Origin of the sequence: Bacillus sp. AFS012607 (assembly GCF_002558005.1) — a bacterium.
GTDB classification, from domain to species: domain Bacteria; phylum Bacillota; class Bacilli; order Bacillales; family Bacillaceae_G; genus Bacillus_A; species Bacillus_A thuringiensis_S.
On the sequence record NZ_NTVM01000002.1, the window covers coordinates 1 to 57,671 of the forward strand.

Sequence of the window (57,671 nt, forward strand, 5' to 3'; positions counted from 1 at the left end):
TTAGGCTTTACTATTTCTTGTGCTTTCGTTGTTTCTTTCGCTTTTGCTACTTTCTGCGTCTTTACTTCTTTCTTTTCTTTAACTGATTTTTGTACTTTCGCTACTTGCTTCGTTTTCTCTTCGGTTTTCTTTTCAGTTGGTGCTGTACTTGATAGGAAAGAAACGTTTGCATAAGCTGTTTTTCCTTTATACTCAAATTGCAGCCATCCGTCTTTTACTTGATGCGTTGATTCAATTACATCATCTTTTTTCAGTCTGCCAAGAATTTCTGATTCTGTGTTTGCTTCGGTACGTACATTTAACAAATTCGCCGTTACATGATACACATCTTTTGTAAACTCCGAACTTACAAACACTTCTTTACCGTTCAATTCAATTTTTGACCAACCATCTTCGGTATTGATGACTTTTAACTCTTGCCCATTCTTTACTTTTTCGACCACTTTTGATTCTGTAGTCGGTTTTTCACGTACGTTAAGTACATCTGCTGTTACGATTGTTTCTGCGGTAGCAGTTGTGGTAAATGCCCCCAATCCAAAAATAGTTGCTGTTGCTGCGCCAATTACTTTTTTCATATTAGCCTCCATTATATTTTTTGAATTTTATCAAATGCCTCTGTAAAATTGTATAATTTTACATAATATCAAAACATTTGCAACAGTATATTAATATTGTTTAATATACTGTTATTAAAACTCCTTACTCCAATACTATCAAATTCTTATTTCTAATTCTATATATTATAAATATCCTTATCTTTTATAAAAGCTTCATGCCCTTCTTCACACTAAATAGTTGTTGCAATTCCCGCCAAAAATAAACTTACGATTGCTAAAATTTTAGTAGCGACTATAGCACCTCTTAAATGAAACTTATAATCTTTATATCCCTTCATTCCTTCTGTACTAGGAATCACAACAAACCTTGGAGTAATCCAGCAAAAAATTAGCCAATCAATTATAAATAAATCTACTAAATTAAAAATCATTAAAATACCAAAAGTGTGTAAATAAGCATCAATATACAATAATTTTTCATGCTTATGTAATATATATGTAGAAACGAAAGGACAACTGAAAAGAATAGCATTATATACAATATTAAAGTAAATGGTTTGCTTTTTTTCATGAATCGATTTTGGAAAAACTACTTTTTGAATATCTTTCGGATAATCAGTTAATGAAAGTCGAGGATTATAATATAAGGACCCTAAAATCATAACGGATAGTACAATAGACATGATGACACCAACGTACATCATTTGCTCAAATTGATTCATATGCTTCATTCACCCTTTTCTGTAATTACTATGTTGATCATTTACTTAATTACATATTGTATGTACGTACATAATCAAAAATTAACAACTAGCTTTAACAACTAGCTTTAACACCAAAGCAAAATTGTTGCAATGCAAATGCAAACTTAATACAGTGGAAGCCTAATTGCTACAGATAGGATGGATGAAACCTATGAAAATTGAACATATTGCAATTTGGGTAAATGACTTAGAATGAATGCGTGATTTTTATATGAAATACTTTAACAGTAAAGTAAACTCTATAGCCATTCTTTCAATTTTACTTCATCCAACATTACAACCCCTTCTCATGATCTTTCACAATATATTCGCTCGTTTTTCACAAAAGGTTCATTTCACATGAAAATTTATTTATTACAATAAAAAGATAAAATATATTTTTAAGAAAAGGAGGATTTCAAGAATGAATAAAGAGGATAAAATTCACGCTGAAAAGGTGTTGAAAAATCTATTCATCGGATCACAAGTTGATGGATTACAATTTGGTATTTCTCCAGGCGCTATAAAGATTCATTTCACAAACTTTCACGACTCAGTTGATTATGACGGACAATTATATATCAATATCGAATCAAAATGGTGTTTATTTAATAAACCTCAAAAAAGATACCCATTAAATGAAGATGAATTTGAAGTTTATTCTGGGGAAGAAGAATATGAAAGAATATTTAAGATAAGAAGACAAAAAGTTACCGATATACAACTTGGCTTAGAAAGCCCTCATTTAATTATTACATTAGATAGTGGACAAATTATTTTTGCAAATGGTTTTCATGATTATTATGAATGTTGGCAATCTGGTGTTCTATGTGAGCAATGGCTTGTAGTCGCTGCACCTGGGAATGAAATCGCCACTTGGGCTCCCGATGAGTTTATCGATAAATAAACTGTCTTCACGAAGAAGAACCGAAGATATTTTATGAACTACATAACTATTTCTATTACACTTAAACGAATGACCATTTTACTTTAATAGAACTCACTTTATTAAAATTGAAAGGATGATAATGATGGCATGTGTCCATGATTTTGGAATAATTGACGATTTTACTTCTCAAAAAAATTACGAAGATTATACACCAGAGAAATATCATTGTATTTCTGTTGATGATGATATTATCAGTAGCTTAAATCGAAATTTATCAATTATGAAAACCTACTTTCATACAGTCAAAAATCAGGAATACGGTTTAGCTTATTACGGTATTACAATTATCCCGCCTGAATCATTAGCAATATTCTATGAAACAGTTACATCTTCAAAGTTCTTCAAAAATTCTGATGAGCTGATTGAGTTAGCTTCAAAAATTGAACAAGCTACAGCAGAACAGAAGTACATGATCCATTATGGGGTTTAAATGTAATACAAAAAATGCTTAGGATTTCTCCGAAGCTTTTTTTGTATTGTACTAATAATATTTATTCCTTAGTCATTTAGTTAATGCTTGAACCTATGCCCTCACTTTTTACAAGTGAGAGCGCCAATATTAATCTAAATAAGCGTCTCATTTCCAATCTTCCAGCTAAACCATCTCCCGTGTCCTTCTGTTTCTCCAACCGTTTCACGATATTCGTTTCCGTTAATATAATAATCAATATGAAGGTCACGATCCCACATATTGTTATACAGGTGGAATACATCACGTTTTGCGCCGATTTCTTGTATTTGTTTTTCTAATTTATGTTTAACTTGTTCTGGTATTTGATTTGCGACGTGTGTATGGAAAATACAAATAACAGCTTCTTCACTTATTTGTTCAATAATAGATGATAATAGCTCTACACCGTCTCCTTCTATGAATTGGACAGATTCATTTTTCACTAAAGATGCAGCTTGATCAAACATCTCAAGCCTTTCTTTATGTTCTGGCCAAATTAAAGCACGTAACCATAAATAATCTTCCTCATTATGTAAATCATTCACATGTAAGTCCAGTCCGATTCTTTCTACGACAGATGGGCTTTCTTTTAGAAAATGCGGTACATTCTCCCCTCTTATTTCAGAAGTTACATGCACATTTGAATTTATATTTCCGTACATTTCATCCGTCCCGTACGAATAACGATATTGGTCCCAGAACAGTTGCAACCCAGAACTTGTCCCAATTTCAATTAACGCTAACGGCTTCTTCACTTTGTTAAATATGTAGCAGAAACTTGGGTATAAGTATGCGCACCGTCTTACTTCATTTGTTTGAACGAGTTTCGTTTGTAACAAAGTAATGATTTCTTCTCGGTACTCTTTACAGAAATCTTTAAAATGATTAAAAGCTTTATCTAAAATTGTATCAGCATTTTCAACTAAACTACTATAATACGTTTTTAAATGATGTTCTTTCCCTGCTAGCAATAAATAATGTACTGCACCTAATAGTAAGTTTGGGACTGGTTGACCTACCTGAGCATAGGACGATAGTGTAAGTACTTCCTCATCTTCAGCAATTTTCATTGATAAATATTCATATAAATCACTTGACCCTTTACATTCCTTTATTGAAAAGTTTCGAAATAAGTTTGAAATTTGTTCTTTTGTACACATTAGAGTCCCTCCTTTTTTTCAGAATAATCTTACCATTACAGAAAGAATAATCCCATAAAAAGGTACTCGATTTAGTCACTTAAGGATACGTAAGCTTTTTCGAGATAATTTCAAACTGTAATTTTTTTCTATTTACCACCTTAAAAGAGCTTGTTAAATAAGATTTTTAGCGAATAAAACGTTAAATAGTTTAAAATTATCAGATAACACTAGATATTTTAGTCTATTAATTATTATAATAGAGTATGAGATGGTTATATAATTGAGACAAAAAAGGTATACACCTAGGTGGGGCCTAGGCGGTGTTTCTCTTTTACGGCTTAGACATAGAAAACACCTACACTTTTTTGCCAATATAGGGGATGGAGAGATTATCATGAGCAACATGCAGCAAAAAACAGACGTTATCTTAATTGGTGCAGGAATTATGAGTGCAACGTTAGGCTCATTACTAAAAGAATTAGCACCTGAATGGGAAATTAAAGTTTTTGAAAAACTCGCAAGTGCCGGGGAAGAAAGCTCTAACGAATGGAATAATGCAGGTACGGGGCATTCTGCGCTATGCGAACTGAACTATACTTCCGAAAAATCTGACGGATCTATAGATATTGGTAAGGCTGTAAAAGTGAATGAGCAATTCCAGCTTTCAAGACAATTTTGGGCATATCTTGTAAAAAGCAAATTAATTCGTAATCCACAAGATTTTATTATGCCACTACCTCATATGAGTTTAGTACAAGGGGAAAAAAATGTTGAGTTTCTAAAAAACCGTTTTGAAGCGCTTTCAAAAAATCCACTGTTTCAAGGAATGGAATTTTCCGACGCTCCTGAAACATTAAAAAAATGGCTTCCACTCATTATGGAAGGCCGTACATCTAATGAACCGATGGCGGCAACGAAGATTGACTCTGGAACAGATGTTAACTTCGGTGCATTAACACGTATGTTGTTTGATTACTTAAAAACGAAAAATGTCGAGCTAAACTACAAGCATAGTGTTGAAAATATTAAGCGCACGAAAAATGGTTTGTGGGAAGTGAAAGTACACGATATGAATAGTGGTAAAATTGAGCATCATACTGCTAAATTCGTCTTTATTGGCGGTGGTGGCGGTAGTCTACCTCTACTTCAAAAGACTGGTATCCCTGAATCAAAGCATATCGGTGGATTCCCAGTAAGTGGACTATTTATGGTATGTAAAAACCAAAAAGTTGTAGAGCAACATCATGCGAAAGTATACGGTAAAGCTAAAGTTGGCGCTCCGCCAATGTCTGTACCTCACCTTGATACGAGATATATAGATAATAAAAAAGCTTTATTATTCGGACCATTCGCAGGGTTCTCACCTAAATTCTTAAAAACTGGCTCAAATCTTGACTTAATCGGTTCTGTAAAACCGAATAACGTCTTAACGATGTTAGCTGCTGGTGTAAAAGAAATGGGACTTACAAAATACTTAATTCAGCAAGTTATGTTATCGCACGAAAAACGCATGGAAGAATTACGCGAATTCATTCCGAACGCGAAAAGTGAAGATTGGGATATTGTAGTTGCTGGACAACGTGTACAAGTAATTAAAGATACTGATGCTGGCGGTAAAGGAACACTTCAATTTGGTACAGAAGTAGTAAGTGCAGCTGACGGCTCAATCGCCGCATTACTAGGCGCATCACCAGGTGCTTCTACTGCTGTTCACGTCATGCTTGAAGTATTAGAAAAATGTTTCCCAAGCCGCATGGTAGAATGGGAAGAAAAAATAAAAGAAATGATTCCTTCATATGGCATTTCACTAACTGAAAATCCAAGGTTGTTCCAAGACCTACACACTTCTACAGGTCGTACGCTTGGATTAAATGAAAAAGAAACAGTTCATAACTAATGAAGAAATAAAAAACGTCCGATATATTCGGACGTTTTTTCGTTACTAGAAATTATATTTATCAATATTCTCTTTCGTAAATACAACCCGCTCTGGCAATATAATAATTCCATTTCCTTCTGCCTCATAATCATAACCTTGGATGGAGTTTGGCTCTACTTTCACTTTTCCGATTCCTTTTACTTCAAAACTATCCCCTACTTTTAACTTCTTCCCTTTTACTACTATTTCATTTGCTACATACGTTGCGAGTGCACCTTGTTGTTTTACATCCCATAATCCAAATTGTTGTACTGTTCCTCGTTTTACGTAATCACGCATAACGTTTGGTGTAGAGAAGCCAGTTACAACAACTTTTTTATCCATTTTCAAGTTTTCAGCTGCTTGTGCCATCGCTGGTAGTGCCGTTGCATCCGGGCAAATGACTGCATTAATATCTGGATACGTTTTTAATATGTTCTCCCCTACTGATAACGATTTTTGCGCATTATTTTCACCGTACTGCGTCGTTACAATTTCCCAGTTCGGATATTTCTTTTTAATAATTTCTTTCGCTTTCGTTACCCATTGGTTTTGATCCGTTACTGTTGGACTAGAATAAAAGAAAGCTACTTTTCCTTTATCTCCAATTTGCTTGGAAGTCATTTCAATTAATAAGTTAGCAAGTTGGTCTGGTGTCCCTTGACTTATATAAAAAGAACGGTCTTTCGGATTCACATCAGAATCCCACGTTAAGACAGTCATTCCTTTTTTCTTAGCACGCTGCAGTGATTGCGATAAACCATCAACTGATGTAGAGGAAATCATAAGTGCATCATAGTTTTGATTAATGAAATTATTTATATACTTTACTTGCCCTGATACACTCGCTTCAGACGGCCCATCATATTTCACTTGTACGCCTAGCTTATCTCCCATCTCCTTTGCTCCTTCACCGCCCGATGTAAAGAAGCCAACTCCAGTTAATTTCGGGATAAATGCAAATTTCACATCATCTGCTTTTTTCTTATCTGCCGTTTGACTGGAACAAGCGATTAAACCAATTAAACAAATACATACGATCAATACAATCCCTAGTTTTCTCTTCATGACATTTCCCCCTTATGCAAATTCCGTCTTTTCCCTGCTAAGAATTGATGTAATTTGAAATGTCTCATAATAACTGAAAGAATAAGGATAATACCTATTACTACATTTGATTGTTCATTTGTTAAACCTGTCATTTGTAGGCCATATTGCATAAGGCCTATAAAAATACTCGCTAGTACAGTACCAATAATACTTCCTTTTCCTCCCGTAATAAGTGTCCCGCCTAATACGACTGCTGTAATGATTGGTAATATTGTTTCACTTCCCATATCAGCACGTGCGGAACCGAAATATGCAGTTAAGAAAGCACCCCCTAATCCACCTCCTAACCCAGAAAGTATGTAAGCAATGATTACTACTTTCTTCGTCTGAATCCCGGTGTATTTTGCTGTATTTTCGTTCGCTCCTGTTAATTGTACGTGGCGTCCATATATCGTTCGGTGAAACAAAATCGTGCATACAATTGTTAATGCGATAAGAAGCCATAATAAGTTAGGTATTCCTATAAAACTACCATTTGCTAGTTGTACATAAGCATCAGGTAAACCACTTATCCCTTCATATCCAGAAGCACCCGCCCCTCCTGAAATGACGAGTGCAATTCCTCCATATAAAAACATCGTTCCGAGTGTAACAACTAGTGGTTCTACATCTGTCATTTTTATAATGAATCCATTTAAAGCTCCTGCTAAGCAACTGACTATAAGTGCCATTATTACTGCTAATAAAATATGAATCCCATTCATCCAAAGTACACCAATTAAAATCGAAGTTAGCCCCATAATAGATCCTACAGATACGTCAATTCCTCCTGTTACAATAACGAAAGTCATTGGAATCGCTGCGATTGCTATAAACAGAAAATCATTTGTACTAAAAAGGAGATTTCTAATATTTAAAAAATCACGATTTATAAAACTAAAGAGAATGAATTCTATAAGAAGTAATACGATTAGAACACCTTCCCATCTGTAAAAATACTTCATAGATTCATCCTCCTCTCTACTTTCCACTTCTTCATGACACTATCTAGTATGATAATAAGTAATAGTAAAAAACCCGAAATAGCATTATTCCAAAATGCTGGTATTTTTAAAAAGACGAGTGAACTGCTTATTGCTTCTAAAAATAATGCTCCTAATGCGGCTCCAAATATAGAACCGGTTCCTCCTTTTAGATGAATTCCTCCTAGCACAGCAGCTGCGATCACCTGTAGTTCTATTCCTGTACCAGTTTGATTTGGAACGAACCCGATATTCATAACAAATATGCAACCAGCGATTGCCGCACTTATGCCCGATATAATAAACGCATTTATCTTTACTTTATTAACAGGTATCCCAATGAGCCTCGCACCATCTTCATTGTCACCTACCGCATAGAAGTATCTTCCGTATGGTACCTTCCTTAAAAAGAAGTATAGTAGTAATAAAATAATAAGAACACCCCATACAATTATCGGCAGACCAAGTATGACGATAGATGAAAGTTTCTTAAAATTATTTGGAGTATCTTCAATCCACTTCCCGCCTGTGAAGATTAACATTGCACCTCTAACAATTCCTAACATCCCTAATGTCATAATAATGGCTGGTACCCGAAACTTTGCAACTCCAATCCCGTTTATGAAACCGATAATAGCACCAAGCATTATAGCAGCAAGTATCGACAAGACTGCACTATATCCGTTCGTTAATAACATCCCGCAAACTGCCGCGCTTAATCCCATAATTGAGCCAACTGATACGTCTATATTTTTCGTAAATAAAACGAACGATTGGCCAATTGCTAGAACGACTAAAATAACGCTTGATTTCATCATTAACGATAACGAGTTAAACTGAACAAAACTAGGATTTATTATCCCGACCATGGCTATATAAATTAGTAGTAACAGTATGATAGACGTTTCATGCATTTTTAACATACGTTTCATTTCGCTACACCTCCGTTTGCAAGGCGTGTAACTTCATTCACACTCAGTTGTTCTTTTTCCATATGAGAAACAAATCGTCCATTTCTCATTACATATACACGGTTTACTAATTGAACAATTTCTTCAACATCTGAAGAGATTAATAAAATTGCAAGCCCTTCCCTTTTCATTTTTTCTATCGTCTCATACACTTCAAGCCTTGCTTTCGCATCAATTCCGCGAGTCGGTTCATCAAGAATAATAATTTTCGGATTACATGCGAGATACTTCGCAAGTACGACTTTTTGCTGATTTCCTCCCGATAAAGATGCGAGTTCTTCATTCATATTCTGTACAACAATTCGGAATTGTTCTATAAAAAAATTAACTAAAGCGCTTTCTTTTTCTTGATTTATAAAAAAGCGCTTATTTTGCTGTAAACTTGCTGCTGCAATATTTTCTTTAACAGAAGCAATTGAGAAAATTCCATTCCTCGCCCTATCCTCCGGCACATAAACGAGCCCTTCGCTTAATCTTTTATGCAAAGAACACGTATCAATTGATTTTCCATCTAATAAGATAGACCCTGATTTTATAGTTTTCAATCCAAATATCGCTTCTGCTAATTCCGTTCTGCCAGATCCTATAATGCCAGCAACACCTACAACCTCTCCCGCATGTACAGTGAATGATATATTTTTGAATGCGTGACCATTTATATCAACCACTTCTAATATTTTTTTCGTCCTTGCTGTCTCTTGAACTACTTCTATTTTCTCTTTCTGTTTATATCCTTTTGGCAATAGTCCCTCCATTAGCATGTCATATGTATAGTCACATACATCACCTTGGCTTACAATCATTCCATCACGTAGTATTGCTACTTTGTTGGCAATTTCAAAGATTTCTGGAAAACGATGCGTAATATAAATCATCCCAATTCCTTTTTCTTGTAAACTTTTCATCAACACAAAAAGACTCTTAATTTCGTGTGTTGTTAATGTCGATGTTGGCTCATCTAGAATAAGAATCTCAGCTTCTCTTATTAATCCTCTAACGATTTCTACTAACTGTTGCTGCGCAATGGATAATGATGCTCCTAACTCATAAAGGTCAATATCCCACCCTAGACTGTTAATCAATTGCTGAATCTGTACTCTTAGTTTCTTTTTCTTTTCTTTTAACCCGATACATATATTTTCTTCAATAGTCATATGCGGAAAAATGAGTGGTTCTTGCGGTATTAAATAAATACCTTTTCTATGTGCTTCTGACGGATTTGAAAACTGTTGCTTCATTCCTTTTACATACATCTCTCCATCATCATACGAATATAACCCCGTTAATATTTTCATTAATGTTGATTTCCCGGCGCCATTCCCCCCCACTAAAGCGTATATATCTCCACGCTCTACTTGTAAGTTCACTTCTTTTAATACAAGTTGATTTAAAAACGCCTTACTCATTTTCTTTATTTGTAATAAAGGTACGTTCTCCACATGATGTCACCTGCCTTTATCCAGAACATTTTTTGAGAAAATGATTATTTGTTCTACTTGTTTTGTAGCATTGTATATTCCTTTTTTTATATCTAGAACACTTTTTTCTACGTACAATTAATCGTTTCAACTGGAATAAACAAAATATGTGGCACATATGTTTAAGGAGTGGTCAATTGTTGAAAGGGATGAAGAGTATGACACAGCTGAACTTTGAAGAGAATTTATTAACTAAAGTAGCTTGGTACTATTATAAAGACCAATTAACACAACAGGAAATTGCTTCACTTCTTCACATTTCAAGAAATAAAGTTGTCCGGTTATTAGATAAGGCACGCAGTGAAGGTATCGTTACATTTCACGTAAAAGGAACTGGTTTACACTGTTTAAGTATTGAGCGTGACCTAATGAAAAAATTCCACTTAAAAGATGCTTTCATTATCCCTACTCCAATAGACAATTATCACGCTTCTCTCGGAAAAGCCGCTGCACAATATTTAGAGACTCATCTCCAACAAGGTGATTTACTCGGCATCGGCTGGGGTGAAACAATAAGTAAAATGCTAGAAAACATTCATTTTGAAAGTTCTATTAATCTTTCATTCGTAACGCTAACAGGCGGAGTAAACCACTACCTCCCAAGAAAACAAAACTATTTACATTACATGCAAGGTGATCTTCATATTATTCCTACTCCTTTTCTAGCATCTTCTACTGAAATGGCACAAAGTATTTTATCAGAACCAAGCGTGAAAGATATGCTTCATGTCGCTTCACTTGCACATACGGCAGTTGTCGGTATTGGCGGGTTATCTCAAGACGCTACGATTGTAAAAGAAGAAAAATTAACGCTACGTGAAATGACATATATTCGAAGTCAAAACGGGGCGGGCGATATTTTAGGACAGTTTTATAATACGAATGGTGATTTATTAGAGCTCTCGCATCATAATCGTCTAATTGGCACACCACTTACGATTCTTCGCAGTATGAAGCATGTCATTGGTGTGGCTGGAGGTACTCAAAAGATAGATGCCATTTATGGGGCTTTAAAAGGGAAATTTATTCATACATTAATTACTGATGAAGAAACTGCGCTCTCCTTATTAAGAAAGGAAGGTGATTCTTAATGTCTACTTTATTAGCTTTCGATGCTGGTACAGGAAGCATTCGAGCTGTTCTTTTTGATTTACAAGGCAATCAAATTGCAGTAAGCCAAAAAGAATGGGTTCATAAAACTGATCCTCGTTACCCCGGTTCTATGAATTTTGATGTAAAAGCAAACTGGCAACTCGTACAACAGTGTACGAAAGAAGTTCTACAAAAAAGTAATATACTTCCTTCTTCTATTCAAGCTATTAGCGCTACAAGTATGCGAGAAGGTTTTGTTTTATATGATAAAAATGGGCAAGAAATATGGGCATGTGCAAATGTTGATGGCCGTGCATCCGCTGAAGTTAGTGAGCTAAAAGAAATCCGCTCACATCTTGAAGAAGATTTATACAGAAAATCTGGGCAAACTTTTTCATTAGGTGCTTTACCACGTCTACTTTGGATTAAAAAACATGAACCAGAAATCTATTGTAATATCCACTCCTTTACGATGTTAAACGATTGGATTTTGTATAAATTAAGCGATGTACTGCAAATCGACCCTTCCAACGGTTGTACGTCTGGAATCTTTGATTTACAAAATAGAAATTGGGATAACGATGTCGCTAAAGAGTGTGGTATAACTTTGCCATTTTCACCAAAAGTAAATGAGGCTGGTACAGTAATCGGAAACGTTACAAAAGAGTGTGCAGCATTAACTGGATTACTGGCAGGAATTCCTGTCGTCGCTGGCGGCGGAGATGCTCAAATGGCATCACTCGGAACTGGAGTCGTGAAACCAAATCAAACATTAATATGCGGAGGCAGCTTTTGGCAACAAGAAGTAAATATTACAGAACCAATTACAGATCCATATGCTGCGATTCGTGTAAATTGCCATGTCATTTCGAATCTATGGCAATATGAAACAATCGCTTTTTTCCCTGGTCTTGTTATGCGCTGGTTTCGAGACGCTTTTTGCCAAGAAGAAAAAAAGCTCGCTGAAAAACTCGGTGTAGACGCTTATGAATTACTAGAAGAACAAGCGAAAGACGTACCTGTCGGTTCATATGGTATTATCCCTACTTTTTCAAACGTTATGAACTACATTTCTTGGCGTCATGCCGCACCTTCATTCTTAAATTTAAGTTTAGACGCTGACAAATGCGGAAAAAAGGAACTGTTCCGTGCTATTGAAGAAAATGCGGCCTTCGTTACACTTGGAAACTTAAAACTAATTGAAAATCTTACTGATACATTCCCTTCTGAAGTTGTTTTTGCTGGCGGTGCCGCTAAAGGGAAACTATGGCCACAAATTCTATCAGACGTACTCGGCATTCCTGTAAAAGTACCAGTTGTGAAAGAAGCAGCTGCTTTAGGAACTGCGATTGCTGCTGGAGTTGGCGCTGGAATATATACATCTATGGAAGAGGCTGCCGAACAATTTTTACAGTGGGAAAATACATTTGAACCAATCACGGAAAATCACGAGCTATACAAGGAATTCTATGAAACATGGAAAACCGTGTATAACAGTCAGCTCACTTTAGCTGATAAAGGACTTACAACACATATGTGGATTGCGCCAGGTGCACTGTAACTCATTTACATAAAGGAGTGAACTGTATGTTAAAAGCGAATGAAAATGATTTCTCCTATCGCTTCGGTGATAACGGGCCGAAATATTTAATACAAGGCCCGAATATTGATCTTGGTCTTGTTGTCATTCAGCCTGGGCAAGAGTTTCAAAATCACTATCATACAACGTGTGAAGAAGTTTTTTATGCGTTAGAAGGTGAAATAGACTTCTATGTAAATAACGAAAGAGTTCCGATTAAACAAGGTGATGTCCTGCAAGTTCGCCCTCATGAATCTCACTATCTGATTAACCATTCTGATAAACCTTTTAAAGCTGTTTTTATAAAGTCACCACATTTACCAAATAAAGATACGGTACAAACGGAAAATCCAACATTAACGAAGGAGTGATTTCGAATGACTTGGGGATTTAAAAATCGATTAAATACAATTTTACCTGATGGTAGAGCGGTTATGTTAGCAATAGATCACGGATATTTCTTAGGACCAATTCACGGACTAGAACAACCACTTGAAACAGTAAAAAACTTACTTCCTTATACAGACTCCCTCTTTTTAACGCGCGGTGTACTTAGCTCCTGTATTCCTGAAAACTGCAGTACACCGATGGTTATGCGTGTATCTGGCGGCGCTACTGTCGTTGGTAAAGATTTAGCGAATGAAACAATTGTTACACCTGTAAAAGAAGCAGTGAAGCAAAACGCAATTGGCGTTGGCGTTTCTGTTTTTGTCGGATCAGACTATGAAACACAAACTGTTTCGAATCTCGCAAATGTAGTTTCTGAAGCTCACGATTACGGCCTACCAGTACTCGGTATTACCGCAGTCGCAAAGGAATTACAAAAACGTGAAGCTCGCTTTCTAGCACTTGCTTCCCGCGTATGTGTTGAAATGGGTGCTGATATTATTAAAACGTATTACTGCGAAGGATTCGAAAAAATAACGAGCACATGCCCTGCCCCAGTTGTCATCGCGGGTGGCCCAAAACTAGATTCAATCGAAGACGCATTAAACATTACGTACAATGCACTGCAAGAAGGCGCGATCGGAGTAGACATGGGCCGAAACATATGGCAATCTGAGCACCCAGCTGCGATGATTCAAGCAATACATGGTATTGTGAAGAATAGATTGAATGTGAAAGAGGCGCTTGAACTTTATGATGATGTGAAGAATTAATGTAAAAAGACAGACTATTTATTAGTCTGTCTTTTTTGTTAAAATAAAGTAAAGGAGGAATGATTATGCGAAGAATGACTTTCGAACGTCCTACCGATCATTACGATGAACGCTTATACTCTATTGATGAAAAAATTTGCGCCCTATTAAAAGAACGAAAAGAACTTTCAGGTGATGACCCAGGTTTTCCACATGATGAAGCGATTTATAAATGGGCTAAGCAATACGAATTTTATCCAGACTATCTAAACTCATTATTCTCTTCCATGATGGATGAAGAAGAATTTAAACCTCGCGTTGAACCAACTGGCTTCAAAAAACATGTACCTGTTTTTAAAACTTATGAACATAATGGCGTCATGTATACTGTAACTTTTATTCGGCAATATGCAAATGCTAGTGTAGTTTATTTATATAGCGATTGGGATTCCACGGATGAAGATTTTATTGAAAATAAGCCTCATAGTTTCTTCCAATTATCAATAGATGATACATACGATTGCTGGTCAGAAGGTGGTGGTGGCACCGATGGACATATGAATCATCAATTCGTTATATCTCCTGTCCTTCCTGATAATTTGTCTGGAATAAGCTTACGATTTAAAGAACTCAGTATCCCGTTTAGGAAAGATCAAGCTGTGCTTGAATTTGAAATTCAGATAGACAAATAAGGTGAGACTATAATCAATCCACAAATAGTAAGATAAATAAGGTAATAAAATAAACAAGCCCCTTTCCAAACTGGATAAGGGGCTAAATATACACCTTCAAATGATTACTCTTGGTGATTACTATTAAGCTTTGAAATTTTCTTACCTTCTCTATAATCAAGACAAGACACTTCAATTAATAAGCCATTAAATACTGTAAAATAAAAACCATAACTACTACCTCGCATCGAATAAGGTTCCTTATCTATTTCAATGCCGCCTGCTACTAAACGATTATACGCTTGATCCACTTCATTTGTAGTTTCCACTAAAAAACCAATATGAAAAGCTTCCGGATACGTAACTTCCTTATTCCCTTTAAATGCTTTTGGATCACTTAGCACAAGTATAAATCCACTCTCATCACTCATAACTACAAGTGCTTTCCCTTTTTGTTCCAAAAATTGAAAATCAAAAAATGTTTCAAAGAAATGTCTCGCTTCTGATAAGTCATCAACACATAAATTTAAATGATTCAGCTTCATGTACTCATCTCCTTGTAAACAGAAGGGATATAGACTCATTTTCATAACCCTTAAATATGTAAGGCAAGATATTCAAGCGTTCCATCTAAGACTATGCTTTATAAGTCTAATATTTTTTTCTATATCCTAGAACATTTTTTTAATGAATGAAAGATTTCCTATCATTTACATCCCCCAGTAATAAAAAAGAGGATACATGTTTGCTTCTACAACATGTATCCTCTGCTTGTATATTAAGACTGTTGATAAGCCGATTTCGATGATTTCACATAATAAACTGCGTGATCCACATTAATAATATGATCTGGTTTTGGTTTACCACGGCCTGCTCTATGTCCAGCTAAGTGTTCTTCACTTGTTTCCCAGTTTTTCCATGCTTCTTCAGATTCCCAGCGAATCATTACGACAACTTCTTCGTCGCCGCGTCTTACTTTTTTCACGAGAACACTTAAATCGATAAAGCCTTCAAATTTTTCAATAATACCTTCTCCAGTGAAACGTTCTACAACTATATTTGATGTACCTTCTTTTACTGTAAATGTTTTCGTTTCGATAAACATATATCCCACTCCCTCTTTGTAATACGAATACTAGTATGCTTCTATTATAATTGATTATGATAATTATTTTCAATTGTAAAGTTTTAATTTTTTGAATTATGCTGATTTCTTTTCTATCGCCTCATCTAAAAATTTGAAATATGGAAGTAACATCCCTATTAAAGATGTAACACATATAATTGCACCGATGATTACATATAGCGCTCTTACTCCCCACATTTCACTCAATATTCCCCCTACTAACACACCTAATGGCATAGCGGATCGTATAAAAAATAAACGCACTGAAAATACTTGTCCCATCATATTATTTGGGACGGTTTGTTGGCATATTGTCGTGTTATGAACATTGAAAAATGCAATACAAATCCCTGCTATTACTTCAATTATTATTGCAATGACAATACTATGATTGAACCCTAATGAAATGTATGTGAGCCCCCCTATAAACAATCCTCCAAGCATAAGTATACGCCGGCTTTTATATGTTACTTTTCCGACTAATACTGAGCCAATTACGTAGCCAAGTGGAAAACCTGCCATGAAATAGCCGTACTCTGCATATCCCGCTGACAGCTCGTCTTTTATATAAGGAAGATTTGTGACCATCGTTACCCCTACTCCAAACTGCACGAAAGTAAGAAATATACCGAGCCAAACGATGATTGGTTTTGTAAAAAAATATGTAAAACCTTGAAGAAATTGTTCTAGCCACGTTTTTCTTATATCTGTTGTAGTTCTCTTTTCTTTTATATAAAGTAAGAAAGCACCACTAACAAATAGACAAATACATACAAAAGATAATGTAAATTCTGTTCCAATGTAATGAATTACTACTCCACCTAATACTGGCGCAAGAAACATCATAAGGCGAGTCATTCCATCAATGTACGCATTTGCGTCTTGAAGTTGTTCTTGACTTACAATGCTCGGTGTAATTGCCTGACTCGCAGGTGTATAAAGAGGTGTAATAAGTCCCACTACAATTTGAACAACATAAATGTGCCAAACTTCTATACTACCCGAAACTAGCATCATCAAAGGTAATAAGAATACGGACGCTCGTATCCATTGTGAAAAAATCATAATCCACTTCCGGCTCCATTTATCAATAAATGGGCCACTTATTAATTGCAGTATGAGTGATGGGATGAAATATAATAGCCACATACTACTTAAAGCCATTTCCGATCCTGTTAACTCATATACTAGAATTGAATTACATAACGTTCCGAAAGCCCCTCCTAATTCTGAGATTGCACTCCCAATCCACATAAAAAAGAACGAACGATTTTTCAATATATTTTTCAATTTCACACACCAACTTTTCTTTTATATTCCTCCCTTTATGTACATTCTCGTTGCATATTATCTATTTAAAAATGCTTCTAATTCTTTTGCTAACGACTGTACTACTTTCTTCCTTAATACATACTTTCCGTCATGTATATCAACTAACTTCGCTGCACGTAACAATTTCAAATGATGGTGTACTGTCGATTTACCAAGCTGCAATCTTTCCGTTATTTCCTGTAATGTACGTTCTTTTTCAAACAACATTTTTACAATTCGCAATCTCGCTTCATCCCCAAGAGCCTTATGTTTTTGAACTAAAAAATAATTCGGTTCATACGGATCTTCAGGATGAATGCTTTCATTCGCAACTGGGTAATGAAATACTTTCGTATCATCAATATCTGCTTCAATATTCCACGGTCTGTACGTCATTTGCGGAATAAGAAGTACGTGATGAATACTTGGCTCTGGCATATAGTTCACTCCGCCAGTCGCCCACTCGACAAACTCTTCCGGCTTCATCTTTTTATTCATTTCATTTTTTGCTTCATAATCTCGTTTTAATATAGAAAGTACTTCCTCCTCTTTCTTAATTACACTCTCATACCAACCTGTCATAACAGCGATTAAATGAGATTTCAGCACTTGTACATCTACATCACATATAAAGCTAATATAAGTAGAAAAAAACGGATGATCATCTGTTAGTTCCTTTAGTTCGTGTATTGCACATACAACTCCCGTTGCAGCTAAACGTCTTTTCTCTTCATATTTCTCTCCTAAAAACGGTAAACATATAAATTTCAAATCCTCTTCTGAAAGTGAATCAATTTTAAAATTAAACTGCGATAAGTCCTGAAAATCCTCTTCATACAATAACTGAAGCAATGCTTTCCACGTATTATGTTCTTCTACAAACTGTAAGTGTTCTCTCATCTCATTTGTTAATGATTGTCTAATTCCTTCCCATTCACTTTCAGTCTTTTCAAGTGTATTAATTAACCTTTTATGAGTAATTGCTGCAATGCCAAGTGCACATTCGAAAAGTATCGAATATTTCACCTGAACGTTGTATGTTTCCCTCTTTCTACTCGTTATGTGATAGACCTCCATTTTTATCCCCTCCTTGTTTGCTATGTATTAAATTCTATTTTTATCGAATTTCACCTTCTATGTTTTTAGAATTTATAAAAATATAAATTAAACCACATTCATTCTAAATTAAGAAGAATAAGAGCTTTTTTATATACAAATAATAAAGCTCAAGGAGTGGTTGACATGCATTTCATATTAAATATGTTAGGGATTTTCGTTGTCATATTAATCGTTTTCTTATGTTCACCTAACAAAAACCATATAAAATGGAGACCAATTGTAATTCTCATCATATTGGAGCTTTTTATTACGTGGTTTATGTTAGGCACGAAGCTCGGCAGTATTATCATTAATAAAATTGCGTCATTTTTCAGTTGGCTACTGGCATGCGCGAACGAAGGTATTCGATTTGCATTTCCTTCCGCTATGGACAGTCCACACATTGATTTCTTCTTTAGTGCATTACTGCCTATCATCTTTGTTATTACTTTTTTCGATATTCTTTCGTATTTCGGAATCTTAACTTGGATTATTGATAAAGTAGGTGCGGTTATTTCAAAGATTTCTCGTTTACCAAAGTTAGAAAGTTTCTTTTCCATTCAAATGATGTTTTTAGGAAACACTGAAGCACTTGCAGTTGTTCGTGATCAATTATCTGTTTTAAAAGAAAATCGTTTGTTGACTTTTGGAATTATGAGTATGAGTAGCGTTAGCGGATCCATTCTTGGCGCTTATTTATCAATGGTACCAGCTACATATATTTTCAGTGCAATCCCTTTAAACTGTATTAATGCATTAATTTTAGCCAATGTATTAAATCCTGTGGAAGTTACAAAAGAAGATGATGTCGTATATACACCTTCAAAGCATGAAAAAAAGGATTTCTTTTCTACTATTTCAAACAGTATGTTAGTTGGAATGAATATGGTTATCGTTATTTTAGCCATGGTAATTGGGTATGTAGCTTTAACAGCATGTTTAAATGGGATTTTAGGCTTTTTTGTAACGGGGTTAACAATTCAAAAAATCTTCTCCATTATCTTTAGTCCTTTTGCATTTTTACTCGGTTTATCCGGCAAAGATGCTATGTATGTAGCTGAATTAATGGGAATAAAAATTACAACGAATGAATTTGTTGCTATGATGGATTTAAAATCAAACTTAAAGTCGCTACAACCGCATACGGTTGCGGTTGCAACGACATTTCTAGCTTCTTTTGCTAACTTTAGTACAGTAGGTATGATTTACGGAACTTACAATTCATTATTTGGCGGAGAAAAATCATCAATCATCGGTAAAAATGTTTGGAAGCTTCTTGTTAGCGGGATGGCTGTTTCTTTATTAAGCGCTATGCTCGTTGGGCTATTTGTATGGTAAATAATTTTTATAATAAAAGACACCCAAGCCAATTGAGTGTCTTTTATTATTATTTTCGAATTTGTCCATTTCCACGAATCACATATTTTGTAGAAGTTAATGCTGGAAGCCCCATTGGGCCTCTTACGTGTAACTTTTGTGTACTGATACCAATTTCCGCTCCGAATCCAAATTCGGATCCATCTGTAAAACGAGTCGATGCATTATGATAAAGTGCCGCGGCATCTACAGAAGTAAAAAACTTGCTGACGTTTTCCTCGTTTTCAGTAATAATTGCTTCAGAATGCATAGATCCATACGTATTTATATGATGAATCGCTTCTTCAACAGTGGAAACCACTTTCACTGCTAGTGTAAGAGATAAAAATTCTGTCCCCCAGTCTTCTTCTGAAGCAAGTACAATTGAAGAATCCATTGCAAATGCTTTTTGATCACCACGTAGCTCCACACCTCTATCCTTCAAAGAAGAAAACAACTCGCTACCATATTTCTCTGCCCACTTCTCATGAAGAACAATCGTTTCAATCGCATTACATACAGATGGACGCTGCGTTTTTGCATTTATAATAATATCCAATGCCATTTGTTTATCCGCTGTTTCATCAATGAATATATGACAATTTCCCGCACCTGTTTCAAGTACTGGAACAGACGCTTCTCTCACAACAGTATCGATTAATTGTTTGCCACCTCTTGGAATAAGAACGTCTAGATAATCCTTCATTGTAAACAACTGCTTTGCGCTATCTCGCGTTGTATCTTCTATAAGCTGGACGCTTTCTTGAGGTAAGCTTGTTTGTTTGAGCGCCCTGTGAATAACGGCAACGATCGCTTTATTAGAATGAATAGCAGAAGAACTACCACGTAATATGACTGCGTTTCCTGTTTTCAAACAAATTGTAGCAGCATCCACTGTTACATTCGGTCTTGCCTCATAAATCATCCCAACAACACCAAGTGGTACGCGCATTTCCTGAATAGATAGTCCATTTGGCCTTTCCCATGCACTTACACATTCTCCTACAGGATCACGTAATTCAATTAGCTGCTTAATCCCTTCTGTCATATCAACAATACGCTGTTCATTCAGCATAAGGCGATCAAGGAGAGAATCAGAAAACCCTTTTGCCTTACCTTCTTCTATATCCCGTTTGTTTTCCTCTAAAATATAAGCTGTTTCACTTATTAATTGATTTGCAATTGCAGCAAGTGCTTCGTTTTTTTGATTTGTAGATTTTAGTACAAGTTCCCTAACAACCTCTTTTGCTTTTATCCCCTTTGCCAACACTTCATTCATTTTTATTTCCTCCTTTTTAAAGTGAAACCCAATGATCCCTATGGATGACTTCATAACTATGTCTCTCGCCTCTTACTTGAATATCTTGGCTTTGCATACCTTTTACATCTCTTAGTTCCTCTGCACTATATGTGCATTGTCCTTTTCCTATTACGCGCCCTTGTTGCGTTACAACCTCTACAACTTCACCCACTTGGAAAAATCCTGATACATTCGTAACACCAGCTGGAAGTAAACTCTTACCATGCTGAATGATGGCAGTAGCTGCCCCAGCATCTACTTCAATTTGTCCGCTAACAAGCGAATGCAAGGCAATCCATTGCTTGTTCATCTTCATTTCTTTTTGAGGAGCATTACCGACATACGTTCCATCACCCTTACCCTTCAAAACATCTACAAACTTTTCCTGTCCACGTCCTGTTCCGATAAATACACTCACACCAAGAGAGAGTGCTGTCTTTGCAGCATCGATTTTTGATTTCATACCGCCAGTCCCAAGTTTTGAGCCAGCATCTCCTGCAAGAGAAGAAATTTCTTCCGTAACTTCAGGAAGAAAATAATATTTTTTTGCATCCGCATTTTTCTGAGGATTTTTGTCATATAACCCGTTCACATCTGTAAAAATCATAAGCATATCCGCCGAAACAAGCCCGCTTACTAAAGCTGACAGCATATCATTATCACCGAACGTCAGCTCCTCTAAAGAGATGGAATCATTTTCATTAATAATTGGAAGAGCGGAACGGTTTAATAATTCTCCTAACGTAGCGTAAGCATTACTATACTGTTCTTTTCTAGAAAAATCACTTCTCGTCAACAAAAGTTGCGCAGTAACGATGCCATATTTACGGAATTCCTCCGTGTACGCCTGCATTAACAAACTTTGTCCGACAGCTGCTGCAGCCTGTTTCCCTTTAATCGTTACAGGTCTGCTAGGATATCCTAGCGCTGAAAAACCTGCAGCGACGGCTCCAGATGTAATTAACACAACCTCGTGCCCATCAGCTTTCAACCGAGCCAATGCGGCAACGTGATCTGAAAGCTGTTCTGTAGAGATGCCTCCGTGACTATCTGCCAAGGAACTACTCCCAATCTTTACAACAACTCGTTGTTTTTTCACTTTTTTATCCCCCAAGTCTAAAATCAAAGTTTTTTATAAATTACACTTCATTCACTTTGTAACTATATCTATTCTCATCAATGCTGCACTGAAGTATTTAAGAGCAAAATAAAAATGACCGCTTCGCCCTTAATAAAATAAAAAGGACGAAACGGTCATTGTTCCGCGGTACCACCTTAATTGATATACATAGATATCCACTTGGTGCCTATAACGCAGGCGAACGCCTAAACTTTCATTTAAGACTCAGGGATAGGTTCGATATATTCTATACGAGGAATCTTTCAGCCGGTGAATTCCACTCTCTTTCGCAAGAAGACATATGTACTAATTCCCTTCAACGATTTTCAATCTAATTTTTTTATATTATGCGATATAGTTCGATTCGGTGTCAAGAGGTATTTTTAAAAATAAATAGAGCCACAAGTTATTTGTATGAAATTATCGCCCTACTGAATGAAAATACAAAATGATATAAGTTTAACTCATATTCATAAACATAAAATCTTAAATTATAGTGTATATATTTACATAATGTCGAATATAATTAATTTTTATCTTTTAGTGTTGCAAAAAGGAATATATTCTCTTAGAATGTTTCTTTATATTGCACAGGGATGTTATTCTTATTCTAAGAAAATAATATCAAACCGATATAATTGATTATAAAAGGAGCAAGATTGAGTTATTATGGATAAACAAATTGGATTCATCGGTTGCGGAAATATGGGAATGGCTATGATTGGCGGAATGATAAACAAAAATATAGTGTCTTCAAATCATATTATTTGTTCAGATTTAAACACTGCTAATTTAAAAAATGCTAGTGAAAAATATGGGCTAACTACAACTACCGACAACAATAAAGTAGCTAAAAATGCTGATATTTTAATTTTATCAATCAAACCAGACCTATACGCATCAATAATTAATGAAATAAAAGAAGTAATCAAAAACGATGCTATCATCATTACGATCGCTGCTGGGAAAAGTATTGAAAGTACTGAAAATGCCTTTAATAAAAAATTAAAGGTTGTAAGAGTAATGCCTAATACTCCTGCTCTTGTTGGAGAAGGAATGTCTGCATTATGCCCTAATGAAATGGTGACAGAAAAAGATTTAGAAGATGTACTAAACATTTTCAATAGTTTTGGTCAAACAGAGATCGTAAGTGAAAAATTAATGGATGTTGTAACATCTGTAAGTGGTTCTTCACCAGCTTATGTATATATGATTATAGAAGCGATGGCAGATGCTGCTGTACTAGATGGTATGCCAAGAAATCAAGCATATAAATTCGCTGCTCAAGCTGTGTTAGGCTCTGCAAAAATGGTACTAGAAACAGGAATACATCCAGGTGAATTGAAAGATATGGTTTGTTCTCCTGGTGGAACGACAATAGAAGCTGTAGCAACATTAGAGGAAAAAGGATTACGAACAGCGATTATTTCAGCTATGCAACGTTGTACGCAAAAGTCTGTTGAACTATCTGGTCAAACTAAAAAATAAAACTATAAAAGAGATTACGTTAGCTATGAATTCACATAATTTTAATTAAAAATTCACTACATGATAAACGGCCAAACTCATATAAAATTGAGCTTGGCCGTTCCGCTTTTTAATTATATTAAAATAATTTCATTCGAATCTTCTTTAAAGGTTCTGTTTTATCCCTTACCTATTCCCTACTATGATTGTGTAATTTTATTAGAAACTAATAATTTTTCAATGCATTTCGGTAACATATCTATTAGTGTTTCAAATGCGTAGTTTACATCTAGACGTTCTGTCCATTGATGTGCATCTTTTCCTACCGGCCCCATATTTAATACTGGAACATCAAACTCTTCTAATTCCTGAAGTGGAATTGAATAACCTTTATCCCATAATGGCATATTGTCTACAAGAGAACTCATTGAATCCAGTGGATACTGCAAGCCTACATAGCTTAAATCTGAAATCCCCCCAAAATAATTTTGGTTTTCAAATGTAATCTTATGATTGTAGTGTGCATACTTTTCCATTTCTACAACTACCTCTTTTATTAAAGGATTGTTGCGCGAACTCACAGCTGGATAGTACGGCGGAGCGAAGAAAAGTACAATCATCGGTGCCTTTTCTTTACATAAAATCGCTAATTTATCTACTAAATCAATCGTTACCGCACGATCATCTTTATCTTCTCTATTTTTTATAATATTAGATTGAATATGATTTATTTTTTCTTGTCCATGTTGCTCAATTGCATATGTGATAAGCTCTTCATAAGTTAATACATTTACTTTAAGATTAGGTGGTATAAATGGATTATATTTAGAAAAACGATATGCATGTTTTTCATACGACTCTTCTATTTTCTCTGCTACTTTCGTTACTTTTTGACGTAACAATGAAACTACATCTGTCATTGATTTTTCTAATAAAAACAAATTAAATAATGTAACTGCACGATGCGGAATTTGTACAGAATAATCCTCCTTTAAGTCCCTTTGAAGTAAGTTAGTTGGCGGAGGACTCGCTTCCCCTTCTACAATATCACAAAGGTCTGTGTTTAACTCTAATTCTGCTGTTATTAATGAAGCCATATAACTCCCATTTAAGCCTGCAAAAGGTTCACCTACATGTGTCTCTTTTCCATAGCAAAGAAAACCAGGTAACACTTTACCAATAGAGCCAGTGTAAATATACTTATTTTGGTCACCAGGATGTCTTGAAAACATAGGCTCTGAGTTTAAGACCGTTTTATAATCTAAGTTATGCTCTCTAGCTAAATCTAACAGTCTTGGAACAGCGGCCCTCATCCCTACAGAATTCACTTCTTCATCTGGTACAGCCAATAAAAGAACATTCCCATCGAATCTTCCTTCACATGCTTGTTCAATCATTGCCATTTGTAATGCTAGACCGCATTTCATATCCATTGTTCCTCTACCAAACAGCCATTCCCCATGTTCTATATCTTCACGTACATGGTCTGGAAGTTCATCTTTATGAGAATAAAACATAGATGTTAACTTTTTAGGATTAAATGCATCTTCTTTCCACACTCCGTAATCTTGTACATCTACAACATCAAAGTGACTTACTAGAATTACAGTATTTTTTATACTATCGCTTTTCTTTACTAGTGCTGTAACAAAATATCGTCCGTCCCCTGTCGGATTTTTTTGTAAATGATGCGGGTTTTCTTTGAAGTACTGTAAATCAGATAACTGTTCCACAACAAAGTCTGGCAATATTACTTCAGCTTCTGAACCGGTAATACTAGGAATTTCAACAAGACCGCTTAATAATTGAATCAATTGTTCTTTTGATTGCCACTTTGACATATAAATCCCCCTATTTTTCCACATTATGAAAACTAATTCCATTATATGAATAAAAAAATGACGACAGCTATCAAAATTATAGTTCTGATGTACTGCCGATTTTTATTGATATTTCATGAGCCGCTTGTTTTACCTTGCTAATAAGAAAAGATAGTCGATCATCATTAATACGATGACTAATTAACCCAACACTTAATGCTCCTACTACTTTATGATTAAATCCGATAATAGGTGCAGCTACTGAAGCTGTCCCTTCTGTTTTTTCACCATAACTGACAGCATATCCTTCATTTTTTATTTGCTTTATTTGATTAAGAAGAATTTGCTTTTGTTCTGGTAATGAAGAAAGTAAATTTTCTACAATATGTTCCATTTCATTCGTTTTCATATTGGCAAGCATCGTTTTATTTGCGGCACCAATTGAAAGTGGAATTTGTTCCCCTAGATTATCGATAACTCGAATTTTTAAAGGACTATCAATTCTTTCAATGATAATAGAATGTGTTCCGTTTGGAATATTTAAATAGACACTTTCCTCCACTTCAGCAGCTAAACGTTTCATCACTTCTCTTGCAACAGATCTGTAGTCTACCTTCTCCAATTGACGTAACCCTATTTCCATCCACATTGGTCCAATTTTGTACTGTTTTGTCTCTGAAATTTGTGTAACTAACCCATGCTCCATTAAAGAGTTAAGTAATCTATGTACTGTACTAACCGGGAGATGTGTTCCATCAGCTATATCAGAAATAGCCCAATACTCTTTTTCATTTGTAGAATTCAATAATTTAATAATACTTATCGCTCGATCAATGGACTGTACCATAACTCGCCTCAACTTTACTCGTAATATGTTAGTATGCTTAATTAACTATCAATTTAGCAAACATTCGAAATGAAATCAATCTATTTATTTAATTTTCTAACAATAAAAACATATCACTAACAAAGAATTGAAAACGCAAACAAAAAAATATTGACTTTTCTTTTTAATTATCTGAAAATTATAACAAGATTTCACATCACGGAATACATTCCATAATACGGAAAAACATCAAACTTTATTCTATCAACTATGAAAGTGAGGAAAACAATGGCGCAAGTAAGCAATACAAACAATGAATTAAAACGGACGATGAAAAGTAGACACTTATTCATGATTGCACTCGGTGGTGTGATTGGAACGGGGTTATTTAACGGATCTGGCTTTATTATAAGTCAAGCTGGACCTGGCGGATCCGTACTTGCCTTTATGGCCGGTGGATTATTAATGTATTTCGTTATGCTATGTCTTGGTGAACTTGCTGTAGCCATGCCTGTTTCAGGTTCTTTCCAAGAATATGCCACTAAGTTCATCAATCCTGCAACTGGCTTTACAATCGGATGGTTGTATTGGTTAAGCTGGGCGAATACGACCGGTCTTGAATTTACAACTGCCGGCATTACAATGCAGCGCTGGTTTCCTGATATTCCTGTTTGGGTTTGGTGTTTAATATTTGGCGTTACAATCTTCACTATTAACGCATTATCTGCTCGTAGTTATGCAGAAACAGAATTTTGGTTTTCAAGTATAAAAGTATCTGCCATTATCGCTTTCATTATTCTTGGCGGCGCCGCTATGTTCGGTTTTATTGATTTAAAAGGTGACGAACCCGCTCCGCTATTATCAAATTTCGTAAATCATGGTGGTTTATTCCCAAATGGACTTGCCGCTATTCTTTTAACAATGGTTACAGTCAACTATTCCTTCCAAGGTACAGAACTTGTTGGAATCGCAGCAGGTGAAAGTGAAGATCCAGCAAAAACTTTACCTCGTTCTATTAGAAATATTATATGGCGCACGATGTTTTTCTTCGTCTTAGCAATCTTTGTTCTTGTTGCTTTAATTCCTTGGGAAGAAGCTGGATTAACAAAGAGCCCATTCGTTGCTGTTTTTGATAATATCGGTATTCCATATGCAGCTGATATTATGAACTTTGTTATTCTTACTGCTGTTCTTTCTGTTGCAAACTCAGGACTATACGCTGCTACTCGAATGCTTTGGTCTTTATCAAAAAACGAAATGGCTCCAGCCTTTTTAAAGAAATTATCATCACGTGGGATTCCTCTCAACGCTTTAATCATGACGATAGCTATTTCTGCTTTTTCTCTTTTGACAAGCGTAGTAGCTGCTGAAACTGTTTACTTGTGGCTCATTTCACTTTCCGGAGTCATTACCATTATTGTTTGGATGTCAATTTGTGTTTCTCAATTCTTTTTCCGCAAACATTATTTAGCAGACGGCGGAAAATTAGAAGACTTAAAATTTAAAACGCCACTTTATCCACTCGTACCAATTCTTGGTTTTGGATTGTATGGCATTATATTAATCAGTCTTATTTTTATCCCAGAACAACGACTTGGAATCTATTGCACTGTCCCATTTATCATCTTTTGCTACACTTACTATCACTTTAAAGTTAAGAAAAGAAATTCTACTAACACTCATAGTGAAACTAAAATTAGCGAGACTTCGTAATATTTGACGATACATAAAAGACCACACATGGCGTTTCACTTCATGTGTGGTCTTTTATCGTTCCTTCTCTCATTTCCCCCTACTATTGAAAGAATTATTTATAACACTTTAAGTTCTGGATTGCTCAGGTGAACTTTGGGTTGAAAAATGAGCATTTCTATACCTTTCCCGAAATTTCAAGTTCTGCTAATGATGTTGTAGAAAGTGTTAATGTAGTAAATACTATAATACTAACAATTACTATTTTTACTATTCATAAGTTGATGATTCTGCTTACTATTACTGTTTTGTTTTGATATATTTAATATATATTTAAAGATAGACAGGAGTTAGATACGATGATAAAAGGTTTTGGAGGAATATTTTGGAGAACTAAGAATCTTGAAGTTATAAAAAAATGGTACAGTGAAGTGTTGAAACTTGATATAGAAGATTGGAATGGAACTGTGATTAAACCCCAGTTAGGAAATGAGACCATCTTTTCTTTCTTTACAGAGAATGACAATTATTTTCCAACAGAACAACAAGTAATGTTAAATTTCCAAGTATATAATCTAAACAAGACTATAAAGCATCTTGAGAATATTGGTGTACCTCTTGAAAAGAAAGAAGAAATGAGTGAATTTGGAAAGTTTATTTGGATTAAGGATCCTGAAGGTCGATTGATTGAACTTTGGGAGAAATAGGTGATTATACTTATCTACTATTAAGTTAACAGCCGCGTTAATACAACAAGGTAAATAAAAAGTCGATTCCTTTAACTCCACAGGAAATCGATTTTTTTGTGGAGTTAAAATTCTTAGCTTTGTAATTTCGCATTTTTCAAATTCTGCCCTATGGCCATCAACTTAAGAATATTAAAAAAGATGCTATTCTTACGAAAAGAATAGTGTTTTTCATTATTTTAATATGATTTCATCTGAATTTAATGAATATATCCCCTCTCCTACAAAAGTAGTAAAATATTCATTTAAACTTGCTACCTCAGTTGGATTTATCTTATTTCAATTTCAATATAATAGTAAGTAGGTATATCGGATATAGATGTACATTACTAGGCTTATACATATTTCAACTTTAGAATTACATTCACTATTCAATTGGTAGTTACCAATAAAGAAAGGAATGATCATAATAATACAGAACATATACGAAACTCATTTACATGTAAAAAATTTAGAAAAAGCGATAAATTTCTATCAAAACAAGCTAGGATTAACGTTAGCAAGAAAACTCTCCAAAAGAAGAGTGGCTTTCTTTTGGGTCGGAGAAAATAAAAAACAAATGCTTGGACTATGGGAAGTAAATAATATCGAAGACTTTGAGCCGAGACATTTTGCTTTTGGTGTAAATTTAGAATCTTTAATGACTTCTAAATCTTGGTTAGAGGAACGTGGAATAGAAGTGATAGGAAGTCAAGGAAAAGGAAATCAAGAGCCAATTGTCCAAAGGTGGATGCCCGCTGCAAGTGTATACTTTCTAGATTGTGATGGAAATAAATTAGAATTCATTTCTATGTTACATGAGAATCCAGATGAATTAGAATATGCATCTTATTTAAGTGTATGGAATGCGGAACACCAAGAAAAATGAATGAAATTTCCATTCAAGTCTTTTCTTATTTTTAGATATAATGTTGTACTATCCCCCTTTTGCTATTAATTTTCGTCGGATTTATGAACAGTTATCATAATGGAGAATTCATGACAACTCCACTTATTAACATAATGTATTTACTGTCACCTTATATTTGTACTTACGTACGAGCAATTCCTAATCTGCTTCAATTATAATTTGAATCATTTAATTTTTCTTCTTATCTGGCATCTACTCTTTAAACAAAAACTCCCCTTAAATCGAAAATGATTAAGGGGAGTTTTATATGCGATGCAATTATAGTTCAGATTTCACCCGAACAGAAACATTATTTTTAATTATATTTTTGACATCTTTAAAGCTAACAAAATTGTTACTTTTCTCATCCCAAAGACGGAAACGTAGTGATTGTAAGCTTGTAGCAAGCGTAATCGTTGGTACATTTTTTAAAGGAAGCGTATTATTGTGTGCCTCTTCTAGTTTATAGTTAGGTACTCTTGGGCTTAAATGGTGAACATGATGGAATCCAATATTACCCGTTAGAAATTGCAAAATTTTGGGAAGCTTATAAAAAGAACTTCCTTCCACTGCCGCTTTCACATATTCCCAATCTTTATCCTCTTCAAAATAAGAATCCTCAAATGTGTGCTGTACGTAAAACAGCCAAATCCCTACTGAACCTGCTATTAAGAATATAGTACCATGTACTAACAGAAACGATTGCCACCCAATCGCCCAGCAAAGTATAGCTACTACAGCAACGATTAAAACATTTGTTAAATAAGTGTTCATACGTTCTTTTTTTCTAGCACCTTTTCGGTTAAATCTATTTTTAAGCAGGAAAACATAAATTGGGCCTAACCCAAACATAACGAATGGATTGCGATATAAACGATATGCTAAACGGAGTCTAAATGGTGCTGCTACATATTCATCTACTGTAAGCGTCCAAATATCCCCTGTACCCCTCTTATCCAAATTACCACTCGTAGCGTGGTGAATAGAATGCTCATGCCCCCACTGATCAAATGGGAATAATGTTAAAACACCCATACACGTTCCAACTATTCTATTTGCACGTCGACTTTTAAAGAATGAATAATGGGTACAATCATGAAAAATAATGAAAATCCTTGTCATAAATCCAGCGGCTAACAGTGCTGGAACTAATGTTAACCAATAAGAAACTGACAAACTTTTATAAGCAAGGTACCATAAAATAATAAATGGCACGATTGTGTTGATCAGTTGCCAAACACTTTTTTTAATCGTTGATTTTTCAAAAGGAGCAACTTGTTTTTTTAAATTTTTAGTATTTTCTAAGGTCATTGTTCTAATTCCTTTCCTTTTTGTTGCTAATTCATATTATAGCACACTATTAGTATCAGGTGTTAAAAGTAGCTATAATAAATATTTTATACTATGAAAATCTCTTTTTTCTTACTCATTACTTACAAATTTCTTACGTCCAAAATAGCTTCTATAATTGGACAGACGGAGCATTTTATGTATCAAAAAAACTTCATATTTTTCCAATAAGTACATAAAAAACAGCGAGTTTTTTCACAAGAAGAAAAAAGCTGCAATCAGTCAGTTTCACCGACTTATCGCAGCTTCTCTTCTTTTTACCTTATTTTATCGATGAAGCCAAACTGCACCTGCAGACTTGTCTTCAGCTTGGCCTACTACTTCAAACTTCAGTCCTAGCTTCGGTAACTTACGTCCTGCATCAGGAATAACGCTGTTGATGTATTGCTTAGAATCATCAAATTTTGCCACTCCTGGTAATCCTTTATAATCAAAGATACCGCGTGTTGGTGAATTTACTTTCCATGCTGGTGTTTGATCAAATGAGAATGCCGCATCGGCAATTTGATAACGCGTACTGCTCTTCACAGTAGGTTGTCCGTTTAATGTCCCTACAATTGCCTCTGGATGAGAATCTACTACTCCTAAGAACCCTTCACCTGGATGAACGCCTACCCAGTTATCTGTAAAGCTTTGATCCGCATACCATACAACCATTCCTGTATTAAATACTGGGCCACGTGCATGTTGTAACGCAGTGTCAGAACCAGCGTAATTTCTCCACTCTACATAGTAATTATGTTTTTTCTGTTCAAATCCGTTAGACACAGTAAAGCCTTTTAACGTCATTGCTGGCTGACCTTCTGCATCATCAGAGAAAACAACTTTTCCATCTACAGTTAAGGCTGCATTATCTAACGCAAATCCTTTATAAGCTACTGCAATATCTGTTAAGTACTCAAATTGCAGTTTTACTTTTTTCCCTTTGAATTGGCTTAAATCGTATGATTTATCAACCCATTTACCATCAGTTGTATCCGCGCCGCCTTTTACATCTTTTTCGCCCATTCTATCAATGCGTGTCTTCGTTCCATCTTCTGCAATCGCATATACGTCAAGGAAATCATACTTCGCTTCAAGTTCGTAAAATGCCTTATAATCGAACTTAGCATCCTTTGCATTTGTTAAGTCAAATACTGGTGTCTCAAGTGTTGTATGAATGTCATTTCCTTTTGTACTGTAATAGAACTTCTTACCAAACGCCGATTCGATATTTTTTATATCTTTGTCCGGCAAGTTAACACGAACAATTCCAGGTCGTTTAGATTTTGTAGTACTTTGATCTACATATGTTGCAACACCGATTCCTTTGCTAAGTTTGTCATAATCTACTTCAAGAATATTCGCCCAGTTCCCCTTCATATTCTTTTGGAAAAACTCTTTATTTTGTGGTGAGAAACTCGTTGGCTCTGTTCCTGCAATTTTTCCAGCCCAGCTACCACCACTCATAATAGACCATGACTCAACAGGTTCACCTTGTCCTGAGTACTTTGTATCATATTCATCTGGTAAGCCTAAATCATGGCCATACTCATGTGCAAACACACCAACTGCTCCGTCTTCAGGCTCGATTGTATAATCATATGCAGCCATCTTTCCGCCCCAGTTCGAAACAGAAGATTTCGTGCCATCAATTGCATATGGTTTTGAACCTAGTTTTGAACGATGTGACCAAATCGCATCATCTTTCAATTTACCGCCGCCAGCTTCTTGACCAACGCCAGCATGTACAACCATTAAATGATCAATAATGCCATCTGGCTCATTTTTATTTCCATCACCATCTTGATCGTATTGATCAAATTGGTCATAGTCTGCTAAATTGATTCCTTTTGCTACCGCTGCTTTTAATGCTTCTTTCACAAAATCTTTTGGTCCTAAAGGCCCCTTGTTATCATGCCCAGTACCCGCATCAGCACCATAATCTGATGCTTTTCCTGGAACAGTAAGCCACTCTGTTACAGTCCCATCAACTGTATAGCTACCACCAGATTGTTCTTCATAATATTGCTTAAATGTGTTAATCTTCGATCCATCAAATAAAGTGAATGGTTCATCACCAAATAACATTTTTTGATAATGTTCACGATTAAAGTCCTTAGAATACATGTATCCTGGCTCTTGATCAATATTGTTATGCTTAAAATCGCTAAATTCTACAAGTAAAACAAGTACTTTATCTTTTCGAACAGCTCCATTGTATTCTTCTTGCTTCGCTGATGTAGTAGGTACTTTTCCATTTAATTTCCCTGGATTCAATGCTGCACCTTGTCCAGCTACTGGGCCTACTTCAGGCTGCTGTGCCTGTTCATTTTCCTTCATTTTTGTATCTTTTACTTTTTTCATAAAATCAGAAGCTTCTTGTGTAAGACTATCTCCTGTTAAGATTTCTTTCCCAGGGTTTTCCCCTTTCTTTTTCTCAACATATTTTTCGACAGCCTTTGACGTCTCAGCTTGTGATGCAGATTGATCAATTACCCCCCGTTGTTTCAGCGCTTCTGCCAAACGCTCCTCCGGTATTAAGTGCTCATCTATTGGTAGAGATGATGTTGGTGTCTCAGCATAAGCTGCGTGACCTCCAAAAGCAAACGTACTACTTAGTACTGCTGCTGTTGTTAATACCGCTAATGGTTTTAATTTCTTTTTCTTTTTCAATGTATTTCCTCCCCAGTGTCTGCAAATTATCGTTTTTTGCCGATAACAACATAATATTCGTTATAATACGAATATTCAATCTTTTTCAACAAATAAAATGTTGAGAAATATTTTTTTATGCAGGGTGAAATACATAAGATATAAAAACAAACAGACTCTCCTATAAATAACAGTGAACTTTTATATGTTCTTAGTTACAATTAAAATCCAGTAAATCTGGGATTCATACTTTTTTAATAAAAATAAGAATTAAATATTTTCTATACTATTTAATCTATGGATTACCATATTACTCACTATTCTCATTATTACAAGCTAATAGTGGTTCGTACATCATTATAGCGTGATTCTCTGTTACATATTGATCTTCTATTAACTGTTTCTGTTGATTATATACTTTACGTTGAATCACATTATGTCGTATATAACCGCCCCAGTATGCAGGTTGAATTGAATGTTCTTTCTCATACACTTCATATTGATAAAGTTGCGGATAGACTGTTCTCCATTCACCAACTAAATATTCATCTGTCATATAAAGATGAAGTTGATACGGTTGGTCCGTTTCATTTTTAATTTGTAAATCCAAATAGTTATAGGAACAAGTTGCTCCACTCCCAAACGGTTGAGTTCGCCTAGAATCAGGAAAGACATCAAAGCTATGACGATATCGTTCTGTTACTGTCAGTGGTGTATGTAAAGTCATCCAATATATTAAATTCGAAAGCTGACAAAGACCTCCTCCAATACCTGTTTGAAAAGATCCGTAATGTAATACCATACCTTCTACATACCCTTTTTTCCTCGTAGGCTTACCTATTAAACGCCAGTAAGAAAATGTTTCTCCTGGTCTAATGACGATACCATTTAGTTTTTTAACAGCAATTTTCAAATTAACAACCTTATTCTGTTGATACCACATATCTACATCTTTGAGCTTACGGAGTAATATCGTTCGGTGCTGAATTGCTGTACAAGGTAGCTTTTCTTGTTGGAACCTTTTTGCATATGTTTTTCCGTCTGATAACCACTGAATATACCTCTTTGTAGAGTAATACCACGTCCCTAGCATAATTCGATACTTAGAACGCTGTTTAGGACGTAAGTGCACTATATTCATTTTATTCCCTCTCTCTTTCTTCAAATAAATTCTAATATATCTCTAATTCAATAAACTACAGTTTTCTTAGCGGCATAATAATTTTTGTAAATAAAAAACGCAAAAAAATAATAAATTTACTCTAGTGGAGATTTTATTTTGAGGATTGCTTTCTAATTATATGAAACTGCGCTACAATACGATAAATTGAAATAAACACATTATAAATATAACGGATAACCTTAAATAAAAAATAATGAAAATTAAAGAAATTCTAAAGTATTAATATATTTTTCGTAAATATTAATTGATAATACATTAGACTTTACTATATGTATAAATTCTCTATTCTACAAAACGAAATTTTTTAATGTAAGAAAAGAATATAATTCCCCTTTAACATTTATACAAGTCTCCTCTGAAAAACTTTACAAAACAATCCGAGCCCTTATATTTAGAATGAACACAAAAAATTGCCACCAGTTAGCTTAACTGGTTGGCAATTTTTTAACGAGAATGCTTTACAAATAGTTGAATTGCTTCTTGTGGTACATAGCACTTTCCATTACTCTCTACAATAATACTTCCTAATTCATACCCTTTACCATTGATACGAATTATATTTTTGTTACCAAATAGTTGTGCTTCTACTTTATTATGTTTTACCACAAGTAACGGGTTTACTCCTTCGGTTTTGTCGGCTGTTACAGTTGCACCGATTTTCTTAAAGGCTTGCTCACTCTCTAAAAATATTTTATTCGTTACTTCTTCTAAGTTAAAGCCCATCGCTTTGGCCATCGTCTTCGCAATGTCTGTATTCTGGATTAAGCCTTCTGGTTTTTGAGGTCCATAAGAATATAAGAATACATCCTCACCTGTATGTCCTCCTGTCGTAAAGCCGATATTTGCACGATTAGCCAATAATGTAGTAAGGATTCGTCCTACATCCATTTTCTTTTTTTCCGCTTTTAATTTTTCTTTTTCATCATGAGTTAGATTATCCAAACCGTATAGTTTAGCTACATCTTCTACATTTGATAAATCAGATTTCAGTTTATTTATAGTTCCTTCAAGTGTCATTTTCGCCTTTTTCAATGGATCAATGTATGCAGAAACCGGTGTAGTATTGTATCCTTTTGTCGTATTCCTATTCCCTATAGAGATGCCGCTGTTACCATGATCAGTTAAAGCGATAAGCATCGTATCCCCATCTTTCTTCGCAAATTGTAACGCCTTTGCTACCGCTTCATCAAATGCCAATACATCGCTAATAATCCCAATCGGATCATTAGCATGAGCTGCCCAATCTGGCTTACTACCTTCTACGAATAAAAAAAAGCCATCTTTATCTTTTGATAATGTTTGAATTGCTTTTTCTGTCATTTGAGAAAGTGTCGGTTGTTCTGGATTTGTTGCTATACGATCCATATCAAACGCAAGAGCATGATGTGAGAAAGAGCCCCAAATTTTATTAGATTTGGAGTTCAATAACGCATCTTTCGTTTCAACAAAATCGTATCCTTTGTCTTGAATCACCTTTACTAAATTTTCACCATCTTTTCGGATTCCATTACTTTTTATAGGTAGAAGCGCCGCTTTTCCCCCGCCTAATACGACATCTATATTTTGATATACTTGCTGCTTCGCAATTACGTTAAATTGCTTGCGATTGACATGGTGAGCTGAGAATCCCGCCGGAGTAGCATGCTGAATTTCAGATGTAGCAACAATTCCCGTTGCACGACCAGTACGTTTTGCACCTTCTAATACGTTTGCGACCGGCCGTAACTTGTCCTCTTCTTTTATTGGCTTTAAGCTAGGTGAATTTACAATAGAAGGTAGTACACCTACATATCCTGAATTCGATTTATTTCCAGTTGCTAATGCTGTTGCTGCTGGCGCTGAGTCTGTAATAGCTGATTCCGCCGAAAACGTACGAACACCTCCTGTTACAATTTGATCTAACGTAAGCGGTGCCCCTTTATACCAGCGAGCCAATGTTGTCGCCGTTGAACTAGTCCCGTCCATAACCATCATAATTATATTTTTAGGCTGATGTTCTACTTTTTTCACCTTAGCTTTGGCCGCATGATAATTCATCATACTTTCCGTACTTAATACGCTTACTATTATAGCTGCCACTAATAGCAACTTTTTTATCTTCACACCATAATTCAACATGATTGTTCCTCCATAAACTTTGCATTCATTTAAATACACCTTATTTCCTTTTCCATTCCAAAACCTACATATGTTTTATTAGTTCCCAATTCTCATAAAGCTAACAATAGTTACCTTCTCTTTCTTTAATTAAATATCGGTATGTTTCATCTATCTGATAAAAAAGATTTAGCATTCTTTTCATTAATTACTTGTTTAACAATAAATCCTCGATTAAAAGAAATAAAAATTTATTGTTAAACAATAAATTTCATGTTAAATTAATAAGATATTAAATAAATGAGGTGCTTTTTATGAAACAAGGATCCACACTCTTTTTAAAGACCGTTGTGATTCTGATCGGAATCCCTGTTCTTGCTATGTGCATTTTTTTAGTCCCTAAAATAGGAAATTTCGCCGCAGAATTATATCCAGATATTGCATATATTAAATATCTTGTATTTATCAACTTATACGCAACAGCACTACCTTATTACTTCGCACTGTACCAAACATTTAAGCTTTTAAACTATATTGATAAAAACAACGCATTTTCAGAGTTATCTGTTAAAGCTTTAAAAAATATTAAGTACAGCGCATTGGCAATTAGTGTATTATATGTATTAGGTATGCCACTTTTCTATCTTGTGGCAGAGAGAGATGACGCCCCTGGCATTATTATTATCGGAATGATTATGATTTTTGCTTCAATGGTAATCGCGGTCTTTGCTGCCGTTCTCCAAAGACTATTAAAAGATGCTATAGATATAAAATCAGAAAATGATTTAACGGTCTGAGGTGAATAATATGGCAATTATCATTAATATTGATGTAATGTTAGCGAAAAGAAAAATGAGTGTAACAGAGCTTTCGGAGAAGGTTGGAATTACAATGGCTAACCTTTCTATTTTGAAAAACGGAAAAGCAAAAGCAGTTCGGTTTTCAACTTTAGAAGCAATATGTAAAGCATTAGAATGCCAACCGGGTGATATTTTAGAATATCAACCTGAAGAAACCGAATAAAAAGAGTCCTTCATACGAGAAGGACTCTTTTTATTACACATTACGGCGCAAAACTAATTTGACCAGTAAACAATAGGATAATTGCTATGATCCAAAATATAAAAAATGATGAGGACAGTATTAATGAAAGAATAGCAATTCCCTTCTTCTCTGTTCTTTTCGTCATTGTGATTATTGAAAGCATGATACCTACACCTGTCAGGGCAATTGTAATATAATCTCCAACTATATTACCTGCATTCGCTATCCTTGTTGGCGTTATAAACACGAATAGAAAACACAAAATACCGATGAGTAAAGATATATAGCTTATTATACTGTACTTCTTTTTAGGAACTATTTCTGTTTTCATACTAACCCCACCCCTTCTATATAGCTATGAGTTCATATTAACACGAATAACCATAATTTGGTTAAAACATAAAAAAGATAAAGTGGACGCTATCACTTTATCCTTCAGTTTATTTCTATCTAACAATTAACCTGGCTACTTCTTTAATAAAGATGGACGGACATTCTTTAACTCCTAGCAATTTTTATATACAGAAAATAAAATGAAATAGTTCTAAAAAATAAAGACTGTACCTTTAAAATGAAATATACAGTCTTAAATACTAACTTATTTTATAAAGAAAACTCTCTATTTATCACTACCTTAAAAAACTCCGAGTAATGTGATAAAGAATAATCCGCTACATCACAATTACCTTGAAACATACATGTTGAAATACCTAATTCTTTTGCAGGTAATAAATCTAATTCTCTATCTCCAATAGCTAAATCAATATTGTATTTTTTATGCAGATGATTATAAGCCAAAGAGTTCGGCTTTCGAGGAAAGCCATCGTCAATTGTAACCATATCTACGAAGTATTTTTCCCAGCCGTAATATTTTAAAATGGCCATAACCCCTTTCCTATGTTTATGGGTCATAATCACATTTTTATTTGCAAATTTCAAAACCTCTTCGACACCCGCAAAAGGTTCCATATCTTTTGGAGTAAATTTCCCCTTCAAAACTTTAATTTTTTCTTCCTGCTCGCATGAAATATTATAATATTGAATTGCATAAGAGTATGATATTTTTAAGTTTTTGTATATTTCTTGTTTTTCTACTGAATCACCTAATATTTCAGAAAGCATCATTGTATATGCAGGATACGTATCAAATAACGTCCCATCAAAATCCCATAAAATATTCATTCTATTCACCTTCTATTTTCAAATCATTCAATGACTAAATCCGCCCTATCCTTCGGCAATTCCATTTCTAAGTAATAATCCTCTGCTTTCCAATACCTATTTTCAAACTTTGAAAGGTTTTTCTGCGTTTTTTCACTCTCACGTAGAAACCTTGTCTCTCTTGGACAGTCCAAATAGACCATATAATGAAAGAAATCTCTCCATTCTTTTCGCTGTAGAAAGACTCCTTCAATAACAATTACGCCTACAATAGGAATCTGTACTTTTTTCATTTCACATGAGTCTGTTTCCTCTTGATAAAAAGGCAAAGTCAGTTTTGTCTCATGTTGTAACTTCTGAAAAAACTTCTGCCTCAAGTATGGAATATCCCACTGTAAACAATAATACTCATACCATTCTTCATATCCTGTATGATAGCGTTTATTACGCTCCACTATGTGATCATCAATATGAAAAATATGAAACGGTATGCCTTCTTGTTTCATATTTTCTTTTAAATTTGCTACGAATGTTGTTTTTCCAGATCGACTTAAACCATCTATACCTAAAATGAATCTATTTTCCCTATGCTTCTTCATAATCTTTATAAGTTCGTTTGTGCTCATTACTTCTTCCACTCTTCTTTTAATAAAGAATATAAAATAGTATCATGAGCAACTCCATTTTGAATCATATGTTTTCGAAGTAATCCTTCTTCTTGAAACCCTGCTTTACTTAATAATTTTTGAGAAGCTTTATTTTCTACATATACAACAGCAGCAATTCTTATAAGTTGCAATGTTTCAAACCCGTAAGCTAAAATCGCCTGTAACGCTTCCGTTGCGTACCCTTGTCCCCAATATGTATCATCTAATTCATAACCAATTTCAGCTCGTCTATGATGATTGTTAATTAAATGAAATCCACACGTCCCAATTAATTGGCCCGTCCCTTTTTTCTCGATTCCCCAGCGAAATACACTTCCTTCTTCATAACGATTTTTAAACGTTTGAATCGTTGTTTTCGCTTGCTCAATATTTTGAAAAGAATCCATTCCGAAATAACGTATAACAGATTCTTTCGAAAAATAACGGAACATCGTTTCCGCATCTAATAGTGTAAGTTCTCTTAAGAATAAACGTTCTGTTTCTAGTTTCGGAAATCCCATCTCTCTTTCTCCCTCTATTCTAATGAACTACAAATTTCAATATAATTTCCATCTGGATCAGCAATGTAAGAAATTGTTTGTCCCCACGGTTTTACAATAGGTTCAACTAAAATCTTAATACCTTGTTCTCTAAATTGCTCAATCGTTTCTTGTACATTCTCAACAACGAATCCTAATTCGAAATGAGAAGACTGTAATTCACCTTCTGTAAGCGGTAGTCCTGTTAATTCTTTCACATCTTGCCGCGTATTCATCGCTAAAATGGTAGTTCCAGTATTAAATTCAATATATGTACCGTGCTCTGCTTTTATAGGTAACTGTAAAATATCTTTATAGAATTTTAAACATTCCTCAAACTTTTCTACATATAAAATGATGTACTTCATTTTCAAATCCATTTTACATCCCCCTTTATATCTACCCCTAAAATTTCGACAAAAGTCTCATAAAAACCTTGTTCTTTGTAGTAATGAGCAAAAAAAATGAGGCCGATTTCTCGGCCCCCCAGCTTATTGGCATAAAACAGGAGATTTGGTTTGGACATAACCAGTTCGTACTTTTATTATATTTTATTTTTTCTGAATTTTAAATACATTAAACACCTATTTATATTGAGAAAGTTTTTTGCTTGCATAAAATTAAAGAGTTTAAGAAATGATACAAATGGAGGTGTATACATATGGAACCAATGCTATGTCCAAGTTGTAAAACGAACCGTACTCGCTTTAATATTCTTGAGCAACAAGTAAAACCAGTCAAATTAAATCCACAAACTGGTCAAGTAGAAGAAGAATATACAAATGACACGATGAATGCTTTTCATATGGCCTATCAAGGACCTACTTATCGCGTCCAATGCGCTGTATGTGGGCTTGTTGAAAACCCAGAACAATTTATTAAACCTGCTCAAAATCAGTCTTTCTAATAAAAACATTATTATCCCTTATAGAAATAGATTTTTCTATAAGGGATTTTTCCGTTTAATAACTTAATTAAAAATGTGTTTCTTCCTTATTATATGTTAAACTTCGCACTCTTTTAGAAATGTTTACATAAGAGAGGTAAAACAAACAATAAAAAGATAACGCTTCCATCAATATTTCTACTATTAACTTGTCATATAGTCATCTTTTACTTTTGGATCTTCGATTGGGAGAAAATAACGACTCCTTACGATCTAACAATATGGATTGTTTCTACTATTTGTAGTCTTTTACTTTACTACCATTTTTAAAATCAAAAATCTAATAAATTAATATTAATTGCTAGTTCGTTATTGTTGATTATTTCTTCTTCATTTATGATTTTTTTAGGTGTTGTTACTGATATTATCTTTGTAACTGTTAGTTCTATGAATTAAAAAGTTGGTCTTTTATTATATAAAAAAGAATGAACAAAAAATATATATATAGAAATTAGAGAAGTTGATTCCCATCAATATATATCTTCTCTAAGAATATCACTCTTTGTTAAAATATTTCCTTTTTTAACTTTTTAATCTTCCTAAATAAATTAATAAACGCATATAAATATATACAAACTAAAAACCCTACCATACCTTTATATAATCCTGATTCTGATACTCCAAGAAAACATAAGTAAAGCACTGGAATTAACATTACAAACATAATTGCAACGAACTGTATCAATTCAACAAGTTTTTGTATCTTCGTTTCTTTGTCTGAATAAATATCAGGTAACTCATTTTCCTCTTCTACTTCTTTACAAAAGTAATTCCACTTCGCAAAACTCGTTACATGTTTCCAACCACACATTTCATATATTTCGATATATTCTTTTTGTTTTTCTGTCGAATCCTTATACTCTAATCTAAAGTCTGCTTTATATACTACATCTTTCGGCTCAGTTTTCTTAATCCTATACATTACGTTATACTTTTGTAACGCCCAGCCTTGTTGATGCATTTTACGTAAATACGCTTCTTCTTTTTCTAAGCTCCATACTGCGAAAGGTTTGAATATCTTCTTTGTCTCCATCTTCCATTCACTCCCCTAATATACTGTTTCCATTCTTTACAGACCGCTGTAATCTGTTGTACTCCAGTTCCAGCACTTCTCTCCCAAACGGCGTTAACTCATAGCACTTCTTTCTATCTGTAGAGGCAACTTCAACAATTAACTTCTCTTTTAGTAACTTCGTCGTATTCCCGTATAAAGTACCAGGACCAAGCTTTACTTCCCCATTTGTCATCTCTTCTACCATTTGCATAATTCCATATCCGTGCATTGGTTTCACTAGTGATAACAGTATGTAATATGTCGCCTCAGTTAACGGAATATATTTTTGCGCCTTCGCATTCATTATAACTACCTCTGATGCATCGCCTTATGATATATCGACTTGCGATACATCATAAGGCGATATTGTATAATCATATTCCAAAATATGCAAGAGTAATTTAATAATTAAATATCCATTTCTTTGAATTAAAAAACCATACAAATTTTCTGAATAATTTGTTAAAATATAGAAATATTAGCTCTTTTATAATGAAAGGAATGGTACATATGATACATAAATTGAAAGAAAACATCGGATCTGTGTTTGTTGGGAAAGAAAATGTTATTGATCTACTGCTCGTTTCACTTCTTGCTGATGGACATGCACTACTCGAAGACGTGCCTGGTACTGGGAAAACGTTACTGGCGAAAACCATTTCCAAAAGTATTGGTGGTAGTTTTTCTCGCGTTCAATTCACCCCTGATGTACTTCCAAGTGATGTAACAGGTATTGAATACTTCAACCCAAAAACAAGCGAATTCGAATTAAGAATTGGACCGGTTATGACAAACATTTTGCTAGCAGATGAAATTAACCGTGCAATGCCGAGAACGCAGTCGAGTTTGTTAGAAGCGATGGAAGAACGACAAGTGACGCTCGAAAAAAAATCTACGCCTCTGCCGAAACCGTTCTTTGTTATTGCGACGCAAAACCCAATCGAATCACAAGGGACTTTCCCTCTTCCAGATGCACAGCTTGATCGCTTTTTAATGACGATTTCAATTGGTTATCCAACTCCTAAAGATGAGTTACAAATGATGCGACGTTTTCGGAACGATTTACCATTAGAAAGTGTCACATCTGTCATCTCATTAGAAGATATTTTAGAATCTCAAAAACGAGTAAAAGAAATATTTGTTTCGGAACCTTTAGAACATTACATTATTAAACTTGCTCATGCTACAAGAAATCATGATTATATCGCTAACGGTGTAAGCCCACGTGCCACATTAGCTTTAGTACGTGCTGTTCAAGCTTTAGCCTTTTTACGCGGGAGAGAATATTGCACACCAGAAGATATACAATTGTTAGTTCCTTCTGTTTGGAATCACCGTATCGTCTTATCAATGGAAGGTGCATTACGTACGACAAAAAATGATATTATGAAAAGTATTTTAAAAGAAGTTGACGTACCTGTGGAGATTGAGCAAGCATGAATGGACAGCGTGTTGTAACTGTGCCTTTATTTTTTCAACTCCATATTATTCAACTAACCGTTCCAATCGCGTTACTTTTCACATTCTTTTTCCCGCAACGAATGCTTATGTTTCTCTTTTTCTTCTATTATATATTTGCGATTTTTATTTATAAATATGTCGCTTTCATAGAGAAGAAGTTTCAAATCATAAATGAGAAACAAACTACACGGCTTTTTCCTGAGGAATCTGGACAGTTTTTTATTCATTTAAAAAATGGAGCCAGCATACCGCTCGTTAATGGTGTTTGTTACTTTCATTTAAATTCGTCCCTTATACCGCATAAAGAGCAAGGCATTGAACAAATATCAAAAACATTATTCTCTTTCCCATTTTCACAACCCGCACATTCGGCACAAAAATGGGGTTTAACATTAACCGCAACGAAGCGTGGTGTGTTTCAAATTGAACAGTTTGAATGTGTATTAAAAGATCCATTTCATCTATTAACTGTACATTTACCTGTTTTTGATAAATTAAGGACTGAAATTATTGTGTATCCTTCTCCTAAAGAAGTAGCAGGTTTGCAAGAACTTCAGCAACTTTTGAATGGATTTTATCGAACGAATTTTTCTTTTTACAATGATGAAACATCTATTATCGGTGTAAAGCGATATGAGCGTGAGTCTTTCCGCTCTATTCATTGGAAGGCATCTGCTAAAATGCAACAATTACAAGCGAAGCAATATGAACCTGTAAAAAATTATAGTTGGACGATTTGTCTTTCTTTAGCTGCCGATCGTGGATTTGGTTGGAAAGATAATGTAGAAGAACTTATTTCATATGCAACATACATTTTCCAGTACACAACGAAGCACCACATTCCGTTTGAATTGTTTATTAGTGTATTAGCAGAAGGCGGTGCATTACATGTACCGTTACATGAAGGACAAACACAATATGCAAAAGCTTTAGAAGAATTAGCCCGTATTTCAGATGATAGTACGTTACTTCCGAAACAAGGATTCCTTCATTATGTAAAGAGAAAGAGAGAACGATCGTCTACAATGATATACATTGGTTTACAAAGAAATGAACTCCCTCTTCTCTCGCAGCCAACGTTTCTCATTACTAGTGAAGGGATGGTGGAATCGGTTGAAAACTTGGCTATATCACATTCATGATTTCATTCTGCTCCTCCTGCTTTCATTATTAACAGAAAGAGATGAACTAATTAGTATTGCAATATTTTTAACAACAGGCTATATTGGAGTATTTCTTATTCATAAATTTATGCAGAAAAAAACAACAGGATTTGTAATACTTTTAGTTCTTCAAATCGTTCTTTTCTCTTTATTTTTACCTTTTTCTCTTTTTGGCACAATCATATTACCACTATTTTTCTTTATCGTACATGTGGTCGGACCTGGATATCCAGTTCAAAAATCTTTAGGTGGTATTGTATGGTTTGTCGTTTCAGTTATATTTTATGCACCCTTTCCACCGTTGTGGAAACTATTAATGTTAGCCTTGCATCTTATGATTACATTTTGGTTAACCGGGGCAAATCGCAAACAACAACTATTACGTTTTGCTTCTATCATTACGATTGGCTTAATGAGTATATTAATTGTTCAAATATTTCCTTTCATTCGACTTATTTTTGGTTTTATAACGGAAGTAGTCGCATTAGGCGTCGGCTATGCTTTAATGCCATTAATTAAAGCAGCGGAATTAAAAGATACTGAAGATGTTTGGGCAAATAAAGGACATCTCTTAAAACCAAAAATTGAAGACGGAAAAAAAATTCCTGATTTTGATCCAATACTCATAAATAGCGCTACAATAATAGTCTGTACAGCTATCGCTATTTACGTCGTTTGGAAAATAGTAAAAAAACGAAAACATTTAAGTTTACCAAATATGCACGTCTTCGAATCTACTATCATTACTGATAAAGAAGGAATGAGCCAAAATCGTTTTAAACGAAATAAACCGCCGCATAACGAAATTCGGAAGGAAATTTTCAAGCTAGAGAGTAAGTTAACCCCTCCTTTAAATAGAAAACGGGGAGAAACTGTTGAGGCTTGGCTAGAAAGAATACATGATGAAGAAGATGTAAATATTCAAAGTGATATTATTATAGATGCTTATAATACGGTGCGTTATTCAAATGGTGAAAACACTGTACTTCTGCATGAATTTAAGGAAGAGATTCATAAGCTTTATGCATATCAAAAACATTTGAAGAAAAGAAAGAAATAAGACAACAAAAGACTCCTATTTTTTCATTCATGTGCTCAGTTTAGGGAGAGAAAAATGCTAATAACCATTAGAAATAACACAATAATTTGTATGTATTTCGCATTATAAATAGCAAACTAAAACGCTCAGAAAATATTCTGAGCGTTTTCATTTCCTTCTTCAACTAAAGTACCAGTTAGTGCAAAAAGCTATTTCACCATTTGTATTGTTAACTTATCTTTTAACATTGAGCTATATGAGTCAATTTCATATTTTGTATTATTGATTTTTTCTTTTTTCATTTTTAACATATCGAATATTTCTAATTCTAAATTCCTTCTAGCTTCAAGAACTTTTATCGCTCCTTCTACACCTGAATGGTTATGTTCTTTCCCATAGCCTTGGTTAGTGTAATAGTCGACGATTCCTGTGGACCATTCTGGAGTTCTTTCTTTTAGTGCCTTCCTAAATGAAAATTCAAGATTATCTTGTTCTACATACAATAACATTGGATTTAAATTCTCTATAATTTTTGCAACTTTCATTACATAATTTATTATTTTTTCTTTTTGTTCACCATATTTAATCATCCCAATAGTTAATGAGTTTTGTATGAAACAACATTCAAAGATATAAACCTTATTGTCTTCTAGAGCACTTTCAGTAAAGTCATTCCATTTGTCAGCAATTAATTCAACATTTTTATCGAATGACAATTCATATATATCGTTTTTTGAAATATCGTTAAATAATTCGTCCGAAAACTGATCACCAAACTCATTTTTTATCTTTCTGTATGGTAATAAATAATTGCTTCCTTTTTTTAGAACTCTTTTAAGAAGCACTTCTTTAAAATCTCCACTGTTAGATAATAATCTATCAAATTCAAATTTATTAAAACAAGATACACCATCATAGTCGGCTGGATGGTTCAAATTTCCCTCTAAAAATAGTTCAACTTCAATTTTATTTTGGCTTAGAATTTCATTTATTAGCTTTGCAGTGGTTGATTTTCCAAATCCAGGTAAACCTTCTACTATTATTAGTTTTGTGTTCATAATTATAAATCCCTTTCTTCAAAGTATTTAACCAAGATAAAAAAATCACTTACTTCACTGCAATCACCCCTTCAAAATATGATATTCACCATTTCCTTTGAAAAATCCTGCTTAAAGTAACCTGACCGTTAGTTTAAGAACATTTTTTCACAATCTCTATAATTATTTTAACGTAATTTTCCATTTACCTTTAAAAAAATATAGTCCACCATTATTTGAGTGAACTATCTAAATTAAATTATATCTTTTAAATCAAACAATTTTCCAGTAATACCCAATCGTTATACTGGTGTTTTTACTGCTTTCTTTTTCCCTTCGTTTGTGGTAAATGGCATACAAAAGTTATAATGGGTTCGAATTATCGTTAGAGCCATTTGTGCGTATTTTGGATTAAAATTAGAATAGATATAACTTTTACCATCTCCACGAGCTATCATTAAAGGTCTTTCTAGACAACCAATTTAGCAATGGTTTTAGTATATAAAATAGCAAGAGTACATAAAAGTGCTTAAACATTTTAATAACAATATAAAAAGGGATGCTAAATCATATGTGATTTACATCCCTTTTTTGTTTGTTATTTTATATTTTCTCTCCCGTAACTGAACCCGTTATTTATTCATAGGAGTCTTTTTATACTTCTACGTTGCTTTTTAAATGGAAGCATTCTTCCCTGCTTCAATTTCTAATGACTCTTCATGCCACCAAAGTGTTTCTTCAGGGTCTTCTTTAGCGATTAGGTGTGCTTCTTTTTTCGTTTCTACTGTAGGATATGAACCTTTTAGCGCACGCCCTGAAGTCGTAACAAATAGTACACTAAATACAACTAATCCAATAATACTTACACCTGCTAAATAAAATGCCGGTGCGAGCGGGTTACCAGTTGCATGAACTAAGTATGAACATACGAGCGGTGTTGTTCCACCGAATATCGATACAGAAATATTAAATGAGATCGAAAGTGCTCGATAACGTACATCGGTGAAAAAGAGTGATGGTAATAATGAAGGTAATGTTCCTTCATATACACTTAAGAAGAAACCTAGTACGAAAATACCTGCAAATATAGCTGCAATATGTCCGTTACCTATTAGTAAAAATGCTGGAATTGCAAATACAGTTAAACCAAGTAAACCAATTTGCACAACGCGTTTATTACCAATTTTATCACTTAACTTACCGAAATATAGTGCTAGTGGAATCATAAGTGCCATCGTAATAGAAATAATTAATAAGCCTGTTGTTTCTTCGACTTTAAGTACTTGAGTTAGATAAGAAGGAATATACGAAAGAATCATATAATTTGTAATATTAAAGAAGGCGACAATTACTGTGCTTAATAAGAAGTCTTTTTTGTGATATTTAATAATATCCATAAATGAAAATTGTTCATTGTCTTCAGATTCCTCTTGTGCTTTTTCCATCTCTTCAAAGATTGGAGATTCATCTAGATGACGGCGTAAGTATAAACCGACCAAACCAATTGGTGCAGCTACTAAGAACGGAATACGCCATCCCCAGCTGAGCATTTGCTCATCTGTTAACAATAACGTCAAAATGGTAACAATTACCGATGCAGCAATGTAACCTGAGAGTGTTCCAATTTCAAGACCACTACCGAGTATACCACGATTTTTATCTGGAGAAGATTCTGCGATATAAACCATTGCACCTGAATATTCGCCGCCTGTAGAGAAGCCTTGAATCATTCGGGCAACTAAAAGTAGTATTGGTGCCCATACACCAATTTGTTCATAGGTTGGTAGTAATGCGATGAATAATGTAGAAAGTGCCATTAAAATAATAGTAGTACTTAACACGATTTTTCGGCCGTACTTATCTCCTATTCTACCAAAGAATACACCTCCGATTGGTCGAACGAGAAAGGCTGCTGCAAATGTACCGAATGTAAGTACAAGCTGCAATCCACTATTATCAACACCTGAGAAGAATAATTGACTTAAAATAACCGCTAAATACGCGTATAATCCGAAGTCAAACCACTCCATTGCGTTTCCTATACCAGTAGCAATTACTGCTTTCCTGGCTTGTTTAGGATTGACAATATTAACGTCTTGAGGTTCAAAATTTAAATCATTATTTTGTTGCATATAATAAAACAGCTCCTTATTTAATTTAACTTCTTTAAGCACACCTTCTCTTATTGAATAAAATTAATTCGAAGCACTTAAGGAAAATTAACGTCTCCTTATCTGTTATTATTGTTTCACATAATTAATTATTTGTCCAATGAGATGCTCTCTATGTTAAGTAATTTACTATTTTAAAAAGCTAAAGAAGCCGCTAAAATAGCGGCTTCTTTAGCTTTTTATATTTTTTTATATTTTTTTAAATACTTGCTGTAGCAGCTATGTTATGAACACAGGAAATAAATTCATAAGTGAATGCGTCAATTTCCTCTTTCGTAATAATATACGGCGGAAGTAATCGAATAATATTCCCTTGTGTTACATCGACTAACATCCCTTTATTCATTAACTCAATCTGTAATTTCTTCACATTTTCATTCGTGTCATTCACACTTATCCCAAACATCATCCCCGCATGACGCACTTCCTGAATATAATAAGAATTTTCTTTCTGAATGTCTTGCAGTTTGTCATTTAAATATAGTGACGTTTCATAAGCTTCTTGCATTAACCCATCATCAAGTAATGTATTTAATACAGTTAAACCTAATGCTGTTCCCATTGATGAGTGAGCAAACGTTGTCCCGTGATCTCCTGGTGAAAATACATCACATAACTTTTCACCTACAATAATTCCCCCTAGCGGTATCCCGCCTCCTGCTCCTTTACCGATTTGAATAATGTCCGGTGTAATATTAAAATTTTGATAAGCAAATAGTTTTCCCGTTCGACCCATTCCACTTTGAACTTCATCAACGACAAGAAGTACATTATATTTTTTACATAAATTTTGAACACCATGTAAATATTCACTTGATAAAGGATAAATCCCCCCGCTACCTAAAACAGGCTCTAGCATAATCGCAATTGGATTTTCTTTAATAATGGTTTCTTCTAATTGGTCTATATTCTCGCGCTCTACTTCATATACAGGAATAGATGTTTTAGGAAAATTTTGATATACTTTTTCTTGTCTCGTAAAATGTAGTGCCCCTAACGTCCTCCCGTGAAAACTATCTTTTAACACAACTACTCCATCACGCTCTTCATTCGCAATAGATCTATATTTATCAATTAATTTTAATGTCGTTTCTGTCGCTTCCGTACCAGAGTTTGTAAAAAAGACTTTTCCGCTTTTTAAAGTACAACCTACTAATTTCTTTGCATACTCAATTGCAACTGGGTTTAAAAAATGAAACGGTAAATGCAACGATTTCGCAACTTGCTCCATTGTCGTTTGTACAATTTTAGGATGATTATATCCTAATACATTTACTCCTACGCCAGAAAATAAATCTAAATACTCTTTACCATCTACATCATACAGTTTACACCCTTCTCCCCTTTCCATTGCAACCTCTGTACGACAATATGTAGACATCATATATTCTTTATCTAATTGAAACCAATCCGACATGCTAAATTCCTCCTAGTTATTTTCCCTTTTTTAACGTTCATTCTCTATATAATCGTTTATAAATTAAGTTTTAAGATTGAAATTTTAATAGTGGTTTTCTTCCACATTTTTAGTAAAACGTGTGCTTTCTCTTCCCGATATTCATTTTTCCATAATTTCTTCTATTTCAACAGGTCCACTACATATGTGTTTTTTTCATCTAGCGGTATGTTACTGCTTTGAACTGTGCGTGTCATACATAATTAAGGCTATAAAATCATATTTAGTAACAATGGACAAAAAAGATTTGGAGGCTATATCGATGGATGAAAACTATGATAAACAGGGGCAATCTATACTAGGGAAAGACTTTAATGAAAATGACGAACGTAATGAACAAGCTAAACTTCACTCTCAAACAGTTGGTTCACGTGGACCCGTACTAGAGCAAGATAGTGTACTGCATGAGTCATTACAAGAATTTATTCATGAAAAAATTTTAGAAAGACCTGTTCATGTAAAAGGATTTGGTGCGTTCGGTTATTTTCAAACGATATATTCGATGTCTGAACATACTAAATTAAGTTTTTTACAAAATTCTAATGAGAAAGTTCCTGTTATGGTGCGATTTTCGTTAGCTGTTAGTACGAAAGGAACACCGGATACTTCTAGAAATGTACGCGGTTTTTCCACAAAATTTTATACGAAAGAAGGCATTTTTGACCTTTTATGCAATCACATCCCTGTTTTTTCTGTTCGTGATCCTATGCGTTTCCCTGAAACAATTAAAGCATTATTGCCTTCACCTAAAAATAACTTAATAGACCCTAATAGATTTTGGAGTTTTGTCGCTAAAGCACCTGAATCTATTCATTTTGTTGTCCGTTTATACTCTAATAATGGTACAGTCAAAAGTCTTCGCCACATACCAGGACATAGTGTAAATACATACATTTGGAGAAATGCGGAAGGTAATCGAAAGTATGTAAAGTATCATTGGTACCCATTTGAAGGTGTACAGTACATTACTAGTAAAGAAGCAATTAAACTAGCTGCCGAAAATCCTGATTATAGCGGGAAAGATTTATATGATGCAATTGAAAATGGTAAACCAGTGGAGTATGGCTTATACGTCCAGCTCATGGATCCGAAAGATGAAGCGCACCTATCTTATGATCCTTTAGATGACACAAAAGTATGGGATGAACAGACGTATCCTCTCATACCAGTCGGGAAAATGGTATTAAATAAAAATCCTGAAAATTTTATGGAACAAGTAGAAAAAGTCGCATTTTCCCCTTCTAATTTACTGGATGGTGCAGAACTATCAGATGATAAAATGCTGCAAGGGCGCGCTAATATTTACAGTGATTCACAACGAAGAAGAATTGGTCCCGAATTTCGCAAATTAACGATTAACCAGCAGCAAGATTGGACACCGACTAAGCAAATAACGAGCGGTGACGGAAGATACGTTGAAGGTAAACTTGAAAGAACTTCTATAACAAAACAAAATGACTTTACGCAGGCTGGTGAATTTTATACGAAGTTACAGCCGATAGAAAAAGAACATCTCGCTGAAAACTTAGCTAGTGATTTGAAAGTTATATCCGATGATATTCGAAAGGTAGTTTTGGGGTATTTTCATAAAGTGTCAGCTGATTTGGTGAATAAAATTGAGAGTGCAATACAAAAGCTTTGAGAATAAAAAAAACGTCATTTTTAATCTATAAAATGACGTTTTTTTTATGGCGAAATTACTAGGAATTTCTACCGCCTCATTTACAAGTATTAACGAAATTTTTCTCCTTCAAAATTTCCGTTATTTCATTTGGGATTATGATACTCATATCTCTTTTTCAAATAATCTTTTTCACATTGCAACGGTTTGTATTCCACTATTTCCCCTTGCTTCTTTTGCGTTTCAGTAACAACCCATTCCCCTTTTTCAAGTTCAAGGTGTTTTATCACATTTGTATCGTCTATTTCTTTATAGAGTAAAAATGCTTCAAGCGGCTTTACAAACAATCTTGGCTCTCCTCTATATCCACCACTTTCAAAAACTTTAGTTAACGAATTATAATACGTATCATCAATCCGACCACCATACATTAAATGTGCAGCTTCTAAATCTCTTTTATTAACTTCCCAAAAGCCACCTTCATCAAAATCCAAATGAAATACGGATTTAATGTCCTTCATAATATTTTCCACATACTTTTCATCCCGAATTTTACTTTCTTCGAGACAATCTGAAGTTAACTTTGGTGCATCTGTTTGAGAATGTACAACGTGTTGTATCGATACACACAAAATAAATATGCTTAAGATGTACAATATTTTTTTCATAATTACATATCACCTCAAATGATTTAGATACTATATTATTTGAGGCTTACAATATTCTTATGCTAGAAATGAGAAAGGTCCTATAAAATAAATTTTTTATAGGACCTTTCCTTTTAATATTGCTTTATCAAATTCACGGGCGGGGCAACTACCTTACTACTTTTCACATCATATAATCCTATAGGTGTTACTCGTATAAAAGGCAAGTGCGTCGCAGAAAAGAATAAAATCGTAAATGCTGGATCGTTATAAGCATATCCTCGCGCTTGCAGTAAGTTCACCATCTTTTTCTCTTCTTGTATTAATTCACTCATCTTTACATCCGACATAATCCCGAGCAATGGTAATGCAATTTCGTGCAATACTTCATTCTTTTCAGCAATTACAATCCCTCCGCCAAGCTCTTTTACTCTATGAAAAGCTGTAAGCATATCTTCTTTACTCTTTCCAATAAGAATGATATCGCCTGTACCTGAATAAGAACTAGCAAGGCCACCTAATTCATTCGCAAAACCTTTCACAACTGTATTCACTCGCCAACTGCCATCACGGGCAATCATCATGAGGAAACATTCATCATGAACAATAGACAGTTCATTAAGGCCTAAGTCGATTTCGCTAACGTATGGTTTTGTTATAACGTTATTCAATAAGTGTATACCTGCTTTATTAGAAAAAACCATATCCTCTTTTTCTATGGTCCAGTCTAACAGTAGTGGAGTTACTTTGAAGTTACTCCATTCTATAAGTAACGATTCATTTTTGTTTACTCTATCACGCTTTACCCATTGTCCTTTTGCGATTACACTCGTTGGCACCGGATTTTCTTTACTTTCTAAAATATTGACATTGGCGATTCTACCTGTCGCAATTGAACCATGCACATGCTCCATATTATAATAGCGAGCAATATTATAACTTGCCATATGGTATGCATCTATTACTGGCACTCCTTGTTTTATCGCGGTAGAAATCATAACGTTTGTCATTCCATTTGCATAAAACGAAGGATGTGAGCCGTCTGTAGTAAGAATAAATCTATCAAACTGCTTTACGCCTAGTTCCAACAATTCTTTCAGTAAAACTTCTAAATCTGGACGGATTGAAGAATTTCTTAGGGAAACAGTGTAACCTTGCATAAGACGAGCGAAAGCTTCCTGCCCTGTCATCGCCTCATGATCACAATCTGTACCTAACAGTTTTAACTTCGCTAAAGTCGTTTCAGATGCACCTGGAAAATGTCCTTCTACTTTTTTATGTAATCGTTTCGTTTCCTGCACCCAATGTAACATTTCATCATCACCATGTAATAATTTGGGCCATGCTGTTAGCTCGCCGCCTTGAATCACCGCTTCATGCTGTAGCCACTCTACTATTTCTTCACTATTAAACAAAGATTCCCCGTTTTGTAATTCAGTCTGTCCATCAAAACGGCACCACCAATACATACTTGCTGGAATCTTATTGAATTCATCTAATAAACGAAATGCTTCTTCACGCTTTAATGTGAAAAATAAAGTTAAATTATCATTAATAAAAGTTGTTGTCCCAAACTGCATCGCATGATTCGCTAGCGTCTCTGGGTTATACAACTGATATGGATGTGCATGGGGTTCTATGTAACCGGGTACGACATACTTTCCTTCACAATCAACAACTTCACACTCCGTTAATTGCTTTGGCAGCTGCTCCCCTACATATACAATTCGATCATTATATATCCAAATGTGCGCTGTCATCCACTCGCGTATATAGGAATTTAAATATGTTACATTCTTTAATAATATGTGTGGACTTCTTGTGCCGTCTAGTACTTCAACATGTTCTCGTAATTGCTTATTACTCCATTTAAAATGATTTTGTCCCATTGTATTCAACTCCACTGTTATATTAGTTAATATTAGAAATAATTAACAAACTAAAGTATCATCTATTCATAACTCCCCTTTATACCCCCTATTACTTTCATTATATGAAAAGATTATAAAAATAACAATTTTCAGAAATAAACACATTTCTTTTCTTCAAAATAAAAAGAATGCCATGCAACTGACATCCTTTTTATTTTTATCGTAAGCATTAAGATTGATTTTCACTTTGAAATACACTTGATGCCATATCATAAATGCAACTACTGTCCATAGTTGCGAACTTAAAAAAGCACCTCTTTTAAATATAACTATAAAAAAATTCCATTCACTTTCTTTTCATCTATTTATTAAATTCAATTTGCATCATTTTATTAAACTGTGGAACAATATCGACCCCACCTATAGAGTTGAGACTGATAGCCAATGTATGTTTGCCTCCAATTACTCCCCCAGCAAAAGTTGTAAATCCAGGAATTCCTCCTCCATGCCCCCAAACTGAAACACCGTTTGGAAGTTTAGTCTCATAGATTCCAAGACCGTATGCGTCACCAACCCCTTTTCCTTCTATAGGAACTGTAGTAAGCATTTCTTTTAGCTCGCGTTCCTTCATTAACTTACCACCGAGTAAAGATGAAAAGAACTTATTTAAATCATCCGCATTAGAAATCATATCTCCAGCTGCATTAGCTAAACTCGGATTATAATAAGTAATATCTTTCAACTCGCCTGTTCCTTCCATTTTTACATATCCACGAGCATGATTCTTTCCTGGGATGACGGGTGAATTTCCTGGTAAAAACGTATTTGATAGGTCCAAAGGTTCAATAATTCGCTTTTCGATTTCTTCCGCATAACTATTTCCAGTTATTTTTTCAATAAGCATTCCTAGTATTACGTATCCTGTGTTTGAATACAACCAGTCTTTACCCGGCGAGAAATCTGGAGGCAGCGAAAGGCCTATTTTCACTATTTCTTCTGCTGTATACGTTTTTTTCGAATTCATTATGTCCGCGTCTTTTGACTTTAAGTATTCAGCGATACCACTCGTATGATTCAAAAGTTGTCGTATCGTAATTTGATTACCATTATACCCATTTCCTTGCACGAGACCCGGTAGCCACTTTTCAATTGGATCGTCAAGTTGTAAGCGCTTTTCTCCTACTAATTGAAGAACAGTCGTCGCAGTAAACGACTTCGTCACACTACCAATCCGAAAGCGATAATCCGAATTCACCGGTTTCTTTGTACTTAAGTCCGCCAAGCCAGCAGTAAAACTACTAGTTTTTCCGTTATTAGACGCCTTAGCTAATATTCCTACAGCACCAAGCTGTACTGTTTCCTGCATTACTTGTTTCCAGCCATTACGATTCTTTTGATCATGTACTTGTGACGAACTAGAAATATTTTGAGTTGACTCTGCAGTCACAGTAAAACCAGGTGTGAATAGAGCAGTACCCGCTAATAAAACTGCAAAACTTGCTAACTTAATTGAATTACATTTTTTCATAAGGCTTTCTCTCCTCCATGAATATCGGATTGATTCAAGCTATACTTTCATCCTATATGATAAATCTCTCTTTTTTCTTATCCATTCCTTACGAAATACTTACGTTTAAATTTAAATACGGTAAACTGAGGAAGAGTTATGCATGCAAATAAAAAGAGAACATGTTTTCATTTTTTATGTAAACATGTTCTCATAAACATTTAAAATTCTATATCAACTTGTCATCCTATTCTTTGCACAACTAATCTAAATTCCTTTTTACCAGCCCGCACTAGCATTCATACCATTTCCAATAATAGAAAGTAATAGCGGCCATAATACTGGTCCCAATGTAAGAAATACATTTAGAAGTATGAGCATTCTATATCCAACGGTGAAATTGTGATTTTTACGATTAACAAATACTAAACTGATTAATGATATTATAGTCGTTAAAAATAATACTAACATTAGCAACCAATACCACACCATTAAACTAAGACTCCATGGTGTTAATAGCTCATGTATGATACAAAATGAGATTCCTAATACAGCAAAACTAAAACTAGTCACCGATGTTTTTATAAGCCATTTATTTATTTTTTTATCGTATGTATTTTTACAATATAAATCTATTAAAGTATATAAAGATAAATATGCCATTAATACACCTATCCAAGACAACAACCAGTCTCCGTCCCCTTTGAATAATACGTACAGTAACCAACACATACCTACTGCAGAAAAAACAAAGGAAATAAGTATGCTTTTTAATACCGATTTCATTACATTTTCACACCCTTAAAAAATCAAAAATTAATTATATTTTATAAAAATTAAGTATAGGTTAACATGTAATAAAGTATAAGTAAATAAAGTTAATTTTGTTTACCTATTTGAAGACGGTTTCATATAAAAAAAGAATTCATGTTAATCAAATTTCCGTATAAAAAAGAAAAGGTGGATATTTATGTATCCACCTTCCCATCTTCCTCTACCCACTTCATTATTTCTTCCACATCTAAATCCGTATACGTCTTTTCACCATAACGAACAGACTCATATAACGGAATAATATCTCTCGTTCTACAAATTCTCTTTTGCCATTGTTACATCGTTTCAGAGAATCTTCTCTGTTCATGGTCTCATCTCACCTAAACTCGTACTTCTTTTTCTATTCTATAATTGCACATAGTACTCCATAATGGTTCAACCATCATAGAATACGTATTTTCAAACACCCTGTCACTTTCCTATCTCACTTAAAGATTCTCTTTTCACTCTTGATCATCATAAGCATCACCCAGTGATTCAAATTCACTCTTTAGCCAATAACAATATTGTCCATTATTCTTAATAAGTTTTTCAAGTAAGTCAGTGAATGAAGTGGCAATAATTTGCGACTCCCCAACTATTCCATGCCGATCAAAGAAACTATCATAACATCTACCTAGTCTTTCTTCACTAAGATCTATTGTTAAATATTCATCCTTGCCATCATTGCATATAATATACCAAGTTGATGAAATA

Annotated in this window: 54 protein-coding genes, 3 pseudogenes and 1 other annotated feature (1 of these 58 running past the window's edge); of the genes and pseudogenes, 21 read left to right on the forward strand and 36 right to left on the reverse strand. The window is 34.5% G+C overall.

The annotated features are described in order from the left end of the window. Both CN409_RS00265 and CN409_RS00270 read right to left on the reverse strand, forming a co-directional pair. Positions 1-575, reverse strand: a 575-nt coding sequence (locus CN409_RS00265) for an SH3 domain-containing protein (RefSeq protein WP_240518612.1), incomplete at its 3' end; no start/stop codon positions are given. Between the two features lie 212 nt (positions 576-787). Further along, on the reverse strand, positions 788-1,279 hold the full coding sequence (locus tag CN409_RS00270) for a hypothetical protein (protein WP_001071238.1): 492 nt from the start codon (positions 1,277-1,279) through the stop codon (positions 788-790). Positions 1,280-1,724: 445 nt separating this feature from the next. Between CN409_RS00270 and CN409_RS00275 the strand changes: the two genes are divergently transcribed. Continuing rightward, the gene (locus tag CN409_RS00275; protein WP_140159723.1) at positions 1,725-2,207 is read left to right on the forward strand and encodes a hypothetical protein; all 483 of its coding nucleotides are present in this window, start codon (positions 1,725-1,727) and stop codon (positions 2,205-2,207) included. A gap of 121 nt (positions 2,208-2,328) precedes the next feature. Continuing rightward, positions 2,329-2,679 carry a hypothetical protein gene (locus CN409_RS00280; RefSeq protein WP_025117865.1) on the forward strand — a complete coding sequence of 117 codons (351 nt, stop codon included), beginning with the start codon at positions 2,329-2,331 and terminating at the stop codon, positions 2,677-2,679. Between the two features lie 134 nt (positions 2,680-2,813). On the opposite strand, the gene CN409_RS00285 is transcribed toward CN409_RS00280, so the two are convergent. Next, entirely contained in the window at positions 2,814-3,860 is a 1,047-nt protein-coding gene (locus tag CN409_RS00285) for a DUF2332 domain-containing protein (RefSeq protein WP_097981893.1), read from the reverse strand. A gap of 376 nt (positions 3,861-4,236) precedes the next feature. On the opposite strand from CN409_RS00285, the gene CN409_RS00290 reads away from it, so the two are divergent. Next, complete coding sequence (locus CN409_RS00290; RefSeq protein WP_000069147.1) at positions 4,237-5,739, forward strand: malate:quinone oxidoreductase; 1,503 nt, start codon at positions 4,237-4,239, stop codon at positions 5,737-5,739. Positions 5,740-5,784: 45 nt separating this feature from the next. Here CN409_RS00290 and lsrB read toward each other — a convergent pair whose 3' ends face one another. Genes lsrB through CN409_RS00310 form a run of 4 tightly spaced genes read right to left on the reverse strand, consistent with a single transcriptional unit; the run spans position 5,785 to position 10,242 of the window. Beyond that, a complete protein-coding gene (gene lsrB / locus CN409_RS00295; protein WP_097981892.1) occupies positions 5,785-6,828 on the reverse strand; it encodes an autoinducer 2 ABC transporter substrate-binding protein LsrB in 1,044 nt (347 codons plus the stop codon). Next, positions 6,825-7,814: an ABC transporter permease gene (locus CN409_RS00300; RefSeq protein ID WP_000873533.1), complete on the reverse strand. Its 990-nt coding sequence runs from the start codon at positions 7,812-7,814 to the stop codon at positions 6,825-6,827. Before CN409_RS00300 ends, lsrB begins: the two co-directional genes overlap by 4 nt. Then, positions 7,811-8,764 (reverse strand): ABC transporter permease subunit, encoded by a 954-nt coding sequence (locus tag CN409_RS00305; RefSeq protein ID WP_000827500.1) that lies wholly within the window; start codon positions 8,762-8,764, stop codon positions 7,811-7,813. Before CN409_RS00305 ends, CN409_RS00300 begins: the two co-directional genes overlap by 4 nt. Then, a complete protein-coding gene (locus CN409_RS00310) occupies positions 8,761-10,242 on the reverse strand; it encodes a sugar ABC transporter ATP-binding protein (RefSeq protein WP_017763315.1) in 1,482 nt (493 codons plus the stop codon). The genes CN409_RS00305 and CN409_RS00310 overlap by 4 nt, the downstream gene beginning before the upstream one ends. A gap of 179 nt (positions 10,243-10,421) precedes the next feature. Between CN409_RS00310 and CN409_RS00315 the strand changes: the two genes are divergently transcribed. From CN409_RS00315 to CN409_RS00335, 5 genes are all read left to right on the forward strand, one after another. Beyond that, complete coding sequence (locus CN409_RS00315; protein ID WP_000677766.1) at positions 10,422-11,372, forward strand: sugar-binding transcriptional regulator; 951 nt, start codon at positions 10,422-10,424, stop codon at positions 11,370-11,372. Further along, positions 11,372-12,934 carry an autoinducer-2 kinase gene (gene lsrK, locus CN409_RS00320; protein ID WP_000105712.1) on the forward strand — a complete coding sequence of 521 codons (1,563 nt, stop codon included), beginning with the start codon at positions 11,372-11,374 and terminating at the stop codon, positions 12,932-12,934. The genes CN409_RS00315 and lsrK overlap by 1 nt, the downstream gene beginning before the upstream one ends. 26 nt (positions 12,935-12,960) lie before the next feature. After that, positions 12,961-13,323, forward strand: a complete 363-nt coding sequence (locus CN409_RS00325) for a cupin domain-containing protein (protein ID WP_000909986.1) — start codon at positions 12,961-12,963, stop codon at positions 13,321-13,323. A gap of 6 nt (positions 13,324-13,329) precedes the next feature. Further along, entirely contained in the window at positions 13,330-14,112 is a 783-nt protein-coding gene (gene lsrF / locus CN409_RS00330; RefSeq protein WP_000219780.1) for a 3-hydroxy-5-phosphonooxypentane-2,4-dione thiolase, read from the forward strand. Positions 14,113-14,177: 65 nt separating this feature from the next. Then, positions 14,178-14,783 carry a hypothetical protein gene (locus CN409_RS00335; RefSeq protein WP_001253821.1) on the forward strand — a complete coding sequence of 202 codons (606 nt, stop codon included), beginning with the start codon at positions 14,178-14,180 and terminating at the stop codon, positions 14,781-14,783. Between the two features lie 104 nt (positions 14,784-14,887). Here the strand turns inward: CN409_RS00335 and CN409_RS00340 are convergent, their stop codons facing one another. From CN409_RS00340 to CN409_RS00355, 4 genes are all read right to left on the reverse strand, one after another. Then, positions 14,888-15,307 (reverse strand): VOC family protein, encoded by a 420-nt coding sequence (locus tag CN409_RS00340; RefSeq protein WP_000773089.1) that lies wholly within the window; start codon positions 15,305-15,307, stop codon positions 14,888-14,890. Between the two features lie 233 nt (positions 15,308-15,540). Next, entirely contained in the window at positions 15,541-15,867 is a 327-nt protein-coding gene (hmoA, locus tag CN409_RS00345) for a heme-degrading monooxygenase HmoA (RefSeq protein WP_000469498.1), read from the reverse strand. A 96-nt stretch (positions 15,868-15,963) separates the two neighbouring features. Then, positions 15,964-17,184, reverse strand: a complete 1,221-nt coding sequence (locus CN409_RS00350; protein ID WP_086390614.1) for an MFS transporter — start codon at positions 17,182-17,184, stop codon at positions 15,964-15,966. Between the two features lie 51 nt (positions 17,185-17,235). Further along, the gene (locus CN409_RS00355; protein WP_000454581.1) at positions 17,236-18,276 is read right to left on the reverse strand and encodes an ArsR/SmtB family transcription factor; all 1,041 of its coding nucleotides are present in this window, start codon (positions 18,274-18,276) and stop codon (positions 17,236-17,238) included. A gap of 165 nt (positions 18,277-18,441) precedes the next feature. Here CN409_RS00355 and CN409_RS00360 point away from each other — a divergent pair, with 165 nt between their 5' ends. Beyond that, a complete protein-coding gene (locus tag CN409_RS00360; protein ID WP_086390615.1) occupies positions 18,442-19,635 on the forward strand; it encodes a NupC/NupG family nucleoside CNT transporter in 1,194 nt (397 codons plus the stop codon). A gap of 49 nt (positions 19,636-19,684) precedes the next feature. On the opposite strand, the gene proA is transcribed toward CN409_RS00360, so the two are convergent. Continuing rightward, a complete protein-coding gene (gene proA, locus CN409_RS00365) occupies positions 19,685-20,932 on the reverse strand; it encodes a gamma-glutamyl phosphate reductase (RefSeq protein ID WP_001006625.1) in 1,248 nt (415 codons plus the stop codon). 16 nt (positions 20,933-20,948) lie between these two features. Continuing rightward, positions 20,949-22,052: a glutamate 5-kinase gene (gene proB, locus CN409_RS00370; protein ID WP_000744798.1), complete on the reverse strand. Its 1,104-nt coding sequence runs from the start codon at positions 22,050-22,052 to the stop codon at positions 20,949-20,951. 139 nt (positions 22,053-22,191) lie between these two features. Beyond that, positions 22,192-22,402, reverse strand: a binding site (T-box leader). A gap of 340 nt (positions 22,403-22,742) precedes the next feature. Between proB and proC the strand changes: the two genes are divergently transcribed. Beyond that, positions 22,743-23,561, forward strand: a complete 819-nt coding sequence (gene proC, locus CN409_RS00380; RefSeq protein ID WP_000360722.1) for a pyrroline-5-carboxylate reductase — start codon at positions 22,743-22,745, stop codon at positions 23,559-23,561. Between the two features lie 179 nt (positions 23,562-23,740). On the opposite strand, the gene CN409_RS00385 is transcribed toward proC, so the two are convergent. After that, the gene (locus CN409_RS00385; protein WP_115609908.1) at positions 23,741-25,405 is read right to left on the reverse strand and encodes a M20/M25/M40 family metallo-hydrolase; all 1,665 of its coding nucleotides are present in this window, start codon (positions 25,403-25,405) and stop codon (positions 23,741-23,743) included. 52 nt (positions 25,406-25,457) lie between these two features. Further along, a complete protein-coding gene (locus CN409_RS00390) occupies positions 25,458-26,207 on the reverse strand; it encodes an IclR family transcriptional regulator (protein WP_000250751.1) in 750 nt (249 codons plus the stop codon). A 267-nt stretch (positions 26,208-26,474) separates the two neighbouring features. On the opposite strand from CN409_RS00390, the gene CN409_RS00400 reads away from it, so the two are divergent. The 3 genes from CN409_RS00400 (at position 26,475) to CN409_RS00410 (ending at position 29,492) form a co-directional block, all read left to right on the forward strand. After that, positions 26,475-27,899: an amino acid permease gene (locus CN409_RS00400; protein ID WP_000079996.1), complete on the forward strand. Its 1,425-nt coding sequence runs from the start codon at positions 26,475-26,477 to the stop codon at positions 27,897-27,899. Positions 27,900-28,237: 338 nt separating this feature from the next. Continuing rightward, positions 28,238-28,585 carry a VOC family protein gene (locus tag CN409_RS00405; protein WP_000589592.1) on the forward strand — a complete coding sequence of 116 codons (348 nt, stop codon included), beginning with the start codon at positions 28,238-28,240 and terminating at the stop codon, positions 28,583-28,585. A 448-nt stretch (positions 28,586-29,033) separates the two neighbouring features. After that, a complete protein-coding gene (locus tag CN409_RS00410; RefSeq protein WP_025989052.1) occupies positions 29,034-29,492 on the forward strand; it encodes a VOC family protein in 459 nt (152 codons plus the stop codon). Positions 29,493-29,792: 300 nt separating this feature from the next. Here CN409_RS00410 and desA read toward each other — a convergent pair whose 3' ends face one another. The 4 genes from desA to CN409_RS00430 form a co-directional block, all read right to left on the reverse strand. Beyond that, entirely contained in the window at positions 29,793-30,824 is a 1,032-nt protein-coding gene (gene desA, locus CN409_RS00415) for a Delta(5) desaturase DesA (protein WP_000171502.1), read from the reverse strand. A gap of 306 nt (positions 30,825-31,130) precedes the next feature. Then, positions 31,131-33,518, reverse strand: coding sequence for an immune inhibitor A domain-containing protein (locus CN409_RS00420; RefSeq protein ID WP_000727453.1), 2,388 nt, complete (start codon positions 33,516-33,518; stop codon positions 31,131-31,133). 289 nt (positions 33,519-33,807) lie between these two features. After that, a complete protein-coding gene (locus tag CN409_RS00425; protein WP_001028246.1) occupies positions 33,808-34,638 on the reverse strand; it encodes a VanW family protein in 831 nt (276 codons plus the stop codon). 486 nt (positions 34,639-35,124) lie between these two features. Further along, complete coding sequence (locus CN409_RS00430) at positions 35,125-36,798, reverse strand: alkaline phosphatase (RefSeq protein ID WP_000935910.1); 1,674 nt, start codon at positions 36,796-36,798, stop codon at positions 35,125-35,127. A gap of 293 nt (positions 36,799-37,091) precedes the next feature. Here CN409_RS00430 and CN409_RS00435 point away from each other — a divergent pair, with 293 nt between their 5' ends. Continuing rightward, positions 37,092-37,574 (forward strand): DUF2975 domain-containing protein, encoded by a 483-nt coding sequence (locus CN409_RS00435; RefSeq protein WP_000809121.1) that lies wholly within the window; start codon positions 37,092-37,094, stop codon positions 37,572-37,574. A 10-nt stretch (positions 37,575-37,584) separates the two neighbouring features. Continuing rightward, complete coding sequence (locus tag CN409_RS00440; RefSeq protein WP_000974622.1) at positions 37,585-37,800, forward strand: helix-turn-helix domain-containing protein; 216 nt, start codon at positions 37,585-37,587, stop codon at positions 37,798-37,800. 40 nt (positions 37,801-37,840) lie between these two features. Here the strand turns inward: CN409_RS00440 and CN409_RS00445 are convergent, their stop codons facing one another. The 5 genes from CN409_RS00445 to CN409_RS00465 form a co-directional block, all read right to left on the reverse strand. Continuing rightward, positions 37,841-38,152, reverse strand: coding sequence for a hypothetical protein (locus CN409_RS00445; RefSeq protein ID WP_000845550.1), 312 nt, complete (start codon positions 38,150-38,152; stop codon positions 37,841-37,843). A 272-nt stretch (positions 38,153-38,424) separates the two neighbouring features. Further along, positions 38,425-39,003, reverse strand: a complete 579-nt coding sequence (locus CN409_RS00450; RefSeq protein WP_001024247.1) for an HAD-IA family hydrolase — start codon at positions 39,001-39,003, stop codon at positions 38,425-38,427. A 23-nt stretch (positions 39,004-39,026) separates the two neighbouring features. Beyond that, positions 39,027-39,608 carry a kinase gene (locus CN409_RS00455; RefSeq protein ID WP_000106089.1) on the reverse strand — a complete coding sequence of 194 codons (582 nt, stop codon included), beginning with the start codon at positions 39,606-39,608 and terminating at the stop codon, positions 39,027-39,029. Then, on the reverse strand, positions 39,608-40,150 hold the full coding sequence (locus CN409_RS00460) for a GNAT family N-acetyltransferase (RefSeq protein WP_000506642.1): 543 nt from the start codon (positions 40,148-40,150) through the stop codon (positions 39,608-39,610). The genes CN409_RS00455 and CN409_RS00460 overlap by 1 nt, the downstream gene beginning before the upstream one ends. A 14-nt stretch (positions 40,151-40,164) precedes the next feature. Continuing rightward, positions 40,165-40,548, reverse strand: coding sequence for a VOC family protein (locus CN409_RS00465; protein WP_000364500.1), 384 nt, complete (start codon positions 40,546-40,548; stop codon positions 40,165-40,167). A 281-nt stretch (positions 40,549-40,829) separates the two neighbouring features. Here CN409_RS00465 and CN409_RS00470 point away from each other — a divergent pair, with 281 nt between their 5' ends. Both CN409_RS00470 and CN409_RS32195 read left to right on the forward strand, forming a co-directional pair. Beyond that, on the forward strand, positions 40,830-41,075 hold the full coding sequence (locus tag CN409_RS00470; RefSeq protein ID WP_000433605.1) for a hypothetical protein: 246 nt from the start codon (positions 40,830-40,832) through the stop codon (positions 41,073-41,075). A 156-nt stretch (positions 41,076-41,231) separates the two neighbouring features. Further along, a pseudogene (locus CN409_RS32195) lies at positions 41,232-41,510 on the forward strand (hypothetical protein). Between the two features lie 109 nt (positions 41,511-41,619). Here CN409_RS32195 and CN409_RS00485 read toward each other — a convergent pair. Both CN409_RS00485 and CN409_RS00490 read right to left on the reverse strand, forming a co-directional pair. Beyond that, a complete protein-coding gene (locus CN409_RS00485; RefSeq protein WP_086390619.1) occupies positions 41,620-42,147 on the reverse strand; it encodes a DUF2812 domain-containing protein in 528 nt (175 codons plus the stop codon). A 7-nt stretch (positions 42,148-42,154) separates the two neighbouring features. After that, positions 42,155-42,472: a PadR family transcriptional regulator gene (locus CN409_RS00490; RefSeq protein ID WP_000991890.1), complete on the reverse strand. Its 318-nt coding sequence runs from the start codon at positions 42,470-42,472 to the stop codon at positions 42,155-42,157. Between the two features lie 206 nt (positions 42,473-42,678). Between CN409_RS00490 and CN409_RS00500 the strand changes: the two genes are divergently transcribed. The 3 genes from CN409_RS00500 to CN409_RS00510 are packed head-to-tail and all read left to right on the forward strand — an operon-like array spanning position 42,679 to position 45,852. Further along, positions 42,679-43,608 (forward strand): AAA family ATPase, encoded by a 930-nt coding sequence (locus tag CN409_RS00500; RefSeq protein WP_000581418.1) that lies wholly within the window; start codon positions 42,679-42,681, stop codon positions 43,606-43,608. After that, positions 43,605-44,771: a DUF58 domain-containing protein gene (locus tag CN409_RS00505; RefSeq protein WP_001014388.1), complete on the forward strand. Its 1,167-nt coding sequence runs from the start codon at positions 43,605-43,607 to the stop codon at positions 44,769-44,771. The genes CN409_RS00500 and CN409_RS00505 overlap by 4 nt, the downstream gene beginning before the upstream one ends. Then, positions 44,743-45,852 (forward strand): DUF4018 domain-containing protein, encoded by a 1,110-nt coding sequence (locus tag CN409_RS00510; protein ID WP_000860492.1) that lies wholly within the window; start codon positions 44,743-44,745, stop codon positions 45,850-45,852. Before CN409_RS00505 ends, CN409_RS00510 begins: the two co-directional genes overlap by 29 nt. 188 nt (positions 45,853-46,040) lie before the next feature. Here the strand turns inward: CN409_RS00510 and CN409_RS00515 are convergent, their stop codons facing one another. The 4 genes and pseudogenes from CN409_RS00515 to CN409_RS00525 form a co-directional block, all read right to left on the reverse strand. After that, a complete protein-coding gene (locus CN409_RS00515) occupies positions 46,041-46,889 on the reverse strand; it encodes a P-loop NTPase family protein (protein ID WP_001093193.1) in 849 nt (282 codons plus the stop codon). A 281-nt stretch (positions 46,890-47,170) separates the two neighbouring features. Further along, positions 47,171-47,350, reverse strand: a pseudogene (locus CN409_RS32715) (hypothetical protein); the annotation flags it as partial. A 192-nt stretch (positions 47,351-47,542) separates the two neighbouring features. Beyond that, positions 47,543-49,000, reverse strand: a complete 1,458-nt coding sequence (locus CN409_RS00520; RefSeq protein WP_097981890.1) for an MFS transporter — start codon at positions 48,998-49,000, stop codon at positions 47,543-47,545. Positions 49,001-49,238: 238 nt separating this feature from the next. After that, positions 49,239-50,456, reverse strand: a complete 1,218-nt coding sequence (locus CN409_RS00525) for an aspartate aminotransferase family protein (protein ID WP_001286468.1) — start codon at positions 50,454-50,456, stop codon at positions 49,239-49,241. Positions 50,457-50,757: 301 nt separating this feature from the next. Here CN409_RS00525 and CN409_RS00530 point away from each other — a divergent pair, with 301 nt between their 5' ends. Beyond that, entirely contained in the window at positions 50,758-52,137 is a 1,380-nt protein-coding gene (locus CN409_RS00530) for a catalase (protein WP_000344194.1), read from the forward strand. Positions 52,138-52,262: 125 nt separating this feature from the next. Here the strand turns inward: CN409_RS00530 and CN409_RS00535 are convergent, their stop codons facing one another. The 6 genes and pseudogenes from CN409_RS00535 to CN409_RS00560 all read right to left on the reverse strand — a co-directional run. Next, a complete protein-coding gene (locus tag CN409_RS00535; RefSeq protein ID WP_000723218.1) occupies positions 52,263-52,784 on the reverse strand; it encodes a hypothetical protein in 522 nt (173 codons plus the stop codon). A 113-nt stretch (positions 52,785-52,897) separates the two neighbouring features. Continuing rightward, complete coding sequence (locus tag CN409_RS00540) at positions 52,898-54,652, reverse strand: adenine deaminase C-terminal domain-containing protein (protein WP_000531325.1); 1,755 nt, start codon at positions 54,650-54,652, stop codon at positions 52,898-52,900. A 343-nt stretch (positions 54,653-54,995) separates the two neighbouring features. Continuing rightward, positions 54,996-56,162 (reverse strand): serine hydrolase domain-containing protein, encoded by a 1,167-nt coding sequence (locus tag CN409_RS00545; protein WP_097981889.1) that lies wholly within the window; start codon positions 56,160-56,162, stop codon positions 54,996-54,998. Between the two features lie 258 nt (positions 56,163-56,420). Further along, a complete protein-coding gene (locus CN409_RS00550; RefSeq protein ID WP_000843839.1) occupies positions 56,421-56,927 on the reverse strand; it encodes a DUF3902 family protein in 507 nt (168 codons plus the stop codon). Between the two features lie 182 nt (positions 56,928-57,109). After that, positions 57,110-57,283 (reverse strand): annotated as a pseudogene (locus tag CN409_RS00555) (signal peptidase II); the annotation flags it as partial. A 135-nt stretch (positions 57,284-57,418) separates the two neighbouring features. Then, positions 57,419-57,671, reverse strand: partial view of an SMI1/KNR4 family protein gene (locus tag CN409_RS00560; RefSeq protein WP_000427920.1) — the 3' portion only. It continues 245 nt past the right edge of the window; 253 of the gene's 498 nt are visible here — the last part of the coding sequence; the start codon falls outside the window, past its right edge; its stop codon occupies positions 57,419-57,421.

Coding starts and splice junctions, on each gene's coding strand:
- CN409_RS00270 (WP_001071238.1), bottom strand. CDS start 1,279: ATGAATCAATTTGAGCAAATGATGTACGTTGGTGTCATCATGTCTATT.
- CN409_RS00275 (WP_140159723.1), top strand. CDS start 1,725: ATGAATAAAGAGGATAAAATTCACGCTGAAAAGGTGTTGAAAAATCTA.
- CN409_RS00280 (WP_025117865.1), top strand. CDS start 2,329: ATGATGGCATGTGTCCATGATTTTGGAATAATTGACGATTTTACTTCT.
- CN409_RS00285 (WP_097981893.1), bottom strand. CDS start 3,860: ATGTGTACAAAAGAACAAATTTCAAACTTATTTCGAAACTTTTCAATA.
- CN409_RS00290 (WP_000069147.1), top strand. CDS start 4,237: ATGAGCAACATGCAGCAAAAAACAGACGTTATCTTAATTGGTGCAGGA.
- lsrB (WP_097981892.1), bottom strand. CDS start 6,828: ATGAAGAGAAAACTAGGGATTGTATTGATCGTATGTATTTGTTTAATT.
- CN409_RS00300 (WP_000873533.1), bottom strand. CDS start 7,814: ATGAAGTATTTTTACAGATGGGAAGGTGTTCTAATCGTATTACTTCTT.
- CN409_RS00305 (WP_000827500.1), bottom strand. CDS start 8,764: ATGAAACGTATGTTAAAAATGCATGAAACGTCTATCATACTGTTACTA.
- lsrK (WP_000105712.1), top strand. CDS start 11,372: ATGTCTACTTTATTAGCTTTCGATGCTGGTACAGGAAGCATTCGAGCT.
- CN409_RS00325 (WP_000909986.1), top strand. CDS start 12,961: ATGTTAAAAGCGAATGAAAATGATTTCTCCTATCGCTTCGGTGATAAC.
- lsrF (WP_000219780.1), top strand. CDS start 13,330: ATGACTTGGGGATTTAAAAATCGATTAAATACAATTTTACCTGATGGT.
- CN409_RS00335 (WP_001253821.1), top strand. CDS start 14,178: ATGCGAAGAATGACTTTCGAACGTCCTACCGATCATTACGATGAACGC.
- CN409_RS00340 (WP_000773089.1), bottom strand. CDS start 15,307: ATGAAGCTGAATCATTTAAATTTATGTGTTGATGACTTATCAGAAGCG.
- hmoA (WP_000469498.1), bottom strand. CDS start 15,867: ATGTTTATCGAAACGAAAACATTTACAGTAAAAGAAGGTACATCAAAT.
- CN409_RS00355 (WP_000454581.1), bottom strand. CDS start 18,276: ATGGAGGTCTATCACATAACGAGTAGAAAGAGGGAAACATACAACGTT.
- CN409_RS00360 (WP_086390615.1), top strand. CDS start 18,442: ATGCATTTCATATTAAATATGTTAGGGATTTTCGTTGTCATATTAATC.
- proA (WP_001006625.1), bottom strand. CDS start 20,932: ATGAATGAAGTGTTGGCAAAGGGGATAAAAGCAAAAGAGGTTGTTAGG.
- proC (WP_000360722.1), top strand. CDS start 22,743: ATGGATAAACAAATTGGATTCATCGGTTGCGGAAATATGGGAATGGCT.
- CN409_RS00385 (WP_115609908.1), bottom strand. CDS start 25,405: ATGTGGAAAAATAGGGGGATTTATATGTCAAAGTGGCAATCAAAAGAA.
- CN409_RS00390 (WP_000250751.1), bottom strand. CDS start 26,207: ATGGTACAGTCCATTGATCGAGCGATAAGTATTATTAAATTATTGAAT.
- CN409_RS00400 (WP_000079996.1), top strand. CDS start 26,475: ATGGCGCAAGTAAGCAATACAAACAATGAATTAAAACGGACGATGAAA.
- CN409_RS00405 (WP_000589592.1), top strand. CDS start 28,238: ATGATAAAAGGTTTTGGAGGAATATTTTGGAGAACTAAGAATCTTGAA.
- desA (WP_000171502.1), bottom strand. CDS start 30,824: ATGACCTTAGAAAATACTAAAAATTTAAAAAAACAAGTTGCTCCTTTT.
- CN409_RS00425 (WP_001028246.1), bottom strand. CDS start 34,638: ATGAATATAGTGCACTTACGTCCTAAACAGCGTTCTAAGTATCGAATT.
- CN409_RS00430 (WP_000935910.1), bottom strand. CDS start 36,798: ATGTTGAATTATGGTGTGAAGATAAAAAAGTTGCTATTAGTGGCAGCT.
- CN409_RS00435 (WP_000809121.1), top strand. CDS start 37,092: ATGAAACAAGGATCCACACTCTTTTTAAAGACCGTTGTGATTCTGATC.
- CN409_RS00440 (WP_000974622.1), top strand. CDS start 37,585: ATGGCAATTATCATTAATATTGATGTAATGTTAGCGAAAAGAAAAATG.
- CN409_RS00445 (WP_000845550.1), bottom strand. CDS start 38,152: ATGAAAACAGAAATAGTTCCTAAAAAGAAGTACAGTATAATAAGCTAT.
- CN409_RS00450 (WP_001024247.1), bottom strand. CDS start 39,003: ATGAATATTTTATGGGATTTTGATGGGACGTTATTTGATACGTATCCT.
- CN409_RS00455 (WP_000106089.1), bottom strand. CDS start 39,608: ATGAGCACAAACGAACTTATAAAGATTATGAAGAAGCATAGGGAAAAT.
- CN409_RS00460 (WP_000506642.1), bottom strand. CDS start 40,150: ATGGGATTTCCGAAACTAGAAACAGAACGTTTATTCTTAAGAGAACTT.
- CN409_RS00465 (WP_000364500.1), bottom strand. CDS start 40,548: ATGGATTTGAAAATGAAGTACATCATTTTATATGTAGAAAAGTTTGAG.
- CN409_RS00470 (WP_000433605.1), top strand. CDS start 40,830: ATGGAACCAATGCTATGTCCAAGTTGTAAAACGAACCGTACTCGCTTT.
- CN409_RS00485 (WP_086390619.1), bottom strand. CDS start 42,147: ATGGAGACAAAGAAGATATTCAAACCTTTCGCAGTATGGAGCTTAGAA.
- CN409_RS00490 (WP_000991890.1), bottom strand. CDS start 42,472: ATGAATGCGAAGGCGCAAAAATATATTCCGTTAACTGAGGCGACATAT.
- CN409_RS00500 (WP_000581418.1), top strand. CDS start 42,679: ATGATACATAAATTGAAAGAAAACATCGGATCTGTGTTTGTTGGGAAA.
- CN409_RS00505 (WP_001014388.1), top strand. CDS start 43,605: ATGAATGGACAGCGTGTTGTAACTGTGCCTTTATTTTTTCAACTCCAT.
- CN409_RS00515 (WP_001093193.1), bottom strand. CDS start 46,889: ATGAACACAAAACTAATAATAGTAGAAGGTTTACCTGGATTTGGAAAA.
- CN409_RS00520 (WP_097981890.1), bottom strand. CDS start 49,000: ATGCAACAAAATAATGATTTAAATTTTGAACCTCAAGACGTTAATATT.
- CN409_RS00525 (WP_001286468.1), bottom strand. CDS start 50,456: ATGTCGGATTGGTTTCAATTAGATAAAGAATATATGATGTCTACATAT.
- CN409_RS00530 (WP_000344194.1), top strand. CDS start 50,758: ATGGATGAAAACTATGATAAACAGGGGCAATCTATACTAGGGAAAGAC.
- CN409_RS00535 (WP_000723218.1), bottom strand. CDS start 52,784: ATGAAAAAAATATTGTACATCTTAAGCATATTTATTTTGTGTGTATCG.
- CN409_RS00540 (WP_000531325.1), bottom strand. CDS start 54,652: ATGGGACAAAATCATTTTAAATGGAGTAATAAGCAATTACGAGAACAT.
- CN409_RS00545 (WP_097981889.1), bottom strand. CDS start 56,162: ATGAAAAAATGTAATTCAATTAAGTTAGCAAGTTTTGCAGTTTTATTA.
- CN409_RS00550 (WP_000843839.1), bottom strand. CDS start 56,927: ATGAAATCGGTATTAAAAAGCATACTTATTTCCTTTGTTTTTTCTGCA.